General features: G+C 44.9%; 63 protein-coding genes and 1 pseudogene (1 of these 64 only partly in view). 47 read left to right on the top strand and 17 right to left on the bottom strand.

What is annotated here, in order from left to right:
- The 5 genes from RT269_RS09210 to RT269_RS09190 form a co-directional block, all read left to right on the top strand.
- Positions 1-2,670, top strand: the 3' portion of a protein-coding gene (locus RT269_RS09210; protein ID WP_313182062.1) for a hypothetical protein. 987 nt of this gene lie to the left of the window's left edge; the window shows 2,670 of its 3,657 coding nt (coding positions 988-3,657); its start codon lies off the left edge, out of view; it ends in the stop codon at positions 2,668-2,670.
- A 12-nt stretch (positions 2,671-2,682) separates the two neighbouring features.
- Positions 2,683-3,090, top strand: a complete 408-nt coding sequence (locus RT269_RS09205) for a DUF6711 family protein (RefSeq protein ID WP_313182060.1) — start codon at positions 2,683-2,685, stop codon at positions 3,088-3,090.
- Positions 3,091-3,101: 11 nt separating this feature from the next.
- The gene (locus RT269_RS09200; RefSeq protein WP_313182058.1) at positions 3,102-5,039 is read left to right on the top strand and encodes a tail fiber domain-containing protein; all 1,938 of its coding nucleotides are present in this window, start codon (positions 3,102-3,104) and stop codon (positions 5,037-5,039) included.
- An 81-nt stretch (positions 5,040-5,120) separates the two neighbouring features.
- On the top strand, positions 5,121-5,462 hold the full coding sequence (locus RT269_RS09195) for a hypothetical protein (protein ID WP_313182056.1): 342 nt from the start codon (positions 5,121-5,123) through the stop codon (positions 5,460-5,462).
- A gap of 68 nt (positions 5,463-5,530) precedes the next feature.
- Entirely contained in the window at positions 5,531-5,821 is a 291-nt protein-coding gene (locus tag RT269_RS09190; RefSeq protein WP_313182055.1) for a hypothetical protein, read from the top strand.
- Here the strand turns inward: RT269_RS09190 and RT269_RS09185 are convergent.
- Complete coding sequence (locus RT269_RS09185) at positions 5,818-6,048, bottom strand: hypothetical protein (RefSeq protein ID WP_313182053.1); 231 nt, start codon at positions 6,046-6,048, stop codon at positions 5,818-5,820. The genes RT269_RS09190 and RT269_RS09185 overlap by 4 nt on opposite strands.
- 102 nt (positions 6,049-6,150) lie before the next feature.
- Between RT269_RS09185 and RT269_RS09180 the strand changes: the two genes are divergently transcribed.
- The 3 genes from RT269_RS09180 to RT269_RS09170 are packed head-to-tail and all read left to right on the top strand — an operon-like array spanning position 6,151 to position 8,287.
- Positions 6,151-6,333, top strand: coding sequence for a hypothetical protein (locus tag RT269_RS09180; RefSeq protein ID WP_313182052.1), 183 nt, complete (start codon positions 6,151-6,153; stop codon positions 6,331-6,333).
- A complete protein-coding gene (locus RT269_RS09175) occupies positions 6,334-7,272 on the top strand; it encodes a hypothetical protein (protein ID WP_313182050.1) in 939 nt (312 codons plus the stop codon).
- Between the two features lies 1 nt (position 7,273).
- Positions 7,274-8,287: a hypothetical protein gene (locus RT269_RS09170; protein WP_313182049.1), complete on the top strand. Its 1,014-nt coding sequence runs from the start codon at positions 7,274-7,276 to the stop codon at positions 8,285-8,287.
- 7 nt (positions 8,288-8,294) lie between these two features.
- Here RT269_RS09170 and RT269_RS09165 read toward each other — a convergent pair whose 3' ends face one another.
- The gene (locus RT269_RS09165; RefSeq protein WP_313182048.1) at positions 8,295-8,597 is read right to left on the bottom strand and encodes a hypothetical protein; all 303 of its coding nucleotides are present in this window, start codon (positions 8,595-8,597) and stop codon (positions 8,295-8,297) included.
- Positions 8,598-8,680: 83 nt separating this feature from the next.
- Between RT269_RS09165 and RT269_RS09160 the strand changes: the two genes are divergently transcribed.
- From RT269_RS09160 to RT269_RS09080, 17 genes and pseudogenes are all read left to right on the top strand, one after another.
- Entirely contained in the window at positions 8,681-9,019 is a 339-nt protein-coding gene (locus RT269_RS09160; RefSeq protein WP_313182047.1) for a hypothetical protein, read from the top strand.
- 81 nt (positions 9,020-9,100) lie between these two features.
- Positions 9,101-9,514 (top strand): hypothetical protein, encoded by a 414-nt coding sequence (locus tag RT269_RS09155; RefSeq protein ID WP_313182046.1) that lies wholly within the window; start codon positions 9,101-9,103, stop codon positions 9,512-9,514.
- Positions 9,515-9,516: 2 nt separating this feature from the next.
- Positions 9,517-9,648, top strand: a complete 132-nt coding sequence (locus RT269_RS09150) for an XkdX family protein (RefSeq protein ID WP_313182045.1) — start codon at positions 9,517-9,519, stop codon at positions 9,646-9,648.
- Positions 9,649-9,663: 15 nt separating this feature from the next.
- Positions 9,664-10,092, top strand: a complete 429-nt coding sequence (locus RT269_RS09145) for a phage holin family protein (RefSeq protein ID WP_313182044.1) — start codon at positions 9,664-9,666, stop codon at positions 10,090-10,092.
- 57 nt (positions 10,093-10,149) lie between these two features.
- Complete coding sequence (locus tag RT269_RS09140) at positions 10,150-10,989, top strand: cell wall-binding protein (protein WP_313182042.1); 840 nt, start codon at positions 10,150-10,152, stop codon at positions 10,987-10,989.
- 69 nt (positions 10,990-11,058) lie between these two features.
- Entirely contained in the window at positions 11,059-11,706 is a 648-nt protein-coding gene (locus RT269_RS09135; RefSeq protein ID WP_313182041.1) for a Rha family transcriptional regulator, read from the top strand.
- A gap of 691 nt (positions 11,707-12,397) precedes the next feature.
- Positions 12,398-12,592 carry a hypothetical protein gene (locus RT269_RS09130; RefSeq protein WP_313182039.1) on the top strand — a complete coding sequence of 65 codons (195 nt, stop codon included), beginning with the start codon at positions 12,398-12,400 and terminating at the stop codon, positions 12,590-12,592.
- 150 nt (positions 12,593-12,742) lie between these two features.
- A complete protein-coding gene (locus RT269_RS09125) occupies positions 12,743-13,513 on the top strand; it encodes a LytR/AlgR family response regulator transcription factor (protein ID WP_313182038.1) in 771 nt (256 codons plus the stop codon).
- 91 nt (positions 13,514-13,604) lie between these two features.
- Positions 13,605-14,036 (top strand): annotated as a pseudogene (locus RT269_RS09120) (ATPase, T2SS/T4P/T4SS family); the annotation flags it as partial.
- Positions 13,936-14,763: a type II secretion system F family protein gene (locus RT269_RS09115; protein ID WP_331664120.1), complete on the top strand. Its 828-nt coding sequence runs from the start codon at positions 13,936-13,938 to the stop codon at positions 14,761-14,763. The pseudogene RT269_RS09120 and the gene RT269_RS09115, both read left to right, overlap by 101 nt.
- Positions 14,760-16,010: an immunoglobulin-like domain-containing protein gene (locus RT269_RS09110; protein WP_313182036.1), complete on the top strand. Its 1,251-nt coding sequence runs from the start codon at positions 14,760-14,762 to the stop codon at positions 16,008-16,010. The genes RT269_RS09115 and RT269_RS09110 overlap by 4 nt, the downstream gene beginning before the upstream one ends.
- 15 nt (positions 16,011-16,025) lie before the next feature.
- Entirely contained in the window at positions 16,026-16,211 is a 186-nt protein-coding gene (locus tag RT269_RS09105) for a Flp1 family type IVb pilin (RefSeq protein ID WP_313182106.1), read from the top strand.
- Positions 16,211-18,097 carry a DUF5702 domain-containing protein gene (locus RT269_RS09100; protein ID WP_313182034.1) on the top strand — a complete coding sequence of 629 codons (1,887 nt, stop codon included), beginning with the start codon at positions 16,211-16,213 and terminating at the stop codon, positions 18,095-18,097. The genes RT269_RS09105 and RT269_RS09100 overlap by 1 nt, the downstream gene beginning before the upstream one ends.
- Before the next feature lie 68 nt (positions 18,098-18,165).
- The gene (locus RT269_RS09095; RefSeq protein WP_313182033.1) at positions 18,166-19,089 is read left to right on the top strand and encodes a TadE/TadG family type IV pilus assembly protein; all 924 of its coding nucleotides are present in this window, start codon (positions 18,166-18,168) and stop codon (positions 19,087-19,089) included.
- Between the two features lie 12 nt (positions 19,090-19,101).
- A complete protein-coding gene (locus RT269_RS09090; protein ID WP_313182032.1) occupies positions 19,102-19,536 on the top strand; it encodes a prepilin peptidase in 435 nt (144 codons plus the stop codon).
- On the top strand, positions 19,533-19,922 hold the full coding sequence (locus RT269_RS09085) for a hypothetical protein (protein ID WP_313182030.1): 390 nt from the start codon (positions 19,533-19,535) through the stop codon (positions 19,920-19,922). The genes RT269_RS09090 and RT269_RS09085 overlap by 4 nt, the downstream gene beginning before the upstream one ends.
- 1 nt (position 19,923) lies before the next feature.
- Positions 19,924-21,228 (top strand): DUF6382 domain-containing protein, encoded by a 1,305-nt coding sequence (locus RT269_RS09080; RefSeq protein ID WP_313182029.1) that lies wholly within the window; start codon positions 19,924-19,926, stop codon positions 21,226-21,228.
- Positions 21,229-21,312: 84 nt separating this feature from the next.
- Here RT269_RS09080 and RT269_RS09075 read toward each other — a convergent pair whose 3' ends face one another.
- The 6 genes from RT269_RS09075 to RT269_RS09050 all read right to left on the bottom strand — a co-directional run bounded on the left by RT269_RS09075 (position 21,313) and on the right by RT269_RS09050 (position 25,346).
- Positions 21,313-21,945, bottom strand: coding sequence for a hypothetical protein (locus tag RT269_RS09075; RefSeq protein WP_313182028.1), 633 nt, complete (start codon positions 21,943-21,945; stop codon positions 21,313-21,315).
- Entirely contained in the window at positions 21,942-22,796 is an 855-nt protein-coding gene (locus RT269_RS09070; protein WP_313182027.1) for a metal ABC transporter permease, read from the bottom strand. The genes RT269_RS09075 and RT269_RS09070 overlap by 4 nt, the downstream gene beginning before the upstream one ends.
- Positions 22,793-23,503 carry a metal ABC transporter ATP-binding protein gene (locus RT269_RS09065; protein ID WP_313182025.1) on the bottom strand — a complete coding sequence of 237 codons (711 nt, stop codon included), beginning with the start codon at positions 23,501-23,503 and terminating at the stop codon, positions 22,793-22,795. The genes RT269_RS09070 and RT269_RS09065 overlap by 4 nt, the downstream gene beginning before the upstream one ends.
- A gap of 14 nt (positions 23,504-23,517) precedes the next feature.
- Positions 23,518-24,507, bottom strand: a complete 990-nt coding sequence (locus tag RT269_RS09060) for a metal ABC transporter substrate-binding protein (protein WP_313182024.1) — start codon at positions 24,505-24,507, stop codon at positions 23,518-23,520.
- A 119-nt stretch (positions 24,508-24,626) separates the two neighbouring features.
- Positions 24,627-24,923, bottom strand: coding sequence for a hypothetical protein (locus RT269_RS09055; protein ID WP_313182023.1), 297 nt, complete (start codon positions 24,921-24,923; stop codon positions 24,627-24,629).
- A gap of 33 nt (positions 24,924-24,956) precedes the next feature.
- Positions 24,957-25,346 (bottom strand): Fur family transcriptional regulator, encoded by a 390-nt coding sequence (locus RT269_RS09050; protein ID WP_313182021.1) that lies wholly within the window; start codon positions 25,344-25,346, stop codon positions 24,957-24,959.
- A gap of 287 nt (positions 25,347-25,633) precedes the next feature.
- Here RT269_RS09050 and RT269_RS09045 point away from each other — a divergent pair, with 287 nt between their 5' ends.
- Genes RT269_RS09045 through RT269_RS09035 form a run of 3 tightly spaced genes read left to right on the top strand, consistent with a single transcriptional unit; the run spans position 25,634 to position 27,254 of the window.
- A complete protein-coding gene (locus tag RT269_RS09045; protein ID WP_313182020.1) occupies positions 25,634-26,254 on the top strand; it encodes a rhomboid family intramembrane serine protease in 621 nt (206 codons plus the stop codon).
- A 23-nt stretch (positions 26,255-26,277) separates the two neighbouring features.
- Entirely contained in the window at positions 26,278-26,715 is a 438-nt protein-coding gene (locus RT269_RS09040) for an HIT family protein (RefSeq protein ID WP_313182018.1), read from the top strand.
- Positions 26,712-27,254, top strand: a complete 543-nt coding sequence (locus RT269_RS09035; protein WP_313182017.1) for an RNA polymerase sigma factor — start codon at positions 26,712-26,714, stop codon at positions 27,252-27,254. Before RT269_RS09040 ends, RT269_RS09035 begins: the two co-directional genes overlap by 4 nt.
- 3 nt (positions 27,255-27,257) lie before the next feature.
- Here the strand turns inward: RT269_RS09035 and RT269_RS09030 are convergent, their stop codons facing one another.
- On the bottom strand, positions 27,258-28,325 hold the full coding sequence (locus RT269_RS09030) for an undecaprenyldiphospho-muramoylpentapeptide beta-N-acetylglucosaminyltransferase (RefSeq protein WP_313182015.1): 1,068 nt from the start codon (positions 28,323-28,325) through the stop codon (positions 27,258-27,260).
- Positions 28,326-28,436: 111 nt separating this feature from the next.
- On the opposite strand from RT269_RS09030, the gene RT269_RS09025 reads away from it, so the two are divergent.
- Positions 28,437-28,925, top strand: coding sequence for a hypothetical protein (locus RT269_RS09025; protein ID WP_313182014.1), 489 nt, complete (start codon positions 28,437-28,439; stop codon positions 28,923-28,925).
- Between the two features lie 103 nt (positions 28,926-29,028).
- On the opposite strand, the gene RT269_RS09020 is transcribed toward RT269_RS09025, so the two are convergent.
- Complete coding sequence (locus RT269_RS09020; RefSeq protein ID WP_313182012.1) at positions 29,029-29,388, bottom strand: arsenate reductase family protein; 360 nt, start codon at positions 29,386-29,388, stop codon at positions 29,029-29,031.
- A gap of 158 nt (positions 29,389-29,546) precedes the next feature.
- Between RT269_RS09020 and RT269_RS09015 the strand changes: the two genes are divergently transcribed.
- From RT269_RS09015 to RT269_RS09005, 3 genes are all read left to right on the top strand, one after another.
- Entirely contained in the window at positions 29,547-30,074 is a 528-nt protein-coding gene (locus RT269_RS09015) for a nucleoside recognition domain-containing protein (protein WP_313182010.1), read from the top strand.
- Positions 30,075-30,177: 103 nt separating this feature from the next.
- Positions 30,178-30,627, top strand: coding sequence for a MarR family winged helix-turn-helix transcriptional regulator (locus RT269_RS09010; RefSeq protein ID WP_313182009.1), 450 nt, complete (start codon positions 30,178-30,180; stop codon positions 30,625-30,627).
- A gap of 27 nt (positions 30,628-30,654) precedes the next feature.
- Positions 30,655-31,194: a GerMN domain-containing protein gene (locus RT269_RS09005; protein ID WP_313182007.1), complete on the top strand. Its 540-nt coding sequence runs from the start codon at positions 30,655-30,657 to the stop codon at positions 31,192-31,194.
- 51 nt (positions 31,195-31,245) lie between these two features.
- Here the strand turns inward: RT269_RS09005 and RT269_RS09000 are convergent, their stop codons facing one another.
- Positions 31,246-33,066: a DUF885 domain-containing protein gene (locus RT269_RS09000; RefSeq protein ID WP_313182005.1), complete on the bottom strand. Its 1,821-nt coding sequence runs from the start codon at positions 33,064-33,066 to the stop codon at positions 31,246-31,248.
- Positions 33,067-33,590: 524 nt separating this feature from the next.
- On the opposite strand from RT269_RS09000, the gene metG reads away from it, so the two are divergent.
- The 3 genes from metG (at position 33,591) to RT269_RS08985 (ending at position 37,196) form a co-directional block, all read left to right on the top strand.
- On the top strand, positions 33,591-35,570 hold the full coding sequence (gene metG, locus RT269_RS08995; RefSeq protein WP_313182004.1) for a methionine--tRNA ligase: 1,980 nt from the start codon (positions 33,591-33,593) through the stop codon (positions 35,568-35,570).
- Positions 35,571-35,658: 88 nt separating this feature from the next.
- Positions 35,659-36,423 (top strand): TraX family protein, encoded by a 765-nt coding sequence (locus RT269_RS08990; RefSeq protein WP_313182002.1) that lies wholly within the window; start codon positions 35,659-35,661, stop codon positions 36,421-36,423.
- The gene (locus RT269_RS08985; RefSeq protein ID WP_313182000.1) at positions 36,420-37,196 is read left to right on the top strand and encodes a TatD family hydrolase; all 777 of its coding nucleotides are present in this window, start codon (positions 36,420-36,422) and stop codon (positions 37,194-37,196) included. Before RT269_RS08990 ends, RT269_RS08985 begins: the two co-directional genes overlap by 4 nt.
- Positions 37,197-37,236: 40 nt before the next feature.
- On the opposite strand, the gene RT269_RS08980 is transcribed toward RT269_RS08985, so the two are convergent.
- Positions 37,237-38,532 carry a LysM peptidoglycan-binding domain-containing protein gene (locus RT269_RS08980; protein WP_313181998.1) on the bottom strand — a complete coding sequence of 432 codons (1,296 nt, stop codon included), beginning with the start codon at positions 38,530-38,532 and terminating at the stop codon, positions 37,237-37,239.
- Between the two features lie 193 nt (positions 38,533-38,725).
- Between RT269_RS08980 and rsmA the strand changes: the two genes are divergently transcribed.
- Positions 38,726-39,598 carry a 16S rRNA (adenine(1518)-N(6)/adenine(1519)-N(6))-dimethyltransferase RsmA gene (rsmA, locus tag RT269_RS08975; RefSeq protein ID WP_313181996.1) on the top strand — a complete coding sequence of 291 codons (873 nt, stop codon included), beginning with the start codon at positions 38,726-38,728 and terminating at the stop codon, positions 39,596-39,598.
- A gap of 14 nt (positions 39,599-39,612) precedes the next feature.
- Positions 39,613-40,176, top strand: coding sequence for a TetR/AcrR family transcriptional regulator C-terminal domain-containing protein (locus RT269_RS08970; RefSeq protein ID WP_313181994.1), 564 nt, complete (start codon positions 39,613-39,615; stop codon positions 40,174-40,176).
- Here the strand turns inward: RT269_RS08970 and RT269_RS08965 are convergent.
- Positions 40,173-40,406, bottom strand: a complete 234-nt coding sequence (locus tag RT269_RS08965; RefSeq protein WP_313181992.1) for a hypothetical protein — start codon at positions 40,404-40,406, stop codon at positions 40,173-40,175. The genes RT269_RS08970 and RT269_RS08965 overlap by 4 nt on opposite strands.
- Positions 40,407-40,614: 208 nt before the next feature.
- Here RT269_RS08965 and RT269_RS08960 point away from each other — a divergent pair, with 208 nt between their 5' ends.
- Both RT269_RS08960 and RT269_RS08955 read left to right on the top strand, forming a co-directional pair.
- Complete coding sequence (locus RT269_RS08960; protein WP_313181990.1) at positions 40,615-42,342, top strand: oleate hydratase; 1,728 nt, start codon at positions 40,615-40,617, stop codon at positions 42,340-42,342.
- 193 nt (positions 42,343-42,535) lie between these two features.
- Positions 42,536-44,206, top strand: a complete 1,671-nt coding sequence (locus RT269_RS08955) for a peptide ABC transporter substrate-binding protein (protein WP_313181988.1) — start codon at positions 42,536-42,538, stop codon at positions 44,204-44,206.
- 155 nt (positions 44,207-44,361) lie between these two features.
- On the opposite strand, the gene RT269_RS08950 is transcribed toward RT269_RS08955, so the two are convergent.
- The 3 genes from RT269_RS08950 to RT269_RS08940 form a co-directional block, all read right to left on the bottom strand.
- Positions 44,362-44,913, bottom strand: coding sequence for a TIGR01440 family protein (locus tag RT269_RS08950; protein WP_313181987.1), 552 nt, complete (start codon positions 44,911-44,913; stop codon positions 44,362-44,364).
- 35 nt (positions 44,914-44,948) lie between these two features.
- Entirely contained in the window at positions 44,949-45,368 is a 420-nt protein-coding gene (locus tag RT269_RS08945; RefSeq protein WP_313181986.1) for an HIT family protein, read from the bottom strand.
- Between the two features lie 95 nt (positions 45,369-45,463).
- A complete protein-coding gene (locus RT269_RS08940; RefSeq protein WP_313181984.1) occupies positions 45,464-45,868 on the bottom strand; it encodes a bacteriohemerythrin in 405 nt (134 codons plus the stop codon).
- A 547-nt stretch (positions 45,869-46,415) separates the two neighbouring features.
- Between RT269_RS08940 and RT269_RS08935 the strand changes: the two genes are divergently transcribed.
- The 7 genes from RT269_RS08935 (at position 46,416) to RT269_RS08905 (ending at position 53,423) form a co-directional block, all read left to right on the top strand.
- A complete protein-coding gene (locus tag RT269_RS08935; protein ID WP_313181983.1) occupies positions 46,416-47,573 on the top strand; it encodes a Gfo/Idh/MocA family protein in 1,158 nt (385 codons plus the stop codon).
- On the top strand, positions 47,566-48,639 hold the full coding sequence (locus RT269_RS08930) for a Gfo/Idh/MocA family protein (protein WP_313181981.1): 1,074 nt from the start codon (positions 47,566-47,568) through the stop codon (positions 48,637-48,639). Before RT269_RS08935 ends, RT269_RS08930 begins: the two co-directional genes overlap by 8 nt.
- A 2-nt stretch (positions 48,640-48,641) precedes the next feature.
- Positions 48,642-49,184 (top strand): heme-degrading domain-containing protein, encoded by a 543-nt coding sequence (locus RT269_RS08925; RefSeq protein ID WP_313181979.1) that lies wholly within the window; start codon positions 48,642-48,644, stop codon positions 49,182-49,184.
- Positions 49,185-49,205: 21 nt separating this feature from the next.
- A complete protein-coding gene (locus RT269_RS08920; protein WP_313181978.1) occupies positions 49,206-50,594 on the top strand; it encodes an ABC transporter substrate-binding protein in 1,389 nt (462 codons plus the stop codon).
- Between the two features lie 157 nt (positions 50,595-50,751).
- The gene (locus RT269_RS08915; RefSeq protein ID WP_313182105.1) at positions 50,752-51,651 is read left to right on the top strand and encodes a carbohydrate ABC transporter permease; all 900 of its coding nucleotides are present in this window, start codon (positions 50,752-50,754) and stop codon (positions 51,649-51,651) included.
- Between the two features lie 12 nt (positions 51,652-51,663).
- Positions 51,664-52,512 carry a carbohydrate ABC transporter permease gene (locus RT269_RS08910; RefSeq protein ID WP_313181977.1) on the top strand — a complete coding sequence of 283 codons (849 nt, stop codon included), beginning with the start codon at positions 51,664-51,666 and terminating at the stop codon, positions 52,510-52,512.
- Between the two features lie 80 nt (positions 52,513-52,592).
- Positions 52,593-53,423 carry an AraC family transcriptional regulator gene (locus RT269_RS08905; protein WP_313182103.1) on the top strand — a complete coding sequence of 277 codons (831 nt, stop codon included), beginning with the start codon at positions 52,593-52,595 and terminating at the stop codon, positions 53,421-53,423.
- 343 nt (positions 53,424-53,766) lie between these two features.
- Here the strand turns inward: RT269_RS08905 and nagB are convergent, their stop codons facing one another.
- Positions 53,767-54,501 (bottom strand): glucosamine-6-phosphate deaminase, encoded by a 735-nt coding sequence (gene nagB, locus RT269_RS08900; protein ID WP_313181976.1) that lies wholly within the window; start codon positions 54,499-54,501, stop codon positions 53,767-53,769.
- A 116-nt stretch (positions 54,502-54,617) separates the two neighbouring features.
- On the opposite strand from nagB, the gene RT269_RS08895 reads away from it, so the two are divergent.
- Positions 54,618-56,435 (top strand): hypothetical protein, encoded by a 1,818-nt coding sequence (locus RT269_RS08895; RefSeq protein ID WP_313181975.1) that lies wholly within the window; start codon positions 54,618-54,620, stop codon positions 56,433-56,435.
- The last annotated feature ends 25 nt before the right edge of the window (positions 56,436-56,460 follow it).

Genomic DNA, 56,460 nt, shown 5'->3' with positions numbered 1-56,460 from the left:
GCAAAAACACTGTCAAAGGTGGGAAATAGATTTGCGCATACAGGAAGGCAGGCCACTTCCGCCAGCAGAGGGTTAGGCAGCATTTTGAGTAAGATGATTCTATTTTCGGCAATCCGAAAGATCATCAGTGGGATTACATCTGCCTTCAAAGAAGGGATACAGAATTATGCCCAGTATTCCAGCAACTTCAATTCGATTATGAGTTCATTTATTTCCACCACGGCTCAATTAAAAAACAGTGTTGCTGCAGCTTTTTCACCAATTACGTCAATAGTCATACCTGCCCTAGATGTACTGGCTCAAAAGTTGATCTATGTAATAAACCTGATCGGCCAATTTTTGGCGGCCCTGTCTGGGAAGGGAATGTTTACAAAAGCGGTAAAAGTCAATAAGGATTATGCTGATGGCCTGAAAAAGACAGGAGGAGCAGCAAAGAAGGCAGGAAATGATATTAAGAAAGCCCTTGCTCCTTTTGACGAACTAAAGCAGATCCAACAGCAGGCAAACGATTCCGGAGCCAACGGGGCCGGAGGTGTGGATCCGTCCCAGATGTTTACAGAGTCGAAGATTGACAGTGAAATCAGTGATTTCGCAGGTCGTATTATGAAAGCTTTTAAGGCTGGAGATTTTGCAGCAATCGGTCAGATCATTGGAGAAAAGATAAACGACGAAGTTCAGAGATTCACCAATTTTATCAGCTGGGATAATGCTGGTGCAAAGATCACGGCCTTTGTCACCGATTTTACGGATTTATTCAACAGCCTTGTTAGAACAATAGACTGGTATTCCATTGGAGTTATGATGGGGACAGGTACCAATACCCTGGTTAATACTCTATATTTGCTTATAACTCAGCTTGACTGGGGTCTTATTGGAGAAGCATTTGCCCTGGGATTGAACGGAACAATAGATACCATTGACTGGGCAAAGATCGGACTTTTGTTTGCGGTAGGCTTGGGCAGTTTATTTACTATGGCCTCACACTTTGCTGAAACATTTGACTGGACTGGATTCGGTAGCTCTATCGCATTAAGTCTCAGTACGTTTTTCCAAAACTTTGACTGGGCAGGAGCCGGGACAGCGGTCAGCGATATCGTAATAGGTTTATTAGATGCATTGATCACTTTTGTTGTAGAAACTGACTGGTGGGCATTCGGGGAAGGTGTTGCAACATCTCTGGAAAATATAGACTGGGCCACGGTAGCAAACAGGCTGTTTATGGCAATCGGGGCAGTACTTGGCGGTATTGCTGCCTTTTTAGGTGGTTTAATATCAGATGGAGTAGAAGCCGCTCAGACATATTTCCAAGAAAAGATTGAAGAGTGCGGCGGGAATGTGGCTCAGGGAATTCTAAAAGGGATTGGAGATGCACTGGTTGGAATCGGGGCCTGGGTGAAAAAGAATGTATTTGAGCCTTTTATCAATGGGTTTAAAGATGCATTCGGCATTCATAGTCCATCTACCGTCATGGCTGAAATGGGTAAATACCTTTGGGACGGGTTCTGCAATGGAATAAAGAACTTCTTCTCAAATCCAGGGGCATTCATAAAAACCAATATTACAGATCCTTTTGTAAATGGGATTAAGGGGCTTCTTGGTATCCATAGCCCTTCTACAGTACTCAAGGAAATTGGAGGGTATACAGTTGACGGGTTCAATCAGGGAGTGGAAAACGGTCAAAGCAACTCACAGAGTATAGTTCAAAAATGGGCTTCCGGTATTTCAAACTGGTTTACCAGCAAGCTAGGCCTTTCAGGAAACAATTCAGATGAATCAAAGAAATGGGGCACCGGAATCATATCCGGTTACAACGGTGCTATAAGCCAGGATTATACAAAATCACAGAGTATAATGGAGACCTGGGCAGACAGCATTCGGAAATGGTTCATCGGAGAGGGAGAAGGAAAAGGCGTAAACGAAGCATCATGGAAGAAATTTGCGAATCAGATCATTATTGCTTTTAATGAGAGAATGCAATCAGGATTTTCCGATTCACGTACACCTATGGAATCATGGTCAAATAACCTAAGGACATGGTTCTGGGGTGATTCCAATTACACAGGAACCGGTGGACTGTACAATTTGTTTTACATGATGGCAAAGCGTATCAATGAAGGGTTTGCAAACGGTATTTCCGACTTTTCAAATCTGACAAAAGCAGCAATGACAAAGTGGGCGCAGGGTGCCATACATGAAGCGAAAGAAGGGCTTGATATTCATTCGCCGTCAAGAGAATCATACTCTATTGCAGAGTATTTTATCCAAGGATTTAACAATGGTATCTCTGACATGGCAAAGTCTTCCGCAGGGGCTGTCAAGAGTTGGCTCGATGGTGTTAGAGATGTACTTGATGAAGCCGATCTGCAGCTCTCCGCAGGAATTAATATTCCAAACGCAGCTGCCTATCTGCCAAAGATGGCGCAGGGTGTTATTGTGCCTCCCAGAGCAGGAGAGTACCAGACACTTAAAAACTCTACAGAGGGTAATTCCTTCCTAGAGGGACTATCAGAGCTTATTAAGCAATTGAAGTCTGCTGGAGGACAGGGCAGCTCTTCTGATGAAGGAAATATAAATCTGACTCTTAATATTGGCGACGATATTTACCGGACTGTAGTCAGAAAGAATCAACAAGTAATCGATTCAACAGGTGTAAATCCATTAATGGGATAAAGGAGGGAGAATATGGCATTTCAAGGCTGGATGGTAAAGTTCGGGAATACAGTTCTCCCGAATAGCTACTTAGAAAAATACGATGAAACACCAAACCAAAGGCTGGAGCTTGACGCCTACAGGGAATCAGCCACGGCAGCGCTTAGGAGGACCACTTCTCCCTACTTTAAATCAAAGATAGAAATACCTATCCGTAAACTGTATTATGGTGAAAAGATAGTCTTAAAGGCTATTGTAGATTCTGGAATTACCAATGCAGTGGAACGAAAGGTGAACCTTACATACTGGAATAGCGAGATCATGGACTATGCAAGTGGCGAATTCTATATGCCAGATATTAAGTACACGATCAATCATATAGACAGGAACCGGCTGAACATGGTCTATGATCCATTTACCATAACTTTGATAGAATATTAGGAGGCGATAGGGTGTTAAATGTTCCAGAGGAAATAAAAGCCTTGTATCGGAAACCAAACAGCTCCATTGATACATGGCGGATATTCAAAATGAAATTTTATGATAAAAAGGATTTTGATGCAGGAACCGATACACCAATTTGCATCATAGACGGAACCCAGGTGCCAGATGATAACCTTGTATTGACTCAGGTATTATGCTCCACGGAATCCCTGGCATTTGGACAGTGCGGAGCTGCTATGGTAGAGGTGACGGTATCCAATGTATTAATGGATCTAACCGGGAAATGGTTCACATTATCCTTAGAGGCAGGCGGCTATGAAATGATGTTAGGAATCTATAAGGTTCAAAGCTTTGAGCGTCAGGCAGACAGGAATAAGAAAAAGATTGTAGCCTACGATCGAATGCTTAATTTCGCCGTAGACGTAGCTGACTGGTATCAGGGACTAGAGTTTCCTATGACCCTGAAACAGTTCCGTACAGCCTTGTGTGAGCGCGCAGGGGTATCGCAAAAAGAAGTTACCTTGCCTCTTGACGACATGCAGATATCAAAGACGATTGACCCTTCACAGATATCTGGGCGTGATGTAATGAAAGCCATCTGTGAGATAAACGGGTGCTTCGGTCAGATTGATAATACCGGAAAATTTAAGTATGTTTTCCTCGGATCGTCAGGTCTGTATCCGTCGGAAGAGTTATTTCCGGCAGAGGATTTATACCCTTCTGAAATGCAGGGGGAGAACTTATCACATCTTAGAGAAGCCAATTATGAGGATTTTCTTGTGAAAGGTATTGATAAGGTCCAGATCAGGCAGGAGGAAGGGGACGTAGGGGCCGCCTACGGCCTTGGTACTAATACTTATACCATACAGGGTAATTTCCTCGTCTACGGCAAAGGAGCGCAGGAACTGCTGAATATAGCGGCTACAGTGCATGAGAATATCGGGCGGAAGACATATCGACCATGTAAGATTGTAACTCAGGGGCTTCCCTGGGTAGAACCGGGGGACGGGATCATCTGTTATACCTCTGATGATGTAATTGAGACTTATTGTCTGAAACGGACCATAAAAGGCATTCAGGCAATGATGGATACATTTGAGGCCCAAGGAACCAGAGAGAGAAAAGAAAACTTTGGGATTGGCACGCAGATCATACAGCTGGAGGGGAAAACGGCGATCATAAAGAAGTCCGTGGAAGAAGTATCTGTAAGGGTAACTGATTTGAAGGCAGAAACCGAAGCACAGTTTGCAATCACAGCCGATCAGATCCTTGCGGAAGTAACCAGGGCGAAACAGGCAGAAGCTTCATTGAGCATTAGGGCGGACCAGATAGCTTTATCTGTTACTAACCTTGCGAATGATACTAATTCCAAGTTTATACAGACGGCAGATCAGATATCCCTAAAGGTAAGTAAAGGGGAAGTTTCTTCTCAGTTGTCAGTGGAACCAAATGCCGTTACTATTAAAACAAACCGGTTGTCGTGGGAATCTAACTATTCCAGTATGACAAGTGAAGGAAAACTGACCTGTAGGAATATTGTTGCTACTAATGGTACTTTCACTGGAAATCTGGAATCTCAAACATTTTATGCCAATGGGAGCGCCGTTGGATTTGGTGATTATTACGTGAGTGCTAATGGTAGTAATCTATTGAGGTCTAATAATGGCTGGTTTAGAGCAAATTCACAGGGACCGCCTGCTGGTAGTCCTGGAGGAAATTATGCTTCTTTATATATTGGTGGTAATGGGTATGGCGGAATTGAATTACTAGGTACCGGGAAGATTACAACTGGAGGAAGTGTACAATGTGATGCTACGTTTTGTACAAGTGATGTAAGCATTGATGCTCTTGGTACTGAAACAGGCTGGGGTAGCTCTTGGAAATCTGTCAAAAAAAACATAGTTTCACTATGGGCGGAAATTGAAAATATAAAAAGCTCAATGTAAACAATTTATGAGGAATCCCTTGACTTTATTCATATGAATATATTAGAATTATTATATAAATTTATGAAAAGGGGATTAGTTATGAGAAAAATTAGACAAACATTAATTGTTGCATTTTTAATGAGTTTATATACATCATTTGTTGCTTTTGGTTTACCAGAAGGAATGGCCGCAATAGGAAATGATGTTTATTCAGAAGTTTATCGTTATGTTTATGAAGACAGAACTTATGCGGTTAATGCGTGGAAACAGGCAAGAGGTGATTGGTATTATTTCGGAGAAGATGGAATATCTAAACAAAGCACTTGGGCCGAAATAGATGGCAAGTGGTACTATTTTGACCAGTGGAGCATCATGCTTCACGACACCACAACCCCAGATGGCTACATTGTAGGCTCAGATGGGGCATGGATACAGGAATAAAATAAAACTATTACAGAGAGCGAGGACTGATTCCCCGCTCTTTTTGTATGCCGAAAGGAGAGAGAAGAATGGTAAAGGATTTAATTAAACTTGAGAACAGAGGTAGATCAACGTACGTTTCTGTAGCGGAAATCGAAGTTGGAAAGGCGCTTAAAGGGGTCTCATTTGACCAGTCAGGTGAGAACCTAAATAGTCCCGCTATTACAGCCACTATTGATATCAGGGAAATGCTGCAAGTCTTGGCTAAAATCACACCAGAACAGCTGGAGGAGGCTAAGGAAATTATGAAACCGTATTTAAAGGGATATGAAAGAACTACCACCGAAGATGGCGATAGTTCTTTGGAAGTTTTTGTTTAGTTTTTAATTGACTGCGCGAATAAAATCGTTCTGTCCAAGACTTTTATAACCGGAAAAACATTATACTGATATTCTATGTACCCGGCTGATTCGAGTTCATAAAAATAAGAATCTGCATCTGCGCCAAGCACGATATCCATGGTATCAATTTCGGTTTTTCCGGTTTTGTTGTAAATTTCGCAGATTTTAAACAAGAGTTTATCAGCTTCGGGGTGTAGTCTTCCCATACCGCATCCCCCTTTCTTCTGTACTTGGCCGGACAGGGCCTGTAATCACAGTATAGAAGATTTGGGAGAATATGGCAAATAATCTTTACGAAAGGAGAGTCCATGAAAAAAGTAATTACATACACAGAAGAACAGGTGTTGCAAATTCAATACATGCTGAACGCTGTTACCGTAACTGGAATCCAGAATGCCAAGCAGATAGCAGCCATTGCACAAATGTTGGAGTTAGGAACCCCGGGAGAAATCAAGGAGCAGGAAGCAGATAAGAAAGAGGGTGCCAGTTAAATGGCTTATGGACCATACTACTACATAACAGACTGGAGAAATGAACCTTCGCAGGAAACGCCCATAAACCGTACAAATCTTCTTAAAATTGAGAACGGTATCAAAGAGGCAGATAACCGGATCGTGCAGCTAGACGCTAAAAAGGCGGAGCAATCTCTTGTAAATACTTTGGTAAAGGAAATCACCCTGGACACGGATACAGGGATCCTGACAGTTACCCAGCAGAATGGAACCGTAACAACTTACGATCTGGCTATTGAAAAGGTGGTTGCGAACTTTGATATCAATGATGATAATGAGCTAGTCCTTACCCTGGCAGATGGTACACAAAAGGTAATTGACCTTACCCGATTTGTCTATTCCGTGGATAGTACAGCTACCATTTCCATGAAGATCCTGAATCGGACCATAACAGCGGAGATAGTAGACGGCTCTGTTACTATGGCTAAACTGGACGCTTCCATACAGATGGAGCTTCGGCAATATATGCTTGATGCCCAGGCCGCCAGAGATATGGCTCTCCAGTATCAGAATAATGCCAAGACCTTCCGAGATCAGACAGAGGTAATTGCAAACGAGGCCGTAACGGACATAGCCGCAGCCGGGGGCCGGGTAGATGAAACCTTGACTGATTTTAATACCAAACTGATGAATGGATATTTCAATGGTCCTATGGGTCCGCAGGGGCCACAAGGAAATCAGGGTGCCACGGGAGCAACCGGAGGACAGGGTCCACAGGGAATTCAGGGGATCCAAGGTCCACGTGGATTACAGGGCGAACGGGGATTTGATGCCGTAGTGACGCAGGCGAATGGAAACTATGCTTTTCAGATTCGGGAAAACGGGCATTTGTATGTTCTGTTTTCAGATGCTTCCGCAGATCCGCCCCCGGTACACATTAATGAGTCAGGACATTTTATTGTAAGGTTAGGAGGATAATATGGCAGTTGTTGAATTAGATTTAGGCAATGTAAAGGGACCGCAGGGCATACAGGGGATCCAGGGGGAAACGGGTCCACAGGGGCCAACCGGAGCCACAGGCGCAACCGGTGCAAAGGGTGATACTGGTCAGCGCGGTAGCCTCTGGTATAACGGAACCGGAATAACCGGTACAAGCACAACCGCCACAGTATTTAGCGGATCAGGAGTGACAGCAGCCCTTGTAAACGACTATTACCAAAATACGGGCACAGGTGCAGACAGAGGCCGGATATATCGGTGTACGGTAGCCGGTGCCGCCACGGTGGCTAAATGGGTGTATGCGGGTACTAATTTAGGGCCGCAGGGAGAACAGGGGATTCAGGGAGAAACAGGAGCGACAGGAGCAACCGGGCCTAAAGGGGATACCGGGGCAACCGGAGCTACCGGATCAAAAGGTGATAAAGGCGATAAAGGTGATAAGGGTGAGACTGGTCCGGCCGGGCCAAATGCAGCAAACTTAATCAGTGCCACAGACGTTCAGGGATTGGTTGGTGCTGCTGGGGGAAGTTCCACAGTCCAGCTTCTTATCAATGCGATTGCGGATAAAGTTGCCACTAAATTACTGTTAAAAACTGATGTGGTTAGCCAAATTGTAAACGATGCTTCCAAGGCTGCCAGCATGGCGGCCCTGTACTCTGTTAACCAAACGGTTACTACACTAAATAGCAATTTTGTTAGCAAATATGATGATGCCATTGCATTGGAACAACAAAATCAGTTGATCCGATTTGGTAAGGATAAAGGTAATATTATAAATGTATCACTGTCCATCGCATCTCCTGTTACATGGGCGGGGAATCCTTTTATAATTGCTACGTTACCGACTGAATATCGGCCGCGAAAAATAGAATACATGGTGTGTTACGCAAACTCAGGGGTAGCGCTCATTCAAATACATACCGATGGTCGTATTATTACGTATACACAGATTAGTAATTCCTTGTGTTACGGGTCAGTTGTTTATTTGGGTTAATAATCATTTAGCTTGTAACATAAGAAACCTGTCCTTCTGCGATGGCGCCAGCCGGAACATTGGTGCCCGAATAATTAGCCAAGCTAATTTCACCAGATGTGGTAATGGTTAAATATAAGGTGATATTCTGACATACTATCACCGATTTTGTTGTAACCATAGGCCAACTGCCGTTGTTCAGAGTTATTAATCTTATAGTAGACCCAGATGGAAAACTATTTGTAAACTGTAACCCACCGAAAGATAATACAGATATTCTGCCGACATTCTGATAGTAAATTAGTCCAGCGGAAAAATCGCCTCCAGTCATATTTATATCACCACCTGATACTATTAAATTGCTATTTAACGTAGAACCGGAGCTGTCCCAAAACAGCAGAAAGAGAGTAATCTATGGATAAAAACGAACCATGGAAAGAATATATGAGCCATCGTGGACCGGGGCCAGATGATCCCGGGCTACAAGGAGAACCGGGAGAATCGGGAGTAGTACAGTGGTTCAATGTTGAAAGTGATGTGATGCTAGAAATCATGTGGAAGAGCGTCAGCAAAGAACCCTTAATGAAAAGGGAAGAAAAAAATGAGTACATGATACACTATTCTTGCCCTACTTGCAGCAATCATTTATTATGTTCAGATGGATATAAGGGGTCAGGAATAAAAACAAATTATTGTCCTGATTGTGGACAAAAGCTTGATTGGAGTAAGATACCCAATTATAAATGGTTGTAGGGATCAACGAAATAATATACGTGTAAAACCATGGGAGCCACCGGCTCTTATTTTTATGTCCGAGAGGCAGGAAGGAGCTTTATGAGCAATATTATAAACATTGAAAAAATCAAATTTGGCGATCAGGAATTTGATCTGGTCGCTGCAGGTGTGAATCTTAGCGAATCGGGAGGTACTATCACTTTCCAGAAAGGGAGATTGACCTTTGATGAGATCGAAACAATCTTGAAAGCTAATAACAGTATTATCCAGGTTGGATTATCCGGTGAAGCTGATTGGAAACGGTCAGATTTGGTATATGCCGGAAGGCTGACTAAACAGTCCGATTATGTAATCAGGTTAGAAGAGGATGGAATAACAGAGGTTAAGGCCGATGTAATGATCGCAGCTTTCAGAACGCCTGATTTAAATGAAATAGTAGCGGCGCAGGCTGCAGAAATCAAAGCACTAACCGCAACCGTTGATACGTTAGTATTATCAAGTCTGGAGGGATAAATATGTTTGAGACATTATTGAGATTATTTGATGGCGGTAAGGGGCAGTTGACGGCGGCAATGCTTGCAAACGCGGTTATAAAGAAATGGATCACCGAAGTTCAGAAACAGGAAATTCTTGCATCTAAAAATTAAGGAAGAATGAGGATTATGAGAATGAAAAAGGATATCTTATGTACGGGGCTTGGTATAGCGGCAACGATTGGAACTAAAATGTTTGGGGGCTGGACACCGACATTGAACATTGTAATTATTATGATGGGACTTGATTTGTTCGCCGGGTTTATGGTGGCGGCTGCATTTAATAATTCCCCTAAATCCGAAAGCGGAGCGGCGGATTCAAAGGCTATGTTTAGAGGAATATGTAAAAAGATTATGATGCTATGCTTGCTTGCAGTAGCCCATCAAATTGACTTAGTATTAGGGGTTGATTATATTATGTTAGCCACTACATACGGTTTTATTGCAAATGAAGCCCTGTCAATAGTAGAGAATGCAGGGCTAATGGGTATTGTAAAATCTGAGGTGCTTACAAATGCCATAGAGGTGCTGAAAAGTAAGGGGAATAAATCAGAGTAGATATTAATTATTTTGGCCTGGGTGAATCCTGGGCCTTTTTTGAATGGAGGAATCAGCATGACAGCAGAACAGAAAAGGCAGATGGTATGTGATAAGTATGCAACGCTCATAGGCCGTAACATCTATAATCAGAATTTGCGTGATTACTGTTTCAAGAAGTACTCAGATGGTAATTATTATAGCGATTGCAGCAGTTCAATATGCTATAGCTATCAAGAGGCCGGGTATGGCTTCGGAAACCTCAATACAGCAGGGATATACCAGTCAGGTAAGCTGACTACCGTTGATGCAGATATAGCCGCAGGTATCCCGGATATATCGCGCTTGCGTACTGGGGGTCTGTTAGAGTTTGCCGGGACGGATGCCAGCAGGCCGCTTAAGATCGGGCACGTGGAAATGTACTGCGGTAATGGTATTATCTGCGGCCACGGCAGCGGTAGGCCGTCCTACAAGGATATAGTGGCATATTGTAAGGACCGGTACAATTCATTCGCTCCTGGCGGCTGGCGTAAGGGCCTCGTGTGTGTTAGGAGATACATACAGGACGATGTTGTGCCGGCACCAGAACCGGTTAAATTATCAGGTTGGAATCAGGAGCCAGACGGGTGGAGATTATATCTTGGAAATACAGGTGAACCGGTACGGGATAGCTGGTATCTGGATTCCGATGGCACATGGTACTGGTTCGACGCAGCCGGCATTATGGTGTCAAGCACTTGGTATCAGTACAAGGGGGATTGGTATTACCTGGGCGCTGACGGGGCCATGGTTAAGGGCTTGCAGGCTTCTGGTAGCAAGTGGTATTACCTGGACAAGGACGGCAAGATGGCAACGGAGCCTGTGGCACTTACACCGGATAAAGACGGAGCGCTGCAGTATCCAGGATTAGCAGAATAGGAGTTATGGGTAGGCTCAGAACGGGCCTATCCTTTTTTATTAAATAAAATCAACGAAAGGATTGATAATATGTTAGTAGAGATTACAAAGATCAACAAAGAAGAAGTAACCGTGGTGAGCAGTCTTGATGTGGCCGATACGTTCAGTAAAGAGCATAAGAATGTATTAAAAGATATCCGAGAGTTAGGCTGCAGTGAAGAATTCGGACGGCTAAATTTTGAGCTGTCCTATTATATTAACTCTCAAAACAAAAGGCAGCCGATGTACTACATCACAAAAGATGGTTTTACAATGCTTGCAATGGGTTACACTGGCGATCTTGCTATGAAATTCAAGGAAGCCTACATCAAGCAGTTTAAATCCATGGAAAAACTCCTTCAAGGAAAGCTGATCGAAAGGGAAAAAGGTATAGCAGTAAGGCAATCGCTAACCAAAGCCATACAGCAATCCAGTGAAAACGAGCGAATGCACGGTCACGCATACTCGACCTATACAAATTGTATTTATAAGGTTATCTTCGGCATAGACGCTAAGAAGTTACGGGAAAAGTATGAAATCGGAAACAATGATGATCTAAGAGACTGTTTCACTGCAGAAGAGTTAAAGGCGGTTCAATCCATGGAGCGCCTGGTAAGCGGCCTTGTTGATTGCGGCTGGGGGTATGACCAGGTCAAGGCATTCATAGAGCAGACCAATACAAAGCTGCTTGCTGGATAAATTATATAGGCGGTTTCCTCACGGAGCCGCCTTTTTTATTGTTATAAAACCATTATCCACTTGCAACTTATGACATAGAAAATCAACTTGAATCCGTATCGTATACCGCCGAAAACCGCATCACACCTATATTCATGGACCGGCTCACCGTCATAGCATTTATTGTCTGTACATTTTATCTTTATATCTGATACAGTTTGCAAAACCCCGTCCTCGCCCTCGAATTTAAAAAGTAGCGGTCGCGGAGGGCAGCCGGGAGCATACCAGGCCATGCAAGCAATGGGGTATGTACGGCCTCTTATTATACCGCTATCAATTTTCCTTACATTTGTCCCGATTCCAAATACTCCCATGCATTTTCCTACCTATCATAGTACTGTTCAAACCACTTCGGTTGTCTTTGGTCGTTCATTTCCTTTTTATTATCGGGCTTACGATAAAATCCGCAGCCTGTATGGTCAGCTCCACAGCTTTCCTTGTCTCTAATGTAATGGGGACACCTATTAATGTCTGGCGCAAGCCCACATATTCCCTGCATATTAATCACCTCTTGAGATGATTATACAAACATTAGTTCGGAAAGTCAAAAGGCATTATCTGGAAATTAATACCAACTCCGATATTGTAAAATAGTGGTAATATAGAAATATAACAGATGGAAAAAAATACAAAAGGGAAGGGGAGTATTTGAATGGAAAAAATTGTAATTAAGGGGGCCAAAAACGAAGTAATCGAAACAATGAAGGAAAAGGGGTATAAAATGGAGGGGTTTAATGATGCATCAATAGAAGCAGGGTATTTTTATGCATATAAAGAAGATTACCAAGGAGCAGATTTCTTTACTATTTGCAAAAGTGGAGGAGTATACACGTTAATTCAATATTAAATCATTATACGAATTATCTTTCGTTAACAAGCCTTTTTTATTACATATACTCTATAATGGTCGTATTATTCTAGTGTGACATTTATTGTAGATGGGCGGGTATCCGGTTTCCGGGCCCGCCTTTTAAAAACTATTACTTGGAGGGATATAATGATACCGATATACATTTGTGAAGATGATGATAGTTTTTTAGGCTTACTAAAAAACATGACTTTAAAGATAATCGCAGAAGAATTAGACGGTGAAGCGGAAATTATGTGTGCGGCGACAAAACCAGCTGATGTTATAGCATTGACAGAAGAAGATAAAAGACCAGCGTTATATTTATTAGATGTTGACCTTGGTATTGATGTTATGAATGGAATAGAACTAGGTAGAAATATTAGAATTATCAATCCAGGTGCATATATAGTTATGATTACGGCCCATGCAGATAAGGCTTTTCTGACATATAAATATAAGATTGGAGCTAAAGGATATATCCTAAAAGAACAAATCGAAAAAGTAGAAACAAGTCTTAGAGAACAAATTGTAAATGCCTTTGAAGTTCTGTCAAAAAGTCAAATAGAAGAACAAAAAATTATTGTATTACGGAACAATGGAAATGTTTTAACAAGGTATGCAAATCAAATTTATTATATAGAGGTTATTGCAACAACTCAAAGAAAATTAAAGATATATGGAAAAAATGAGCTTTTAGAGGCTAACGCTATGTTACATGAAATCAAAGAGCAGTTAGACGAATCATTTTATCAATGTAAAAAATCATACATAGTAAATATGAACCATATTAAAGAAGTTTCAAAAAATCGCACTGTTATTATGACTAATGGAGCCAAAGTTCCTATATCTATTCAACGTTATAGGGATTTTGTAAAACATTTTATAAGATTTAATAAAACAAAGCAACTAGAAAACTAATACTTTCAATTCTTTATAGTTTTTTAACATAACATGAATTAATTCCCGGCCCTTGAATAATCAAAGGCCGGTTTTTTATCTCGTTTTCATTATGAATCCTAGCAGAATAATCGTTGGAGAGGTGAGAGGTAAGGAGGCTTTGGACATGATATCAGCCATGAACACCGGCCATGACGGAAGCCTCAGCACCGGACATGGAAACAGTCCCAGGGACATGCTATCCAGGCTGGAGACTATGGTGCTTATGGGAGCAGATATCCCGTTGGCAGCGGTCAGAAGCCAGGTCGCGGCAGCAATTGATATCTTAATTCATCTGGGACGGCTCAGAGATAAAAGCAGGAGGGTCCTGTCCATTGTGGAGGTAATTGGTTATGAGAACGGAGAAATCAGGCTTAATCCGCTATACAGGTTTGAGGAAGATTATGGGAATCCGGAAGAAGGACAGGCTGTCCATGGAAGCCTTAAAAAAGTGGGAATTATTCAAAACGCCGATAAACTTAAAGCAGCAGGCATTGAGATATGAAACCTATGATCTGACACCCGTTCAGTGGTGCCTGTATGGATTTCAAGGCCTGGCGATTGCAGGACTTTTCGCTTACATCTTTTACCGCAGCGCCCCATCATTTCTGTTATTTGTCCCAATGGTTTTTATATTCCCCATGATCAAAAAAAGAGAGTTAAAGGAAGGCCGGCTTCAGCAGTTAAATCTGGAATTTAAGGAGGGGATCCTGCTTTTAGCTTCCTTCTTAAGTGCCGGTTACTCTGTGGAGAACGCGTTTTCTGCTTCCGTAAAGGAATTGGTTTTGCTTTTCGGGGAGGAGGGGATGGTTTCCAGGGAATTTAAGCATATTGAGAGTCAGATCCGGATGAACCGTTCGGTGGAGCTGGCGCTTTCCGATTTTGCTGGCCGCAGCGGTCTTGATGATGTTAAGAACTTTGCGGAGGTATTTGCCGCGGCAAAACGAAGCGGAGGAGAACTGGTTTTGATCATAAGCCACACAGCGGATGTAATAAGAGACAAGGTACAGGTAAGACAGGAGATTTTAACGATGACAGCCTCAAAACAGTTTGAACAAAAAATTATGAGCATGATCCCCTTTTTTATTGTCCTTTATATTGATCTGACTTCTCCAGGCTTTTTTAACATCATGTACAGTACGGGAATCGGAAGGATTCTTATGACCCTGTGCATGATCATTTACATCGCAGCCCTGGGGATTTCAAAATGGATTATGAGGATTGAGATATGAAAAGAACATGGAGATTTCCTTTTACAAAGATACAGACAGCCTGCGCTGTTACCGGGATTGTCTTATATGCCGCTTTGAAGCTGTTTTATGCAGCGGGCGGGCAGGCGGTATCGGAAGGGGGAGGGCTTAAACGGGCAGGGCCGGGGCATGGAGAGACTACATATGATATCCTGGTATCCGGGCTTGACCGGGAGAATGGGGATAGGAAGATGCCGGTGAGGATCCCTGTCAGGGAGCGGCAGTATGGGGCGGAAGAGGCAAAGGAGCTGTTACAAAGGATCCAGCCTGAGCTGATAGAGCAGATGCTGGGGGAAAATGAGTCCCTTGAGGAGGTGAGAGAAAGCTTAAATTTAAAGAACAGCCTGGGAGATTATGGGCTTAGAATCAGCTGGGAATCTGATAATCCCCAGGTGATCGATTCCTTTGGAATTGTTCACAATGAGGAAATACCAGAATTGGGAGAGCAGGTCTGGTTAAGGGCCAGAGTGACGGATGGGCGTCATGAAGATCGATTTGAGTTTAAAGTAACGGTTTACCCGGCCTCCCTTACCCATGAAGAAAAAGCAGCCGCGGACTTTCTTCAGTGGATAGGCCAGATGGATATGAAACAGCAGACGGAGGATCGCCTGCTGCTGCCATCCGTTTATGAAGGGAACCGGCTGACGTATTATAAGCCTGAAGAGGCGGATTACCGGATATTGCCGGTACTTGGGTTTTTACTGGCGGCTCTCCTGCACGTAAAAGAAGAGTTTGACAGGAAAAGTCTGGCGAAGATACGCGAGCAGCAATTGCTGTTTGATTACTCTGAGGTGGTTTCCAAGCTGGTAGTCTATATCGGAGCAGGTCTTACGGTCCGTGGAGCTTGGGAGAGGATTGCGGCTGGCTATAAGGAGGCCCTAAAGCAGGGGAAAAGAAATGTACGTCCGGCGTATGAGGAGATGGTGAAAACAGCAGGGCAGATTAGCAGCGGGCTGTCGGAAGGACGGGCTTACAGTGAATTTGGAAGGCGGTGCGGCTTACAGGCCTACATAAAGCTTTCTGCTCTTCTGGAACAGAGCCAGAAAAACGGAAGCAGGCAGCTTCGCCCGGCTTTGGAGCTTGAGATGGCTTCAGCCTTTGAGCAAAGGAAGAACCTGGCGAAAAAGCTGGGGGAAGAAGCAGGAACCAAACTTTTGCTGCCTCTGTTTATGATGCTTGGAGTGGTCATGGTCATGATCGTAGTTCCTGCGTTCCTGGCATTTTATTAGAAGGGAGGTGATATGATGCTGACATCGGTAAACAGACAGATCCTTAATTTTATTAAGGAAGAAGACGGAGTAGGTGTAATTGAAGTGGTGCTGATTCTGGTGGTTTTAATCGGACTTGTGATTATTTTTAAAAAACAGATAACGACTCTTCTTGACAACATATTCAAGGAAATCAACAGCCAGTCTAAAGAGGTGTATTGATGAGCAAAAGCGGGCAGGTAACAGTGTTTTTCAGTTTAGCTCTTTTATGCATATTTAGCCTGATGTGCGGACTTTTAGAGTCCGCACGGACTGCCGGAACCAGGTGCTATCTAAAGCTTGCGGCTGATTCTTCCATGGACTCTGTTTTCAGCAGGTATCACAGAGAAGCCTGGAATAAATACCGTCTCTTTCTTCTGGAATGTGAGAATGGCGGGGAACTGGAAAAAGCATGGGAGGGATTTATGGAGCCCTATATGGACAGCTCCGGTTGGTATTCCATGGATATGGAGAAGGCTGATACGATGCAGCTTTTTCGTATCACTGATGGGGGAGGGCAGTATTTGAAGCAGGAGATTCTGGATTATATGAAGTATGGAATATTTGAAAATATGACAGATGAAAAGGGTGCAGAAGCCCTGCTTAAGAACTTAAAGGAAGCAAAAGCAGTGAAACGTTTATCCGGTTCGTTCCGTGACCATGAACGGGAAGCTGTCCGGTTGGAAAGGGCTTTGGAGGATATCAATGATTCATTAAAGCAGCAGAAGGCTTACTGGAAGTCTGCTTATGAAAGAATCAGGGATTATGATGGTACGGGCTTTCGCAGAGAAGCGGATCTTTTGGAGCGGGAAATGAACCGGATTCCTTCCCTTGTAAAGGCCTATGGGAAGAAGGCAGATGATTTAAAAAACAGCTTAAGTGGAACTAACAATGACTTATCTTCGGCTCAGGACGAATTGAGCCAAGAAGTACGTGAGGCTTTTATCGGGGATACCTCTTGCTATGGATCCTATGTAAATCAGGATGGGGAGCGAAGGCGGGAAATCGAGGCCCTGCCAGTGCAGATGGAACAGATAAAACAGGTTATGGAACAGGCAAGGAAGCGCTCCTCTGAGGTAGAGCGGATCATTGATAACTGGGACAGTGATGAGGAAGAGGATGACGGCCCGGATCTGTCCGAACTATGGGGGTCTGTAGGGGAACTATGGGCAAAGGCAGACATCCCCTCTCTTTCTTACTCCAATGGGGTGAAGGATCCGGAAAAGCAGAGACTTTTGGAACAGCTGGAAGGCTTCATACAGACAGGGCTCTTATCCATGGTTCTGCCCGATGGAAAGGAAATATCCAAAGGTATTTTGTCTGACGATTCTTTTCCTTCCGTTACCTGCGGGGATGGCCAGGTGCTGGAGTCAGGCCTTTTGGACCGGCTTCTGTTTGGGGAGTATTGCGGCCGTTTTCTCACAAACGTTCTCTCAGAGGAGGATAAGGAGGTAATGTACGAATTGGAATATCTGGTTTCAGGAAAGAAAACAGATGAGGAAAACTTAAAACAGGCAGTTTTAGAGGTTCTCATGATAAGGGAAGGCATGAACTTAATCCATATTCTTTCAGACGACCAGAAACGAGAGGAGGCAATGTCTCTAGCCGGCCTTATTACCGGAACCGTGGGTTTGGCTCCTCTAACGGGGATCGTTGCATTTTTTGTGATGAGCATCTGGGCGCTTGGGGAGGCGATCGTAGATGTGAGAATGCTTTTAGAGGGGAAAAAGGTGGTCTTTCTTAAGTCAAGGAGTACATGGAAGCTATCCCTTGACGCCCTTTTGGAATTAGGAAGAACGGGAACATGGGAAGGTGGGAAAGAGGATGAAGACGGAATTGATTATACCAGCTATTTGAAACTTCTTCTTTTCCCGGGAGAATCCGGGCAGCAGCATTACCGTCTGATGGATGTGATCCAGATGAATTTATGCAGAAAACAGGCGGATTTTCGCATGGCAAACTGCGTTTATCAGGCGGAAGTAAGAGGAACTGTGAGATCAAGGCATATGTTTTTCGGAGGAAATAATCCCTTCTATCCGGTGGAAGTCCGGACAGAAAAAGCATATTAAGGGCTGCCTGCAGGCATCTCTTTATGCCCGGAGAATGTGGCAAAAAAGTGGTAAGGAGGTGGATGATCATGCCCTTTTTCAAGGAAGTTCAAAGAAAAAATAATAAAAAAATTGTTACTCTCCAGGTACAAATCCCCTTCATGAAACAAGGATTCCTTGTAAAAAGGGTATTATCATCTGCCTCCTGCCGCCGAAGCAAGGGGAGCCTGACCATAGAGGCTGCCCTGGTCCTGCCCCTTTTCCTGTTCTTTATGGTGATTCTCATGCTTCCCATGGGTGTTATGAAGGAAGGAAGGCGCATACAAACCGCTCTGGAAGCGGCAGGAGAAGAAGTCAGCCAGTATGCTTATATTTTGCATCAGCTTAAACTTGGAGAAAAGCTGGAGGCAACAGGAATCGATGGCTTTTCGGAGGAATTTTTAGACGGGCTTACAGAGGAAGGAATCCTTCTATTTGTCAGAAAGCGGGTGGAAGGACGGGCAGGGTTTGAACGGCTTGAATCAGCCTCCTTTGTACGTTCCTCTGTATTAACGGACGGGGAGACCATTGATCTGATAATGGATTACCGGGTAAGAATTCCATTTTCTGTTTTTGGCTTAAGCAGCATACCCATGACCGCCAGATGCTGCCGGAGGGCCTGGATCGGCCAGGAGGGAGGCCGCAGCGGAAAGAACGGAGCGGAGGATGAGCTTGTATACATTGGAAAGGCGAGTACAAGATATCACCGCCAACGGACCTGTCATTACTTATACAATGATATAGAACAGATTTCTTTTAAGGAAGTAGAATCTGTTCGTAATTCATCCGGCGGTAAATATAAACCCTGCAGCAGATGCGGCAGATTTGCAGAGGAAAGCGGCAGTGTATACATCATGCCGTCAGGAGAACGGTATCACAGTGACAGGAATTGTCCCTCTATCATGGCATATGTGGAGGCTGTCCCCTTATCCCAGGTTCGCCATCTGGGACCGTGCTCTTACTGTTCTCAATAGGGAGGTACCTCTATGGAGGAAAGCATAAATAACATTATATTTGGAGTATTTTTATTGGCGGCTGCCTGGGAAGACGGAAGAGAAAAGGCTGTCAGCGTATGGCTTTTTCAGGCAGCAGGCATGGCCGGACTGATTCTGGCTCTTTTACAGGGAGATATTGGCAGAGAACGGCTGTTAAGCTGTATGATCGGATTTGGACTCCTTCTTTTAAGCCGATTAACAGGTGAGGCAATCGGAATGGGAGATGGTTGGTTTTTTGTAGTCAGCGGCCTGTTTTTAAGAGCACTTTTGAATCTGGAGTTATTGATCTATGGAATTTTTTTAAATGGCATTGTATGTGGTGGAATTTATCTTTGGGGCTGGCTGCGGGGACGGGATTATAAGAAGAAAACGGTGCCGTTTTTGCCATTTCTGGTTCCTGTGTGGATTGGACTGGTGATGCTATGAAGAAAAGACTGCATGGAAGCTATACCGTTGAGGCGGCTTTTATTATGGCAATTGTTTTATGGGCGCTGATTGTTTCCGTACAAGCAGCTTACCGGTTGAGGGATGAAGTTGTGGGATCAATGGCATTGGGAGAGACTGTGCAAAGACTGCGCCATAATGAAACAGAGCCGTCTGATGAAGCTGCTTTGTGGGCAGCCAGAAGGGCCGGTAATCCTTTTTCCTGGAAAAAATATGATTTCCAGATCAAGATGGCAGGAAACCCTGTAACAGGCAGGAGGGTGGAAGCCAATGGAAGTGCGGGGACCTGGAAGCTGGAAATGGAACAGGGCGTGTTTGATCCGGAGAATTTTTTAAGGATGTTGACGCTCATCAATCAGGAGGAATGAAATGAAGGCTGTATACAGGCGGGAGATGAAGCACAATTATTTGATTATGGAGCCGGAGGAGACCGGATATGACAGTTATGAAATACATATGATGGCGGCAAACAGGATCGGGGGACTGCTGAAATTCCATGTAAAGGAGGTAGATAACCAGAAATTATATTATTATGAGATCACCTCAAAGCAGCCCTTAAACAGGGTTCTTGAATATCATAGTCTGGGCCGGGAGGAGCTTAAGAAGTTAATCGAGGATATTGGACGGACTCTGGAAAGGCTGGAGGCTTACCTGCTTAAGGAAAAACAGATCCTTCTGGAGCCGGACTATATTTATGTTGAGCCGGAGCAGTTTACGGTTTCCCTTTGCCTTGTTCCCGGAAGGCAGGTGGAATTTCCAGAGGAGATGACCGGGTTGCTGCGGTATCTTCTGGGTAAGGTCAATCATCAGGATAAGGAATGTGTAGTTATGGCGTATGGCCTGTATCAGGAAAGCCTTAAGGAAAATTACGGGCTGAAGGACCTCCTTGAAATTGCCGGAAAGAATTGTTCCAGCGAAGATGGAAGGGATGATAGTATCCTTCAGACGGAAAAAGACAACAGGACGGAAGAGAATCATAGCTCTCACCTTTCGTATTCATTTAACGAGGAGATCGAAGAAAGAAATCGCTTTTTTGATGGTAAGGAGAATGGGGCTGTTTTCATAATCCCGATTTTAGCCATGTTTGGTATTGCCGCAGCTTTATGGCTGGTTTTTGGCATGGAAGGGATTCGGAAATTCTGGTATTGGGTGCCCATCACCGGGGGATTTTCAGCTTTCTCAGTTTTGGCATTATGGAGAAAAGAGTCCAGGCAGCCAAAGGCGATGATGGTGAAAAAGGAAGAGGGGAGCCGTCAACCGGCGGAAAGCTATGAATGGCAGCTGGCATTTGAAGAAGAAATAAAGGAAAAGACGCCAAAACCTGATACAGGAGATGAGGAAGTATTTCAAACGGCTTTGTTAAACGATACAACGGCCGATAAAAGTATCCGGTACTTACGCGCAGTTGGTGTTGATGTGGAAGATATCGCAATTACTTATGTTCCTTATTTAATTGGAAAGCAGGAAGGCATGGTTGATTGTGTACTCACTGGAGAAGCCATCAGCAGGATTCACGCCAGGATAGACAGAGAAGGAGAAGAATACCGGATCAGTGACTTAAATTCCACCAATGGAACCGTTGTGAACGGGCGGGTATTAGAAACAAATGAGACGGTATCGCTGAAAATAGGAGATGAAGTTTTTATTGCAAATTACCCGTTTATATTTACATGAAGTTATATTTACATAAATTTAAAATTACATAATAAAACACCGGCCTTTTTCGGGCCGGTGTACTGGCGGTATGGGAATGATATTCTATACCGCCTTAACTTCGTTTACCTGCACATAATAATATGTGTTGCCTTCCTCCATATAACTTTGATACACACCTGTTATTTCTATTTCGCTATTTTCTTTCGGATAATCATCGGGGTAGACAGGATCTCCATCCCAGATTAATTCCAGTCCTTGCTGGCAGCAGGCAGTGGCATCAGCAATGACCAAAGCATAAAAATTGCTATTATCCGAATCCTGGAAGACCTGGAAGATCCCTTCGGCTTTAATTGTTTTTCCCACATATTCTTCTGGAGATATCATCATATTGTATACCTCGGGAAAAACCATGGTGCTGCTTAGTTTCGTCAGGTCAATATCAAATCCGCTGTTATTTTTGGAGCCCGCCGGATCCTCCATAGAAAAACCGTCATCGTCATCCTGAAATTGCTCCGTGGTTGGTTCGAAGGAATCAGAAGGATAGGTATTAATGTCAAAGTCTTCCGTACTTTCCGGATCGTATTGTTCAGAGCCTGCGGTCCCATATTGTCCGGAGTCTGCCCGGTCCCCTTGCGGCAGCGACGGACCGGGGGCAGTCCCGGCGTCTTTTCCGCAGCTTGTTAATGCAAGATTTACCATGAAAAGCATCAGAACCATTCCAAAGATTCGTTTCATCCTTTGACACCTCCCCAGATCCACCCAATGAGTGAGCATATGGCAAACGCAGCGATATCAACGGCTACAATGGTTGAGCCGACCGGTGTTCCAGCCAGAATGGACGTTAGAATTCCCAGTACGGCACAGAAGACGGAAAGGATTGCCGAACAAAAGATCACGGACTTAAAGTTTTTAAATAAGCGCATTGCCGAGATCGCCGGAAAGATGACTAGTGCAGAGATCAGCAGTGAGCCTACCAGATTCATGGCAAGTACGATGATGATGGCTATGATGACCGCAATCAGCAGGTTGTATTGTTCCGCTTTTGTGCCGGTTGCTCTTGCAAAGTCTTCATCAAAGGTGACTGCAAATATCTTATGGTAAAAGAGAAGAAATACGGCGATAACGACCACCGAAAGGGCAACACAAAGCCATACTTCCGTTTTTGTCAGTGTCAGAATGGAGGTTGAACCAAACAGCGTGCTGCATACGTCTCCTGCCAGGTTGGCTGAGGAAGAAAATATATTCATCAGCAGGTAGCCCAGGGCCAGCGCACCCACGGAAATCATAGCGATCGCCGCATCGCCCTTGATTTTGGCATTTTGACCGGTGCGCAGCAGAAGAATTGCACAGATGATCGTAACCGGCAGAATGAGCAGCATATGATTGGACAGCTTCATTACCGTAGCGATTGCCATGCCGCCAAAGGCAACATGGGAAAGTCCGTCGCCAATAAAGGAAAAACGCTTTAACACCAGAGTAACACCCAACAGGGAGGAGCAGAGAGCTATTAATATCCCAACGATCAGAGCATAGCGTACAAAGGGATATTCAAAATATAAGGTTAATTTTTCAATCAATATACTCATGCTTCTTTCCCTCCGTTCTGAGAGGAATAAGCTTTGCCGATGCTGCTGTTCAAATACTCATCTTTTGTCCCGAAAAAGAGGGGATCTCCCATATGGAGGATATGGCTCGCATAGCTAAGGGCAGCACCGATATCATGAGATATCATGATAATGGAGATGCCTTCCTCATTTAGTTTTCGGATCAACTCATACATCTCAGCAGTGGCCTTTGGATCAAGTCCTGAAACAGGCTCGTCAAGCAGAAGCATTTTTCCGGCGGCACACAGCGCCCGTGCCAGCAGAACTCGCTGCTGCTGGCCACCAGACAATTCTCTGTAACACCGTTTGGACAAATGGGAGATCCCCATTTTCTCCATATTTTCACGGGAAAGCTGTTTTTCTTCACGGCTGTAATAGGGACGCAGCCCACAGCGGTTCAGACAGCCCGATAAAACAATTTCCCAAACAGATGCCGGGAAATCCCTTTGTACCACTGTCTGCTGAGGCAGATATCCGATCCCTCCGGGCTGCTGCCTGTTTTCTATAGCAATGCTTCCTTCAAGCGGCGCCAGAAGGTGCAGAATGGTTTTCATGAGAGTACTTTTCCCGGAACCGTTTTCCCCTACGATACAGAGATAATCCCCGCTGTTTACGGAAAAGTCAAGTCCCTTAAGGACCGTTTTACCGTCATACCCGATGGTAAGGTTGTTACATGTTAGCTGTGCCACTTTGATTCCTCCTCTTAATTTAATGCATCTTTCAGTACTTCCAGATTCGTCTGCATAATGGAAAGATAGGTAGTACCACTTTCTGCATCCTTGGACGTGGTAGACTGCATGGAATCCATGGTACGGACTGCCTGATTTTTATCCTTCGTGTTTTGAACGATGGTCTCGGCGATTTTATGCCTGGTGCCTTCGATCGTCAGCACAGTGCCAAGCCCCAATTCATCAACTTTTTTTGAAAGAAAGGCGATGGTTTCAAAGCTGGCCTCCGTTTCTGCTGAGCAGCCCACAAATGCGGCATAATAGGTAAGGCCGTAATCATCTGCCAGGTAGCGGAAGGGAAAGCGGTCCCCAAACAGCACAGTATTCTGTTTTGCAGAGTCCACTGCCTGCTGATAGCTTTCATCCAATTGATCCAGCTTTTTTCCATAGGCATCTGCGTTTGCAGAATAGTCCGCGGCATTTGCACTGTCGATTTCGCCCAGCTTTGAAGCAATGTAATTGCAATAGGTTTTGGCATTTTCCAGTGACAGCCAAACGTGCTCGTCATATTCCGGGCCATCTTCACTTTCCTCCAGGGCTTCTTCCTCCTCTGACTCCATTCCTTCAACGACCTCTTCTTCTTTGACGGTGTCGCCCAGAACTTCAAGGAGATTGATCACGACCATATCTTTGTTTTTAGTTTCCTTTAAGGCATCCTTTACCCATTGGTCGGATTCACCGCCCACATAGATGAACATATCGCAGTTTGAGATTTTGATGATATCATCCGCTGTCGGCTGATAGCTGTGTAAATCCACACCGTTATCCAGAAGCATGGTGACCTCTCCATTTTCCCAATGGCTGCCAAGGATTTCTCTGACCCAATCGTATTCCGGGAAAATCGTGCATACCACGCTAAGCTTATTGTTGCTGCTGGCCGTTGTCGTTGCATTTGTACTGGAGCAGGCAGTAAGTGCTCCTATAATCATAAGTCCTGCTAACAGGCAGGCAATTAATTTTTTCATTATTAGAACCTCCGAATAAATATAGATCATTAAAAATGGGCATAAGAATATAAGGGAGCATCGACAGATATCGGTTTCTGCCTAAAATGGGCAGAATTCTCCCTTGTTAAAATCAATATTCAATTCGTCAGCTTTACCTTAAGGGAAACCAAAGTGCGTGAAGGGTTGCGGTGAAAGACCGGAATCGCGCAGATCACAAAAAAGTGGGCTGCCGCGAATACGGCAACAGCAGGCGCAAGGCCTGTTAAAAGAGTATTCAGTGCCTGGACGCAGGCCTGAACTTCAAGACAGATGGGGCAGTTTTCGCCTATGCATTGATGGCGGGCCTCAGCAGTGATATAAAATACGGAAAAGAGCAGCATAAAAAGAATCGCCAGGGTAATAAACCCGGCAAGCAGTTTTTTATTTTTTGCCATGTCTCTTCCTCCTTATTAAAAACGATGGGCACATCAGATACAGTTTTTGCAGATCCCGTAAAGTACGGATTTCTCTTTTTTGATACGGAAACCGTCCACGCTTAAAATATCCTCCAGCATCCTGTCGGCAATGTGGGCATCCATATGAAATGTCCTTCCGCATTTTATGCAGTTCATATGGATACAATTACGGCAATCCTCTGAATGAATATACTGATAAAAAAGCTCCCGGCTTCCTTCTCTCGTAAAGCGGTTAATCAGCCCCTTTTCCTCCAGATAAGTGAGATTACGGTACACTGCACTTAAACTTACGGAAGAATCGGAAAGGCTGTCTGCAATTTGTCTTGCGGAAAATTGTCTGTCAGGGTTTTCCTGCAAAAAGGCAAAAAGCTGTTTTCTTTGTGCTGTCATATAGTTTGCCAAAATGGTTCACTTCCTAATTTGCGATTTGTTCGCAAATAAGTGTACTGCGGAATTGAAATGTTGTCAAGATAACTTGCGAATGTTTCGCAAATCATATCCTTTAAGGCCCCTTGACGGGCAGGAAAAGTTTTCCGGATGCCTTTTGAAACTGCTGTCAGGATTAAAAAAGGATGAGGCCGCAGTTTTGGTTAAAATGGTGAAGTTTTTACCGCAAATTTCGCGTTTATATTTACATAATATGTCAACTTGTGTTAAAATAGGCATAATATTTATCAAGGAGAACTGCAATGAAGGACTTATACAGGCGTAAGAAGGCATTTGTAAACGTTGGTTTGATCGCAATAAATGTCATCTATTTCCTATATCTGGAGGTGACAGGCTCCACGGAAAATACGCAGTTTATGGTGGCACATGGAGCGATGTACGCTCCGCTTGTATTGGAGGGAGGAGAGTATTACCGGCTGCTCACTTCTGTTTTTATGCATTTTGGCATTAACCATATTATGAATAACATGCTCATTTTATTTATATTGGGAGATAATCTGGAGAGGGCCCTGGGCCATATAAAATACCTTCTCTTCTATTTGCTTTGCGGAGTAGGCGCCAATGTGGTGTCTATGGTAGTGAACCTTGGAGAATACAGGACCGTAGTCTCGGCAGGGGCGTCAGGCGCAATTTTTGGCGTGATCGGAGGCCTTTTATATGCGGTATTAGTCAACCGTGGCCGGCTGGAGGACTTAAGTGTCAGACAGCTGGCAGTTGTGATTGCGTGTTCCCTGTATTTTGGCTTTACCAGCACAGGCGTAGATAATGCGGCCCATATTGGTGGGCTGATTGTTGGCGTTGTTATGGGGATTCTCCTGTACCGCAAGCCAAGAAGGCGCCAGGATATGGAGATATGGGGATAATCTAATTGGAAGGAGGTGAGTAAGTGAGGGACGATAATTGCATTTTCTGCAAAATTGCAAATGGCGTGATACCTTCTGAAACGATCTACGAGGATGACATGTTTCGTGTGATCCTGGATTTAGGACCAGCTTCCAGAGGACATGCCCTGATTCTTCCTAAACAGCATTACAAAGATATCTGTGAGCTGGAAGAGGAAACAGCAAAAAAGGTTCTCCCGTTAGCGGCTAAAATAGGAAATGCCATGAAAAACTCATTAGGCTGTGCCGGATTTAATGTTGTGCAGAATAATGGGAAAGTAGCAGGCCAGACGGTTTTTCATTTTCACGTGCATTTGATTCCTCGTTATGAGGAAGGCCCTGTTATGGTTTCATGGGTGCCGGGCGAGGCAGATCCAGGAGAATTAACACAGACAGGAGACGCTATAAGGAGCGCCCTACTATCAGAGGGACACAATCAATGAGCATACATGAAGATGAAAATTTGTTACTGCAGTCTATATATGGGGAATATCAGGGATTGCTCCGCAGAATAGCGAAAACACTCAATGTGCCGGACATGGAACTGGATGATGTAGTGCAGGAAACTTTTATTGCATATTTTGAGAATTATTCATTATCATGGACAGATACACGAAAGAAAGGCATGTTGATTAAGATTTTAAAACGTAAATCCATTGACTGCCTCCGTAAGAACGGCCATTATGAAAAGGTGAGCCTGGATGAGGGAGATGCAGTGAATGAGGTGGCGATGCTTACGAGATATGTGGTCACTGATCCCCTGGATGTGATCCTTGGAGAGGAAGCTCTTTTAAAGATAACCTGGGAGATTTCCAATATGAGAGAGGAATGGAAGGAAATGGCTATTCTTTATTTTCTGGAACAGCTTACCATTCCTGAAATATGCGAAATCCTAAAAATTCCGGGAACGGTTTGCCGTTCCCGGATATATCGTACAAGAGTTTGCCTGAAAAAGATCCTCGGTCCTAATTTTAATTTGTAAAGGTTAATTTTGAACCAGGGATTCAATCATATCAATAATGGTATCGACCGCATTGTGTAATTCACTTTTCTCCATTTTAGAGATAAAAGCCTGCCGGTTGGCAAATGTTTCACTGATTGCCTGCAAAAGGGAATCTCCGGTTAGGTTTTCTTCTTCCAGAAGGGAGCTGAAGCCTTGCTTTGCAAAGGATCTTGCATTTAAAATCTGATCCCCTCTGCTTGCGGCAGCGGAAAGAGGAATCAGGATATTTGGCTTTCTGAGTGCGAGAATTTCACAGATGGAATTTGCCCCGGCTCTTGAGATCATTAGATCAGCAGCAGCAAAAAGATGTTTTAAAGGGGTGTCAACATATTCGTATTGTACATATCCTTCCATTCCGATCAGGCTTTCGTCCAGATTGCCTTTTCCGCAGATATGTATCACCTGGTAATTTTTAAGCAGTTTCGGGAGAATGCCCCGTAATGCGGTATTGACCGTTACGGAACCAAGACTTCCGCCGATGATCAGGATAACAGGCCGGTTTGCAGACAAACGTGCATAATTTAAACCTGTCTGCCGATCTCCCATTAAAAGCTCTTTCCTTATAGGAGAGCCAGTGAGTACGGCTTTTTCCTTTGGAAGATAAGGAAGGGTTTCCGGAAAATTGCAGCAAATTTTTTCTGCAGACGAAATACTGAGCCTGTTGGCAAGCCCTGGAGTCATATCTGATTCGTGAATGATAACAGGCACCTTGCAGTGTTTTGCAGCCAACACTACGGGAACGGCTACAAAGCCTCCTTTTGAGAAAACCACATCCGGCTTGTAATTTTTTATCAATCTCAATGCTTCCCAATATCCTTTTAATACCCGGAAGGGATCAGAGAAGTTTTTAAAGTCAAAATACCGACGGAATTTACCGGAAGAAATGCCGTCATAGGGGATGCCGGCTCCCTCGATGAGCTTGCGTTCGATTCCCTGGTATGATCCTATATAGTGAATATCGTAATTCCGATCTTTTAACGAGGGAACTAAAGCCAGGTTCGGGGTAACATGACCGGCAGTACCACCGCCGGTTAAGATGATTTTTTTCATAAAGCGTTGCCTCCCAAATTCGATATACTATTATAGTAAACGTTAGCGATAAAAAGTCAACCCCAAAGCTTGTGGGAACTTAAGGATAACTTGTATTTAAGAGGTGTGTACGTGGAGAAGGAGAGAAACCATGGAAAAAAATATTCAAATTTAAAACGGATAAAATATCAATTGTCGTCTCAGGAAAAATTAGAAGCCCATCTGCTTGATTATATGCAGGAGCATCCGGAATTAACACCTGAGCCACCATCCCCTCCTCCCGGCGAATTTCAAACGATTATGGCGGAGCTTAGCCGGAGAGGGACAGAAACAGTAATAGGAAAGCAGCTGAGGGTATTGTATTACGGCCACAGATTAGTAAATTCCATTCAAAAGCCGTTCCTCATCGTAATGGTGGTCCTGATTATACTGGCTGCTTCCGCAATCGGGGCATCGGCAAAGAAAGCTCATGCTTTTCGTTTGAAAGAGCAGGAGGCCGGTAAGAGCAGAAATGAGGTACTCAAAGCGGACAAGACGTCCAATGCGTATGAAGAAATAAAAGAGCATCTGGGGATCGAACTGTTAATGATTCACAGCATACCCCATAAAATAGACCAGTAACGTTTATGGTAGAATACCCGGCGGAAGGGAGAAGATACAAATCTTAAGTCCGCCGGGTATTTCCCTTGTTCAGACATGGGAAAGGGTTGATTTGGGTAAGGATTTACCGGAGAAGGGCTGGCTCCCATTCCTTCTCCTTAAAGCCAACCAGGACGAAATCATCGCCAATGATTAAAGGACGCTTGACCAGCATTCCATCGGTCGCCAGGAGATCGATCTGTTCTTTTTCGCTCATGCCGGGCAAAAGCTCTTTTAAATTTTTTTCCTTGTAGATGATTCCGCTGGTGTTAAAAAAACGCTTTATGGGAAGGCCGCTTTTTTGGATCCAGTCTGCAAGCTCTATGGAGTTTGGGTTTTCTTCTTTGATATTTCTGGCGTCATATGCTACCTCATGGGCATCCAGCCACTTTTTTGCATTTTTGCAGGTACTGCAGGGGGGATACTGTAAAAATAAAATACTCATATCGGTACATCTCCTTTCGGTGAATCGCGTAAGTCCGCAATGCAGCGGGTGAGTCCGCAGTTATCATTGCTTTCGTGGATAGTTTACCTCAAAACGCCTTGAATGAAAAGGGAAGAATTGGAATAAACTATAACAATTAAGGTTTTTTAGGTGAAGGTATGAAATTTCTATTATTTCTGTCTGAGGCGGCAGTGCCGCTTATCATTTTTTACATGGTAGGCTTTGGCATATTGTCCAAACGTCCGGTTTTTGATGATTTTATAGACGGGGCCAAGGAAGGGATGAAAACAGTTGCAGGGATCATGCCTACGCTCATCGGACTTATGACCGCAGTAGGGGTGCTCCGTGCTTCCGGTTTTTTAGACTTTCTTGCAAAATGCCTGACAAGGCCGGCTGCCCTCCTGTTTCTTCCTGCACCGGTGGTGCCGGTGATTTTAGTGCGTCTGATATCAAACTCAGCGGCCACAGGTCTTGTGCTTGATATTTTTAAGAACTATGGAACAGACTCCTATATCGGTATGCTGACGTCAGTGATCATGAGCTGTACGGAAACCGTTTTCTATTGCCTGAGCATTTATTTTGGAACCGTAAAAATCAAAAAGACCCGGTATACCCTGGGCGGTGCATTGGCTGCCACGGCGGCGGGCATAGCCGCAAGTGTCATGATATCCCGTTTTCTGGTATAAAAGGTATTTATTTGATCCGATTTTAAGAATTTCATAAGAATTCAGGTGGTTGTCTTGGGATACATAATCATGTATAATTACGAAGAAGCTTTTATTGTCATAAGTGAAGGGGATAAACGTGGATACTTACGGGACTCTTAACGAAGTTTTGGTAAGACTGTTTCGAGATATTATGGATATAGAGCAACAGGCTATCATTACGCAGGATTTTACCAATATTACAAATAATGATATGCATGTGATCGAGGCCATTGGCATTGGAGAACCCAAAAACATGTCGGCCATAGCCAGGGAGTTGTCTGTTACGGTCGGTACGCTGACCATAGCCATGAACAGTCTTGTAAAGAAGGGGTATGTGACCCGTCAGAGAGGAAAAGAGGACCGACGTGTTGTATACATCTCTCTTTCAGAAAAAGGGAAAGAAGCCTTTGAACACCATGCCAGATTTCATCAGGAGATGATCGCCGGCATAGTTTCAGGTTTAAGTGAGAATGAAATAGAAGTTTTGATCAAAGCTCTGACCAAGTTAAACCAGTGGTTCCGGAGCCTTTAAGAGAATTTAAGGAGGCAATACGCAATTATGAAAAAATTCATCGTGTTTTTAATGAGCGCTATGATGATGATGTCCCTGGCGGCATGTGCACCAACACAGCCTAAGATGGAGACCACAGCACCTGGCCCTGGAGCAATAGCTTCAACGGGAGGCGCCAGTGATAAAGTTCCTGATCCTAACGCAGAGCCTATGGAGATTATTTCGGTATATAGCCAGAATGATGACTCCACCGGTTTAAATCAGGCGATGGATGCGGTATCTGAGCTGACGGCAGACGCTATGGTGGACAAGCTGATTGAATACGGCGTATTAGAGGATGGCACAAAGGTCCTGACGTTTGATAAGAAAGATGATGAAACGGCCACTCTTGATTTATCCCAAATGCCGGAAAAGGGTACATCAGAAGATTTACTTACACTGACCGCGGTAGGCAATACCTTTATAGAAAATTTCGAATTGGACAAATTAAAAATTCTTGTTAATGGTAAGAATTATTCCAATGATCATATTAAGCAGGGAGATAGTGATTACCTGGAATATGTTAAGAATTATAAGAAGATAAAATAAGATAAAAAAGCAGGGCAGAAGCGGATATTACAAGCTTCTGCCCTTTTTTATTTATTGGCTTTTCAACTGTCTGGACAGCCAGGTGCGGAACGCAGGCTGGATAACTGAAAACGGAGCAGGACCTATATCAAGTATAAAAGCGTGGAAGTCCTTTAAATTAAAATCATCCTTTAAGATCCTCTTGGCAGTGCCCAGCATTTCCGTAATCTCCATATATCCCACGTAGTATTCCATGTAATTGGTAGGATTTTCGACCAGGCTGGAGTAAATGGAATCTACTATATCTGTTTTCTCAATATTATAAAAGGTGCCAAGATATTTGGCTGTCTGTTCTTTATCCCAGCCCTCATAATTGATGCAAATATCCAGATAGGCATAGATGCCCAAGGTAACGGCAGTGTTATGTGCCAGAAGCTCGCCAAGCCCCGGCGGCAGCCCGTTATCCAGGGTGTAGGAGTAGAACTCCACATAGGTGGCCCAGCCTTCCGAATAGCAGGGGAAGGAGAGGATGCTTCTTAAGTCGTTTGGTTCCCTGCTTAAAAAATAAACGTTCTGATATAAATGCCCGGGATAACCTTCATGAGCCAGGGTGGTGAAAAGATCATCATTTTGAAAACGCGGGTTGCCGTTGATGTAAATGACATTATCCTCATAACGATCCAGGGGAGGAACCAGGTAGAAGGCAGGGCTTAAAGATGCCTCCAGGGAACTAGGAACGTATTTTACGGTATAGCTGCAGGGTGGAAGCTCAGGAAAATCCGTGGATATTTGGGTTTTTAGAAAATCTAGGATATCTTCCGGCTGGGTATAAAGGAAGGAATAGTTGTCAAGGTGGTCCAGCACTTCCGGATGTTCCTTTGTGATCGCTCCTATGGCCTGGATATCGGAGTTTAACTGTTTTTCGATTGCCTTTGTCAGGCTTCGGATGGAATCATAGGAGGTCCCGGTGTTGGAATTGACCAGGTATTCAAAATATTCTTTCCCCTTGGGATAGAAGGACAAGCCCTTATCATTGGTCCCGGTCCCCATAAGGGCGGTAATACCGTTTACAAGATTTTTATAAGCAGGTATGAAATGTTCCTCCAGGGTTTTTAAATTCTTCTCTTTATAAGAAGCTTTCTCTTCATCGGTTAAGTCCGTAAGGGCATCGATACGGGTGTTGAATGTGTCAGCAAGGAAGCTGTGGTCAGGCTGGATCAAATATGCCTCGCAGGATTTTAATACATGATCTGCAGCAGCATCAGACATAAACAGGCCGGCTTCTGATTTTTTCTTTTCAAACTCCAGGATCTGCCCATAATAATCATCAATGGTAGAAAGCAGCGCAAGATAGTGGTCCACATCATCCCGGGTGTAGAAGGCGTATTCTGAAAACAAGATGGGAAGCTGTGCCTGGATTCCTATGGTGGTTGTTAAAGGCTGGGCGTAAAGCTCCAGACCGTCAGATTCTAATTCTGTATTTATGTAGGAGCGGAGAATCTGCCAGGTAAGCCGCTGCTCGTCGGTTAGCTGGCGGGGGTTAAAACCTTCAAGCTTCCTTTTTAACTCCCTAAGGTCATTTGATCCCTGTTTCATTTTATCCAGAGAAAAATCTCCCAAGGTCAAAGGAACGGTATCAAGTCCCCGGGAAGCAGGATTTGCTATACTAAAATGAAAGCTGATTCCGGAATCGCTGATCTCCTCACGAAACAGGTCGTTTGTAAATTGGTCAAACTTGTTTTGTGCGGACAAATCCTTTGCATGGAATTGTTCATACCCGGCCCCTGACGGCGTGGCGGGCGATTTATCGGGGGGTGCACAAGCACAAAGCAGGGAAACAGCCAGGATGAAAGATAGAAAACGGCGGCCCTGTTTCAAAACGATGTTTTTCATATTTGCTTCCTCCGTGATTCACTATTATTATTTATATGATGATATTAAAAAAGTCATGACAAAAGCGCTGATGTACCAACATACCCGCTTGACAAACTTTACTGAAACCATTAAACTAGGGTTACTAACAATCTATTTATATAAGAATGCTGAGAAAAGAAGAGTAAGAAACCAACCTCATGTCCAGAGACTTCCGGAAGCTGAAAAGGAAGCTTGAGCGTATTTCCCAACATGGCCTTGGAGCAGCGGAATTGAATTGGCGAAGCCGCGCCTTTAAATTTCGACGGTTACACCCGTTATCGTGTCAGACTGTTATTAAGTAACCATAAGATCTTAAGGAGATTATATGGAACAAACGCAGCCGGTAAGGTCTGTACTGTAAGGTACGGATAAATTAAAGTGGTAACACGGGACAGTTCCCCGTCTTTAAATTTCCGAAAGGATTTTTTTAGGCGGGTTTTTCTTTGGGGGAAGGGAAAAAGTCCCTTCAACCTATCCCATTTCATAAACAGGAGGAAAACAGAATGTGTAAAGATTCTAACAAGAAACCATACTATATCACTACAGCCATTGCCTATGCATCAGGAAAGCCTCATATCGGCAATACCTATGAGGCAGTATTAGCGGATGCCATTGCCCGCTATAAAAGAGCAGAAGGCTACGACGTATTTTTCCAGACAGGAACCGATGAGCACGGCCAGAAGATTGAGGAAAAGGCAGAGGCTGCCGGAATCACACCTAAGGAATTCGTAGACAGGGCGGCCGGTGAAATTAAGAACATCTGGGATTTAATGAATACGTCTTACGATAAATTCATCCGCACCACAGACAAAGATCACGAAGAACAGGTCCAGAAGATCTTTAAGAAGCTCTATGATCAGGGTGATATCTATAAGGGACATTACGAAGGCTTATACTGTACCCCATGTGAATCCTTTTTCACAGAGTCCCAGCTTGCGGACGGCAAATGTCCGGACTGCGGACGTGAGGTAAAGCCGGCAAAAGAAGAGGCATATTTTTTCCGCATGAGCAAATATGCGGACCGTTTGATAAACCACATCAATGAGAACCCGGACTTTATCCAGCCTGTGTCCAGAAAAAATGAGATGATGAACAATTTCCTCCTTCCGGGGCTTCAGGATCTTTGTGTATCCAGGACTACTTTTAAATGGGGAATTCCGGTATCCTTTGACCCGAAGCATGTCACCTATGTCTGGCTTGATGCGCTGACCAATTATATTACCGGAATCGGCTACGATTGTGACGGTAATAGCAGTGAGCAGTTTGCCAGATTATGGCCGGCAGACCTTCACCTCATCGGAAAGGATATTATCCGTTTCCATACAATTTACTGGCCTATTTTCCTGATGGCCCTTGATATTCCCCTGCCAAAGCAGGTATTTGGTCATCCCTGGCTGCTTCAGGGGGACGGCAAGATGAGCAAATCCAAGGGAAATGTTCTCTATGCGGATACTCTGGTGGATTTCTTTGGCGTGGATGCAGTCCGCTATTTCGTCCTTCATGAAATGCCTTTTGACAATGACGGAATTATCTCCTGGGAGCTTATGGTAGAGCGCATGAACTCTGATCTCGCAAACATCCTGGGCAATCTTGTGAACCGTACCATTTCCATGTCCAATAAATACTTTGGAGGAACCGTATCTGACGGGAAGACAGCGGAGGCTGTTGATGAAGACTTAAAGACAGTGGTGCTGGAAGAAGTGAAAAAGGTCCAGGAGAAGATGGAGAAGCTCCGTGTTGCCGACGCCATGACAGCAATCTTTAATATTTTCAGAAGGAGCAACAAATACATTGATGAAACGGCTCCATGGACCCTTGCCAAGGATGAAGCTTCAAAGAGCCGGCTGGAAACCGTTCTTTATAATCTGACGGAAGCCATTGCCATCGGAGCCTCCCTCCTTGATTCCTTTATGCCTGATACATCCAAAAAGATTCTTAACCAGCTTAATACCGCAAAAAGAGACTTGTCTCAGATGAATGAATTCGGTTTGTATCCCTCTGGAAATAAGGTGACTGATAAGCCGGAGATCTTGTTTGCCCGAATGGATATTAAGGAAGTTATGGAAAAGGTGGAAGCCATGTTTGGGCCGAAAGAGGAAGAATCCAAAGAGACAGCCAAAGAAGATTCTTCTGCTGTGATCGATATAGAAGCCAAGGCAGAGATCGAATACGACGATTTTGCCAAGCTGCAGTTCCAGGTAGGCGAGATCATTGCCTGCGAGGCGGTTCCAAAGTCAAGGAAGCTTCTGTGTTCCCAGGTAAGGATCGGAAGCCAGGTAAAACAGATCGTCAGCGGGATCAAAGCACACTACTCACCAGAAGAAATGGTTGGCAAAAAAGTGATGGTTGTGGTAAACTTAAAACCAGCAAAACTGGCTGGAGTCATGTCTGAAGGCATGCTTCTCTGCGCGGAGGATGCAGAAGGCAATCTATCCCTTATGATACCGGAGAAGACAATGCCGGCAGGAGCGGAAATCTGCTAATACAGGGAAATGACTGAAGACACTTAAAAGAAACAACGAAAGGCCGGGTAATTAGATCCGGCCTTATTGTTTTAAGAAGGAGGATTCCATGAAGGAATCAATGAGCGCCCGAACGAAAGGAATAACAGGAAACGCCTTAAAGATGATCGCCATTGTTACCATGTTCATAGATCATATCGGAGTGGCTGTCATTGAAAACGGTATATTAAAATATCAGGACAACCCTCCGGCCTGGGAGATGTTTGGTATTCCGGGCGGAAATATGTGGAATATTGCTGACCTGGTGCTCCGCACCATTGGAAGAATTGCATTCCCTATTTTTTGCTTTCTGCTGGTAGAAGGATATTTCCACACCAGGGATATTAAGAAATATGGTGCCAGGCTTCTTTTATTCGCCCTTGTTTCCGAAATCCCCTTTGATCTGGCTCTCTTTGACAAATGGTTTTACCCGGGCTATCAAAATGTATATGTTACCCTGTTCATTGGTCTGTGGGTCCTTTACTGGTATGATAAGGCTTTGGGTAACCCCATCAGACAGACCCTGGTATTTTTGGCTGGATGCGGTGCTGCAGTTTTTTTGAAATGTGATTATGATATCATTGGGATTACCATGATCCTGCTTTTTTATGTATTTTATAAAGATAAGAAAAAACAGACCATATTTGCAGGGATCCTGGCTGCCGTAGAAAGCCTTAGCTGCTTTGGTGCCGCCATCCTGGCCTTCATCCCCATCCGAATGTACAGCGGGGCAAGGGGGAAAAGGAATTTAAAATACTTTTTTTATTGGTTTTATCCCGCTCACTTAATTTTACTTTATATCCTGCGTTTGATTATTATAAGGAGATCCCTATGATTTTTGATACACACGCCCATTATGATGATGAGGCATTTGATGAAGACAGGGAGGAACTGCTGGCAAGCCTTTTTAACCATGGAATTGAGGCTGTCACCAATGTGGGTGCCAGCATGGAGACTTCCAGACATACCCTTAAACTGGCAGAGAAATATCCATATATATATGGCGCCATCGGTGTTCACCCCAATGAAACCGGAGAACTGAACGAGGAAGACTTAGCCTGGCTGAAGGAACATTCTGCCCATAAAAAAATCGTGGCAATCGGCGAGATCGGCCTTGATTATTACTGGGATGAGCCGGACCATGAAACCCAGAAGAAGTGGTTTATCCGCCAGCTCAGCCTGGCAAGGGAAGTAAAGCTTCCTGTAGTCATCCACAGCCGGGATGCGGCAAAGGATACCCTGGATATCATGAAGGCAGAGGGGGCAAAGGACATTGGAGGAGTGATCCACTGCTTTTCTTATGGAAAGGAGATCGCCAGGGAATACTTAAATATGGGGTATTATCTTGGGATCGGAGGCGTCCTCACCTTTAAGAATGCAAAAAAACTGAAAGAGGTGGTGGAGTATATGCCGATGGAACAGCTGGTCCTGGAGACAGACTGCCCTTATCTGGCTCCCGCTCCCAACAGGGGTAAGCGTAATTCCTCCTTAAATCTTCCTTATGTGGTACAGGAAATCAGTGCCATTAAGGGAATCCCGGAAGCAACAGTTATTAATATCACCAATCAGAATGCCAAAAAGCTGTACAGGCTTAAGGAACAGCCATAAAAGAAGACGGAGGGCAGGCATGGCATCACTGTATCCTGCTCTAGCTGATCGAGGACAACTTCTGGATGTAATATTGAGTATTAATAATAAACCACATTTGGGTATCAAATCTCATAATCGTCCAGAGAGATAAACCTTGAAGATCATATTCTGCTACCAGGCTGGCTCGCGCTTCAAAGCTTCTTGCATCATTAAACCACACTAAGTGAAGAATCCCATCAATATCCATATAATAGAAATAAGGCGACTGTGCTGCTTCATTAAATTGTATTGGTATATTGTTTTCCGCTGCAATCTCTATCGCATTATTGTTTGCGATAGCTGTTGCACCCGTTGCACCCGGAACATAGGGAAGCGTCCAATCATAGCCGAGCGTAGTGATTCCTAAGAATAATAATTCAGGTGGAATAATACTAACTACATAGTCTAATAACTCTTCTAAAACATTAACCGGAAAAATTGAACTTGGGTAGCTATAAAATCTGGCCCAATCATAAGAAGCGAATAGGATTCCATCAACATATCCGGATAAACGTGAATAATCCAACTTTTCAAAGCTTACAATGGGCCCCATAATATTCATAATTGGCGTTGTGGTGACCAGTACTCTATAACCTTCTGAATGAAATATAGCTGAAGCCTTTTGTATGTATTCTACAATACTATTTATGTTATCCGGTGTAATATCTTCGATATACATATTTACTCCATAATAACCCTTTATTTTTAGCATTTGAAGAATATTGTCAATGAGGCGATCTTGCACAGAAGGGTTATTTAAAATATTCTGAGTTACTTCACGAATAATTGTTCCTTCTTCCGTAATCGTAGAAACAAACATCATGGGCGCAACACCATTAGTTTTAGCCAACTGGATTACATCAGTGTCGTCAGCGATGGAGATAATTTCCCCTTCCCTTGTGGCCCTGTAATTGAATATGGTCAGATATGATAAAAAAGGAAGCGTTTTTATTAAAACAGATTTATCTATATATGAAAAGGTATAACCACTAGTGGCAATCGTTCTTGTTCGATTCGTTTGATAACTAATAACAATGGTTTCACCGGCGTACAAATATTCTCTATCGGAAAGATAGGGGTTATTTCTTAACAATTCCATTGGCGTAGTACCAAACTGCTCTGCAATACTCTCCAAAGTGTCGCCATCCTGGACCGTATAGAGTGTTTCCGGTTGAACAATTACAATCGTTTGGCCAATTGCTAGATTTCCAGGGTTTAAAATTCCGTTTTCCAATATTAATCTGTTAACAGGGATTTGGTAATAATCTGATATTGAATTTATGGTTTCACCGGGTTGGACTACATGTATGATCATGGCTTCCCTCAAATGATCTTATTAATACTATTATATGCTAATCTTACATGTTCATAACATTATAGTGTAGATAATAATGTATCTCAAAAATCTTACGCAATAAATCTGGCATTCCGGGCCTGTCTAAAAATCATTGACTTTTAGATCATAATAAGATACCATAAATTAATAAAAAATGAATGGAAAATACTATATGCAAAGTAAATTAGGAAATCCCCAGAAAACAATTGAGATCATAAAGAAATACGAATTCGCATTCCAGAAGAAATTCGGACAGAATTTTTTAATAGATACCCACGTATTAGATAAGATCATAGCAGCGGCAGGCGTGACAAAGGAGGATTGCGTTCTGGAAATCGGGCCGGGGATCGGTACTATGACACAGTATTTGGCCGAGAATGCCAGACATGTGGTGGCAGTGGAGATCGACTCAAACCTGATCCCCATTTTAAACGAGACCCTGGCAGACTATGAGAATGTAACCGTTATCCATGGGGATATTCTTAAAGTTGACATCAATCAGATAACGGAACAATATAACGGCGGACGTCCAATCAAGGTAGTTGCAAATCTTCCGTATTACATCACAACCCCTATCATTATGGGCCTTTTTGAAAATATGGTTCCAATCGACAATATCACGGTCATGGTCCAGAAGGAAGTGGCAGACCGCATGCAGGTAGGACCTGGCTCCAAGGATTACGGCGCTCTGTCCCTGGCCGTTCAGTATTATGCAGAACCTTATATTGTGGCAAACGTCCCGCCTAACTGCTTCATGCCCCGCCCGAACGTAGGGTCTGCGGTCATCCGCCTGACCCGCCACAAGGAACCACCGGTAAAGGCAGAGGATCCAGGGCTTATGTTCCGGCTGATCCGCGCTTCCTTTAACCAGAGAAGAAAGACGCTTCAAAACGGATTAAACAATTCGCCGGAGATTCCCTTTGCAAAGGAACAGATCATGGAAGCGATTGAAAGCCTGGGACTTGGGCCAGCCGTGCGGGGAGAGGCATTGACTCTAGGGCAGTTTGCTTCCCTCAGCAACTATTTTACAGGAATGAAAGGATAAGAGCAGGAGGGATTATGTCGGATTCGCTGATTACAAAACGGGCAATAGCGGAAGCCTTAAAACAGGTATGCAGGGAAAAACCCTTTGATAAGATATCCATATCCAATATCACATCTGTATGGGGGTTAAACCGGCAGACCTTCTATTATCATTTTCAAGATAAATATGAGCTTTTAAGCTGGATCTACTACAATGAGAATTTTGCTAAAATAGCAGAAGACATTACCCTTGAGAACTGGGACCAGAAGATTTATGAACTGCTTCAGAACATGAAAGAAGAAAAGGCCTTTTATATCAATACCATGAAAGAACAGGAACATACCTTTGAGAGTTATCTGTTTGAGATGGCAAAGGCCCTGTTTTCCGAAGCCATTTTAAAGCTGGATGAAAAGAAGAAGCTTACCGAAGAGGAGAGGGATTTTGACGCAGAAGTGTATGGATTTGGCATTTGCGGAATCATCGTTGACTGGGTGGAGAAGGGAATGAAAATGGAGCCCCGTCTCGTGGCGGAGCGCTTAAAAAGCCTGGCTAAGGCTTCGGAGCGGGCCGGTTATCTCCGGAGCCAGGCAGGGCTTTAAGAAAGCTTATGCATGATAATATCCAGGCACTCTTCCTTGGTATAGCTTTTAATGAGCGCAACCAGATCAGAATAAGAGAAAAGCTCAGCAGATATAGGGCTGAATTTTTCCAACAGCTCTTCTAAGTTCCGGGCGGTTCGCTCCGGTGATTTCTGCCCATTTCTTAACTGGTGGAGCAGCGCCGTTTTCAGGACGGACTCCCGGATATGTTTGTGTATAGTGGTCGACATAAAAAGTCCTCCTTTATCATTATATTAATATTAAAATAAGGTAAAAAAATCTTCTATAGACAAAAACGAATATTTGTCTGGTTTTACGACATCATTTCCCTGATGTCGTTTTTTTATACAACTGAAAAACCATGTATGGTGACGGATAAAATGAAGTATGATAATATAAGCATATCAGTTAACACAATTATAGAATGGAGCGTTGCATATGAGAGGAAAAAATAATTTCGGAAAAGTGCTTGCATGGGGAGCTGCGGCAACTGCGGCGGGAGTAGCCGCAAAAAAAGCCTATGATTATTCAAAAAAGCAGATGGATTTAAAAAATGAAGAAAACATAAGGCATATGGAAAATGGGCAGGTCCCTGAAAAAGCGTATTTTGTAGGCGGCGGTCTGGGAAGCATGGCAGGAGCGGCTTATCTCATACGCGACTGCAACATGCCGGGAGACCAGATCACGATTTTTGAAGGAATGCATATTCTTGGAGGAAGCAACGATGGTATCGGTACCCCGGAAAAAGGCTTTGTATGCCGGGGCGGACGTATGCTTAATGAAGAGACGTATGAAAACTTCTGGGAACTGTTCCGTACCATCCCGTCTTTAAATAACCCTGCAAGGAGCGTGACCGAAGAGATCTTAAGCTTTGACCATGCCCACCCAACCAATGCGAAGGCCAGGCTTGTGGACAAGGATGGAACCATCCTTGATGTGAAGAGCATGGGGTTTACCCAGCAGGAACGCATGGCTATGTTAAAGCTTATGAATACACCGGAAGAAAAGCTGGATGATATGACCATTGAGGAATGGTTCGCTGACATGCCACATTTCTTTACAACGAATTTCTGGTATATGTGGCAGACCACCTTTGCATTCCAGAAATGGAGCAGCCTTTTTGAGTTCCGCCGCTACATGCGCCGGATGATCCTGGAATTCTCAAGGATCAATACCTTGGAAGGGGTAACAAGAACTCCATTAAACCAGTATGACAGTGTAATCCGTCCTTTGGAAAACTATTTAAGAAAGCAGGGAGTTGTCTTTGCGGAAAACTGTACGGTTACTGATATTGATTTCGCAGATGGAGACGGGATTACGGCTAAGGTGCTTCACTTAAAAGATAATGGAATAGAAAGACAGCTGGAGCTTCAGGAGGGCGATATCTGCATCATGACCAATGCTTGTATGACCGACAGCGCAACCCTGGGAGATTTACAAACTCCGGCTCCAGAGCCTGTTTTAAGACCTATATCCGGGGAATTATGGACCAAAGTATCTGCAAAGAAGCCTGGCCTTGGAAATCCTTACCCATTCTTTGGCGATGTTCATGAGACCAATTGGGAAAGCTTTACCGTAACAAGCCGTGGAAATAAGCTTCTTAAATTGATTGAGGATTACTCCGGCAATGTACCAGGAAGCGGAGCACTTATGACCTTTAAAGATTCCAACTGGCTGATGAGCATTGTTGTAGCTGCCCAGCCGCATTTTATCAATCAGCCGATGGACCAGACGATCTTCTGGGGATACGGGCTTTATACGGACCGTGAAGGAGACTTCATAAAGAAACCGATGAAGGATTGTACCGGCGAGGAAATGCTCATCGAGCTTCTCCATCATCTTCATATGGAAGACCGTAAGGATGAAATCCTGGCAGATGTGGTCAACGTTATTCCCTGCATGATGCCTTATGTAGACGCCCAGTTCCAGCCGCGCAAAATGACTGACCGCCCGAAGGTAGTTCCAGCCGGCTCTACCAACTTCGCTATGATAAGCCAGTTTGTGGAGATTCCTGACGACATGGTATTTACCGAGGAATATTCGGTCAGGGCCGCCAGAATCGCTGTTTACACGCTGACGGGATCCAATAAAAAGGTTTGTCCGGTCACCCCTTATGTGAAGGAACCTAAGGTTTTAATGAAGGCAGTACAGACCTCATACCGTTAATAAAATATAAAAATGTCTTTATGGGCCAGACACTTTCCGCTCCTGGAAGTGTCTGGCCCTTTATCGAATCACCGTGTTAACACGCGGGTGTCATAAATTTCCACGTTGCAAGAACCGTCTTTCTGTGGTATGCTAAAACTTGCGCTGTCTGTGAAGGGCGGACGCAAATAATAGCAGATATGGAGGAACAGATATGAAGAAAATGGCGCTTGTATTAGCGGCAGTCCTTGCTTCAGGGATGATCCTGACAGCATGCGGGGGTTCCGGAAAATCCGGTACGGCCGGCAATGAAACACAGAAAACAGAAGCAGCAGGAAATACTGCAGGGGGTCTTGATCTGGCAGTTCAGATTGGTCCAGATCCGGAAACCATTGACCCGGCCTTAAATTCATCAATTGATGCAGCTAATATGATCCTGCACGCATTTGAGACACTTTTGACCTTTGATAAGGATAATAATATTATTCCCGGACAGGCAGAATCCTATGATGTGAGTGATGACGGACTTACCTATACGTTTCATTTAAGGGAGGGTTTGAAATGGAGCGACGGTTCTGAGCTTACATCAGAAGACTTCGTATATTCCTGGAAGCGTCTGGCAGATCCTGCAACAGCAGCACCTTATGCAGCAGACATGCTTTCCATGGTAAAAGGATATGATGAGGCAACAGCAGGAAATGTTGATGCCCTGGCAGTATCCGCACCCGATGCGAAAACCTTTGTAGTGGAGCTTGCGTCTCCCTGCGTTTATTTTGATAAAATCGTTACCCATGCCAGCATGGCTCCTGTAAAAGAGGATGTAGTTGAGGCAAAGGGTGACCAGTGGTCCTTAACTCCTGATACTTATATATCCAACGGACCGTTAAAGATGATCGATTGGGTACCAGGTTCCCATATCACCTTTGCTAAGAATGAAAATTACTGGGATGCAGATACTGTAACCTTAAATACCTTAAAATTTGTCCTTATGGAAGATTCCAATGCAGCTTACAGCGCTTATCAGACAGGGGAAGTTTCCATGATCAAGGAGATTCCTACTGATGAGATCCCAAGCCTTGAAGGCACACCTGATTACCACCTGGATCCTCGTATGGCGACTTCCTATACAATTTTCAATGTTAAAAAAGCACCTTTTGACAATACGCTGGTACGCCGTGCACTGACTCTTGCAACGGACCGGGAATATGTTGCTAGTACCGTAATGGCAGGAACCGTTTTACCAGCTAACAACTTTGTAGGCCCTGGTATATCTGATACAGAAGGCGGTTCTTCCTTTGAAGAAGTCACCAGAAAGAACAACGGCGGCGATTACTTTAATGTAAACAATTATGAAGAAGATCTTAAAAAGGCAAAAGAACTTCTGGCAGAAGCAGGCTATCCGGAAGGAAAAGGCTTCCCAGTTATCGAATATATGACCAATGATGCCGGCTACAATAAGGCGATTGCAGAATATTTACAGAGTGCCTGGAGCGAACTGGGGATCAGAATGGATATTAAGATTGTTGAATGGTCTACCTTCGCACCAACCCGCCGTGCCGGTGACTTCCAGATTGCCCGCGGAGGCTGGGTATATGACTATGATGATCCTTCCAATATGCTGAACTTATTCACGACGGAAAGCGGAAACAACGACGGAAAGTATTCCAATCCTGAGGTGGACAGCTTATTAAACCAGGCCCGTGATACAGCAGATAAAACAGAGCATTATGAGAAGCTTCATGCGGCAGAAAAGCTGATCATGGAAGACGCAGCGGTTGCACCTCTTGTATACTCCAGCGATTTCTATCTGCAGAAGCCTGAATTAAAGGGCACATGGCACTCTCCATACGGCTTCTGGTTCTTTACCCATGCTACCATGGAATAATGACTGGAACAAATTAACCGTAAAAATAGCATAATAAAAGCACGTAAAAAGAGCGCGTCTTGACTGGCTGTAAAAACAGCTTCAAGACGCGCTTTTTGCGCTGTGCAAAGATTATACAGACTGCTGTCCCAGATACCTGGTTCCATGATCCCTGTTTATCCCAGGGAATCGTCATAGCAGGCACGGGCCCCGCCAATGTATTTCGGCCTGGTACGGGCGGTGACCACATGGGCGGCGCCGATGTAGCTGGTCTTTATGCGGACTGGAACGGCTACGGCCTTTAAGTGCATGCCGATCAACGTGTCGCCGATATCGATTCCGGCATGGGCTTTTATGGATTCTACCGCCACCGGGCATCGCAGGGTCTGGTAAGCCGCAGTGGCAAGAGAGCTGCCGGCCTTTAACTGCGGGACTACATTGACCGGTTCACAGCCATAGAGCATGGCGGCCTCCTTTTCCAGAATCAAAGCCCGGTTTAAATGCTCGCAGCACTGGGCTGCAACATAAATCCCCTGCTCCTTAAAAACCTCATAAATGGCGGAAAACACAGTCTGTCCGATTTCCGCGCTGGAATGGGAACCGATCCTGTGGTCGGATATCTCGCTGGAGGAGCATCCGATTACGACCAAGTCCTTCTCGTTTAAGTGTGCCGCTTCCAGCAGCTCTTTTGCAGCCATTGCGGCCTGCGCTCTGATTTCATCCAACATGATCCGGCATCCTCCTCATGGGTCTTTTTTCTTTATTATAATGCTGCACGGATGGCAGCCGCCATTTCCTCATATTCTTTATCCTTCAGATATACCTTATCCGGATTCATGGTAAAGGTGCTGCCCCATTCGTCCATGCCGTTATATTTCGGAACAACGTGCATATGAAGGTGGCATCCGGTGTCGCCGTAAGCACCGTAATTTACCTTATCCGGGTTAAATACTTTATGGACAGCCTTAGAAACTCTGGCTACATCAGCAAAAAAGGCATTTCTCTCCTCATCCTCAATATCCACCAGCTCGCTGACGTGATCCTTATAAGCCAGAATCACTCTGCCCTTTTTACTCTGCTCTTTAAATAAATATAAAAATCCTGTCTCCATTTCGCAAATAGGATAGCCGAATTTTGCAACAAGATCCCCCTTCATACAGTATGCGCAATTTGGATCTTTCATAATCATGTTCCTTCCTTCTGCCGGAGCGTTGTTTTCGTTTTCCGGCCTGTTCTGTCATAATACCGGTTCCATGAGATGTACTTCACTCTGTAAGATTAAGCCCTGCTTCTAATATGGGCGGCCACCTTGGCATCCTCTCTTTTGATGTGGTTGATCAGCCAGCCCGCAATGGCACTGTTGACTTCACCGACAAGAATGATGGTCGGGCCTTCCTTTTCCAGCTTGGCACAGATTCCAGCCACCACCTTTTTAAATTCCTCGTGATAACGCTTGTGGTTTACATAATCCGGATACTGATTCTGGATCTGGAGTTTTTCCTCATTGCCAAAATGCCTTGCAGTATAGTCCTGCAGAAACTTGGTGGTATTAGCCAGTTCCGCGCGTCCTTTCCCTGTGGAGCAGGCAGTAAGCAGGTTATTGACAGCATCAATCAGCTGGCGATGCTCGGAATCAATTAACTGGTTGCCGGTTTCCAAATCTTTTGAAAATGTATATGCCATATTACTGTCTCCTTATCTTAAGTTTTAAACTCATTCTACACTATTTCCAGATAAATTCCAACCGTTATTTTACTGCCAGTCTAAGGGACAATCCCATTCCAACCAGATGCTTTTGAAAGGAATCCAGGAACGGATTTCTCCGGTAAAAGACAGACTCGATCATGCAGGAGATTTTCGGGGATCTCATAATGTATAACTTTACAGAGCTGGTGACCTCTAAAACCCCATTGTGAAAGAGAGATAAAGAAACTACACAAATTAACTTCTCGGCCGGATCATTTGATAAATCTCTGGAAGCACCTTTATTCATGCCTTTAAGAGACCGGAATAAATTATGGAGGAAAGGTTCCTAAAACAGTAAAAATTTATAGGTGAATATGAAAACAACCTACAAAAACCCCCATTTTCTGATAGGAAGCAATCCATTTTATATGAAAAACAGCTATAAGAAATGACAAAAAAACAAAGTTTCCACTTAAAATACATAAAAAAATCGTGGCGGCGCCGGATTGACTCCTGCTATGATATAGGTAAGAGGAGGGAACATATGGAAAAAATCAAAATAGCGCTCATAGGGGCCGGTTCCATGGGAAAAACCTATTCGAAGATGATCGACAGGGATAGGAGCGGTTCTCTGACATTAACAGCGGTATGCTGCCGAAGCTTGAAGTCAAAGCAGTGGGCAGAAGAAAATCTAAGCAGTGAAACTGTCATATTCGACAGTGCAGAAGCCATGTATGAGGAAGCCTGGAGATTTGATGCGGTGCTCATCGTGACTCCCCACAGGACGCATCCCCAGCTTGCGGTTCAGGCATTTGAACACGGGAAGCATGTATTCTGTGATAAGCCGTCCGGGGTATCACTGCTGCAGTGCTGCGCCATGAATGAGGCTGCAGCGGCATCGGGAAAGAAATTCGCCATGATGTTTCATCAGCGCCTGTACCGCAAATACAACAAGATAAAAACCATGATAGACAGCGGAGAGCTGGGAAAAATCAGCAGAGTCCTGTTAGAAAACTCCAGATATTTCAGAACCGCCCGGTATCATCAGTCGGCGGACTGGCGCAGCAGCTGGAGTGGGGAAGGCGGCGGAGGACTGATCAATCAGGGGCAGCATATTCTGGATATCTGGCAGTGGCTGTTCGGTATGCCCATGGCTGTTTACGCCGAGATCCCATTTGGAAAGTACAATGAATTTTTGGTAGACGACGAGGCCACGGTCCTGATGGAATATCCGGATAAGATGACCGCCGCCTTCATACTGACCACGGGGGAAGGAACCTGGACGGAGAAGCTGGAGATCGTGGGAACCAGAGGAAAGCTGCTTCTGGAGGACGATACGCTCCACTTCTGGAAATACAGCGAGGATACAAGGGAGTATGGGAAACGGGCTTCCTGTAACGCCAGAGAAGAGCTGGGCGAGGAATACGGAATAGAGGAATTTGTCGGGCAGAAGGAGCCTTATCTGCAGATGTTTGAAAACTTTGCGGCTGCAGTGTTAACCGGGGAGCCCTTAACCGCCTGCGGCGAGGAGGGAATACGCGCTCTGGAGATCGCCAATGCCGCATACCTTTCCGCATGGCTGGGAAAAAAGGTAACGCTGCCCATTGATGCCGAAGCCTACGAACGAGAGCTGGAAAAACGAGTGGGTGAGGAGGACACGCTTCGTAAAAGGCCTCATGGGGAAGGCGGAGGAAATGAATAAGCTGCGTTATTTAATCGTTGGTTCCGGGTGGCGGTCCTTATTCTATCTAAGGATTGCAAAGGCGCTACCGGAGCGTTTTGAAGTGTGTGCCATGCTTTGCCGGTCTAAGGAGAAGGCGGAGAAGATCCGCCGGGAACACGGTATTTTAACCAGCATATCCGCCGGGGACTGCATGGCCATGAAGCCTGATTTCGTTGTGGTGGCGGTAAGTAAACCATCTATATTCTCTGTAAGCCGGTTCTGGATGGAGGCTGGATTTCCGGTTCTCAGTGAAACTCCGCCCTCTCTGGAGCTTTCTGGACTTAACGAGCTGTGGCGGCTTAGAACAGAGAATGGATACAAAATACAGGTGGCGGAGCAATACTTAAATTATCCTGCCATCGCCTGCCGCTTAGGCGTGGCAGAGAGCGGCGTGCTGGGGGAACCGGCCTTTTTAAGACTGTCTCTGGCTCACGGATATCATGGAGTCAGCCTGATCCGGAGATTTTTGAAGGTTGGGGATGAACCGGTACGCATATGTGGAAAATCCTACCCGGTTTCCATCGTGGAAACAGATTCCCGCTGGGGCGCGGTCACAGACGGGGAACTGGTGCAGAAGGTTCTGGAACGCTTTACCTTTGAGTTTGAAAGCGGGAAAACAGCATTTTCTGATTTCTGCAGCGTCCAGTACCATTCCTTTCTGCGAAGCAGGCATATAAACCTCCAGGGACCGTTTGGGGAGCTTGACGACTTTACGGTTCGCTTTCTGGATGAAAACCGCAGGCCGGTGACACAGGAACTGAGGATAGAGACAGGAAAACAGGCGGGCTCCATTGAAGAGGTTTATTTAGGGGAAAAGGCTGTCTACCGGAATCCATTTTCGGGAAGCGGCCTGCCGGAGGACGAGACAGCGCTGGCGGTGCTGTTAGACGGAATGGAGGAATATATCCGGAACGGAACAGAACGCTACCCTCTGGCGGATGCCCTTCAGGATGCCTACCTGGCGATTCTTATGGAAGAGGCGCTAAAACTTCCCGGGACTGCAGTGCAGTCGCAGCCGCAATCATGGAACAAAGGGCAGGCATAATAATGCAGGCTAAAATTACAGCAGAAGGCCACTGCCGCTGGGCCGTAACAAAGGACAGGGGAAAAGGAGACACAGACATGAAGGAATATGAGGAACTGATAAAAGAACTGGAGCGGCAGGAACAGATCCTGGTCTTTGAGGAGTTTGACGCAGACTTAGCGCTGAAAATCGGCCTGGAGCTGATTGCGGAGGCCCAAAGGCGCAAAAACAAGATCGCGGTTGATATCAGCGCATTCGGCAGAACACTGTTTCATTTTTCCAGCAATGGAAACGCCCCCAGCAATGACGAGATGCTCCAAAGAAAACGGAACACGGCGCTCTATACGGGACACAGTTCCTTATGGGCGCATTATATGCTGGCGGATATAGGGATGACCATAGATGAAAAGTGGCACTTGGACCCCGGCTCTTACGCGGAGGTAGGCGGCGCGTTCCCGGTACGGGTGAGAAGCTGCGGCGGCGTAGTGGGGACTATAACGGCCTCCGGTTTTTCCCATCAGGAAGACCATGAGATCGTGATAGATGTATTAAAAAAATTTCAATAAACAAAAAAAGGAGAAGGGCTTATGAAACGATTGATTGCAGTGTTTACAGCGGTTAGTATGGCGGTATCTTTAATTGCCTGCACAGGTCCGGGAACGAAGCAGACCGCAGCTTCGGGGACAGAGGTGACTTTGGCTTCTGGTAAAGAGAGCGGCGCAGCATCGGCTTCTGACGGGGCGCAGGAGGAAAAGGAGGAGCCGGGAAGCACGCCGTGTACGATCCGTTTCAGTTGGTGGGGCGGGGATACCAGGCATGAAGCCACGAAAGCTGCCGTCGACGCATTTATGGTAAAATACCCTAACATCAAGGTGGAGTGTGAGTATGGAACCTGGGACGGATGGACCGAAAAGGTAGCGACCCAGCTCAGCGCCGGTACAGCACCGGATCTGCTTCAGGGCAACTGGAACTGGTTGTTTCAGTATTCTGGAGACGGCTCCAAATTTGTAGATCTTAGACAGTACGCCGATATCCTTTCCCTGGATAACTATCCCCAGGAAGTCCTGGACGACTGTGTGGTGGGCGGAAAGCTGCAGGGACTGCCTCTTGGAACCAATACCAAATGCTTCTACTGGAATAAAACCACGTTTGAGAAAGCTGGTATTTCGGTTCCCGGAACCTGGGACGAGCTTTATGCCGCAGGCAGCGTATTCCAGACAAAGCTTGGCGCCGACTACTATCCCATGGCGATGTTCCAATATGAAAGAATGCTGCTGATGCTGTACTACATGCAGGAAAAATATCAGAAACCCTGGGCGGAGAACAATATGGTAGCTTATACGAAGGAGGAGGTTTTAGATGGCCTGGAATTTATAAACAGTCTGGAGGAAAAGCATGTGATGCCGTCTGTTAAGACTCTCCAGGGAGACGGGGCCACAACGATTGAAAGGAACCAAAACTGGATGAGCGGAAAGTATGCGGGCATCTATGAATGGGATGCTGCTCAGGCCAAATTCGAAGATTCTCTGGACGAGGGCCAGGAGTTTGTCCTTGGTTCCCATATCACCGGAGAGGGGATGAAGGATGCGGGCTTTACAAAAATCACACAGACCTTTTCTATTCCGGTAACATCGGAGCATCCTGCCGAGGCGGCCTTACTGCTGGAATTCATCACCTCGGTGGACGAGGGAGTTAAGCTGATGTCCACCGAGAGAGGCATGTTGTTAAACCAGCACGCAAATGAAGTGCTGGAGAACGAAGGGATTTTGAAGGGACTGTCCTTTGAAGGGAATCAGCAAGCCATGAAGGTAGCCAGATTTGCGGTGGATCCGAACTTTGAAAATTCTGCGTTAAAGGATGATACCGGAATCTACTACGAGGTGTTTGAAAGCCTCAGTGCAGGGGGGGACCCCGCCGAGCTGGCACAGTATCTGATTGATTCCTGCAACGAAGTCTACGCCGCAAATCCATATTAAACATACACTCCCCGGCATACCCCAGGCCAAGGCCCTGTCGTGCCGGGGAGTATTTGAAAGGAGGAGGCTAAGTTGGAGGGAGCAGGCTTTATAACTGGTTGCAGCGAAAGGAATGTGAGTTTTTATGAAGGCACCGGAAAGGGGAGTGGGGATACATATGAAAGGGAGTTCTCAAAAGAGGGCCAGAAGACAGAATGTCGGCTATCTTTACATATCCATTTGGTTTATTGGATTCCTGATTTTTAAACTTTACCCGTTTTTATCATCCTTGTTTTACAGCTTCACCAATTACAACATGTTTAACAGCAACACAAAATGGACCGGACTGGATAACTATGCCACGATCATCCATACGGCCAAATATGTGAAGGCGTTTGCAGTAACGTTTCAGTACGCATTTCTGACGGTTCCCCTAAAGCTGGCATTTGCCCTGTTTATCGCCTATATCTTAAATTTCAAGATTAAGGGAATCGGCCTGTACCGGACGGTCTACTATATTCCCTCCATATTGGGAGGCTCCGTGGCAATAGCTGTGTTATGGCAGTTTTTGTTTCAGACGAACGGCCTGGTCAATCAGGTCATCGGACTGTTTGGGGGGGAGGGACTAAACTGGTTGGGGACGCCTAAATACGCCCTCTTTGTGGTCTGCCTGCTGCGCGTGTGGCAGTTTGGTTCTTCTATGGTAATCTTTCTGGCGGCCTTAAAGGGCGTACCTGTGGATTTATATGAGGCGGCTTCCATGGATGGGGCCACTAAGGTCAGGCAGTTTTTCAGTGTCACCTTTCCGATGATCACACCGGTGATTTTTTACAACTTAGTGACACAGCTTTGTCAGGCATTTCAGGAGTTCAACGGACCATTTATTATCACAAAGGGCGGCCCTATGGGCTCGACCACGCTGATCTCCCTGCTGGTCTATCAGAACGCATTTAAGACAAATGCCATGGGCATGGCCAGCGCGATGGCATGGCTGCTGTTTACGATCATCGCAGCGTTTACGGCAATGTCTTTTATCAGTCAGAAGTACTGGGTATATTATGGCGATGAGGAAAGGTAGGGGCAGATGAAGATGAATAAAATATGGAAAAAAAGAGTTTCCCTAGGTATCCGTTATCTGCTGCTGACCGCTGTGGGACTGATCATGATCTATCCGATGATCTGGATGGTAGGCGCATCCTTTAAAGCCAGCAACAACGAGATATTCAGCTCCATCGGTTTTATTCCCGCCCACCCTACGTTTGAGGCATATCGGAAGGGCTGGAAATCGATGGAAACGGTGTTTGCAACCTATATGCTGAATACGTATAAATTCGTGATTCCCAAAGTGATCGGAACTGTGCTTTCCGCCACCATAACGGCATACGGCTTTTCCAGATTCCAATACCGGGGAAAGGGCCTCCTGTTCGGTATCCTTCTCTCCACCCTGCTTTTGCCCCAGGTGGTGTTAAATGTGCCCCAGTTTTTGATGTTCAACAAATTCGGCTGGCTGGATACCTACCTATCTCTTGTGGTCCCCAGTTTTTTTGCGGGGGATACGTATTTTGTGTATATGCTGATCCAGTTTATGAGATCGATTCCCAGGGAACTGGAGGAGGCGGCGGAGATTGACGGCTGCAACACATGGCAGCGCCTATGGCTGATCATGACGCCCATGGTGAAGCCATCCATGGTATCCTGCGCCCTGTTTCAGTTTATGTGGGCTTCCAATGACTTCATGGGACCCTTAATCTATATCAATACAGTCAGAAAATATCCGGCTTCTCTGGGACTTCGTCTTATCATGGACTCAGAATCCGGTTTTGAGTGGAACAAGGTGCTGGCGCTTTCGGTCATTGTGATTCTTCCGTCTGTCGCCGTATTTCTGTCTGCGCAGAATCAGTTTATTGACGGGGTTGCAGCCGGGGGACTGAAGGGGTAAAATAAAAAAGAGGTTATGCTTATAAAATTTTTGATCTGAAAGGATAAAATAGATAGGAAAGGGGGGATTCTGTGCTTGAGATGCGTGCGATGGAGGATACCCAGGAATTCCGGATTGAGAGGAAAAAAATTATGGCGAATTACCGGATGAAGGAGGCACATTTTCATCCCTATTACGAGCTGTATTACCTCTATGCGGGAAGCTGCAGCACCTTTATCGGTCATACCCTTTATCATGTTAAGGCGGGGGATCTAATCCTGATCAAGAACATGGAAATCCACCGGACGCTGGACTATTCCAGCCGGTTTAACGAGCGGATCGTTATGAATTTTACTCCGTATTTTTTAAACCTGATGGAATCAGAATTAGGGAACGAGGCGGTGGATCAGATCGTTTCCGTCTCCCATATCCGCGTCCCTCCGGCCAAGCGGCAATACATTGGGAATCTGCTGAATCTGCTGACCTATGAGGATAAAATTAAGGACAGCTTTCATCAGCTTCTGAAAAAGAGCCACCTTTATGAGATTTTGCTGTTCATGTATCACAGCCAGTCCGGAAAGAAGAACGTTGATGAGCTGGACTGTAAGGAAGAGCGTTTTTACGAGGCAGCCAGATATATCTGTGACCACTACGCACAGGATATAACTCTTGAGGAGGTGGCGTCCAGCATCAACATGGCACCCACCTATTTTTCCAGGCAGTTTAAAAAAGTAACCAGCATCGGCTTTAAGGAGTATTTAATCCAGATCCGTGTCCGTGAAGCTACGGTCCTGCTTCTGGAAACGGATACCCCGGTGATGAAGATTGCAAATAAGTGCGGCTTCAATGACAGCAATTACTTTTGCGAAGTTTTTAAAAAGGTCAAGGGGATCAGCCCCAGTCAGTACCGGAAGACGCCGGAAGTGATTTGATCCGGATGATCTACAGTAGGGGCAGTCCAAAATAGTTAAGATACAGCCATTGGAGCGCTGTTGTTTCTTATTGATAAAACCAGAGAAGATATCCGTTTCTGCGGATTTCCTCCCTGGTTTTTGTATGTTTTGTTTCCCTTTGATGTTTTCTGGCTTATTTCAGTTTCAGAGTTTCTAAAGCCGCTTCAATCTGTCCTGCCTCCCTGCTGTCTGAGGACTCGACGCTTCCTGCGCACAGATATATTAATATCCACCCTTAAAGTGGGCATAAAAAAGCCCGGCGCAGGAGCAGCCGGGCAGATACTGTCATATAATTTGGAAACGGAAGATTAAGCAGCCGGGTTTAAATATTTCCCATCTTGGAAAGAGCCGCATCGTCTGCAACAATGGTGACATCTGGATGAAGCTGTAAAATAGATGCCGGAACTTTAGAAGTAACTGGTCCGCAGATTACATCATAAAGGATGTCTGCTTTCTCAGCTCCGCTGACGATCAGCAGGATCTTTCTGGCTCTCATTATGGTGCCGATTCCCATGGTATAGGCCTGACGGGGAACTTCGTCAATCGATGCGAAGAAACGCTTGTTGGCTTCGATGGTACTTTCCTGAAGGTCTACAATGTGCGTATCCTTTGGGAAGATGTCAGATGGCTCATTGAAGCCGATGTGGCCATTGTGCCCAAGTCCTAAAAGCTGTAAATCAACACCGCCCAGGCCTTTGATAATTTCCTCGTAGCGGGCCGCTTCTTTATTGGCGTCACTTTCCATCCCATCGGGGATGTTGGTATTTGCTTCGTCGATGTTTACATGGCGAAACAGATTCTCACGCATAAAATAGTAATAGCTTTGATCGTTATCCCTGGTGAGTCCCTTGTATTCATCAAGGTTTGCGGTCTTTACCTGGGAGAAATCCAAATCTCCTTTGTTATACCACTCGATCAACTGCTTGTAGGTGCCTATAGGTGAGGAACCGGTAGCCAGTCCAAGAACACAGCTAGGTTTCATAATAATCTGGGCAGATATAATATTGGCCGCCTTACGGCTCATATCATTGTAGTCCTTTGCGCGATAAAGCTTCATTTCTCTATCCCTCCATACGTAAAAAAAAATTTTATATATTCTTTTCATAAGGATATCATTTTTGTGTCATAGATGCAATGGCATTTTGCATAAAATAATTATAAAGGAGTGATGGCATGCCTAATTATCGAAGACTAATCTCATATATTTATGCCTATGAAGGCGCAGTCAAAGGAAAAAACATCGGATTTGCCAAAATAGAGACGAGAGGGGTCCAGTGCAAGATTACGGTCAGTGTCAAAAGAATATATGTGGGCGGCAATGATATCGGAGTATACTTATTAGCTGCTGACCAGGAAATATTCCTGGGAAATATTTTTATACGCGGTGGTTCCGGTGAATTCAGGACTGTGGTATCGGCTAGCGATATAGAACACTCCGGAATTAACATGGATCAGTGCTATGGACTGACCATCCATGATGTGAAAAATACATGGCGTTCCTATACGACCATTTGGGAAGATGCTGTTGCCCATGCGGCGGAAGTCGATCTGGAGAATGCGGCCAAAGTTGTTTTGGAGAAGGAACAGGCCGATATTTCAGAAGAACAGATAAAACGGGCGGTACGTGAGATCGCGGAAGAATTCCCGCTGGAGCCTGATGCCCCCGGAGAGATTTCCCGGGCAGAGAATTTACAGGATGAAACAATTATGGCTTCCTCCAATGACCGAACGGAAGAAGAGGATGTTACGGTTGCCGAAGAACAGGAACTGCCGGAAGAGAAGGATCTGCAAGCAAAGAATCTGGTTAAAGATGATCAAAGTTCAGTCGATGCGGATATGGATTATGCCGTACCAGCCGATGAACCGGTAAATGCAGAATCAAAAGAGGGTGATCAGGAATGGATCATGTCTGATGAGCCGGTCGCGGAGGAAGACGCCTTACAGTACACGGAGGAACCGGAAGAAGACCTTCAGTATGCAGAGGAATCAAAAGAAGACCTTCAGTATGCGGGGAAATCAGAAGAAGGCCTTCAGTATGCGGGAGAATCAGAAAAAGACCTTCAGTATGCGGAGGAATCAGAAGAAGACTTCCAGTATGCGGAGGAATCGGAAAAAGACCTCCAGTATGCGGGGGAATCAGAAAAAGACCTCCAGTACACGGAGGAACCGGTTATAGAGCCGGCGGAAGCCGGGGAGCCGGATGGAGAGCCGGTAGTGGCCGGAGAACCGGAATGGTTTGCATCAGTGGGATCACAGCAGCAGGAAGCCTGGACCAAAGCAGAGGAGCCGAAGCAGGAACCGGAACCCCAGCAGAGTACCATGCAGACTTCGGAGCAAGTATCCGGAGGTTGGAAAAATGACGGACAGGAAGACATACCAAGTGAGATGCAGGAGAAGGAAGATGAGCAAGAGGCCGAGAAAGCAGTGGATGTCCAGGAGAGGGAAGCTGTATTCAGCGAGCCTTATCCCTTCAGCGCCCAGGATGGAATCGGTGAAACCACTTGTTACCGGGCAGATGCTGTGATAAAAGAAAGCATGGGCAATCAGGAAGTACGGCCAAAGCTGGGAAATCCTGATGAATTAGAGCGCCTTCGCCAAAATGAGGTCCAGGAAGACAATACCCATAATATGATTTGGGAAAAGTTGAAACGTGAACATACAAGGATTCTTGCATTTGATTATGAGGATGGCTGTGAAATTCTGACCATCAAGCCCCAGGATATCGGTGTCCTTCCAAGGGATACCTGGGTTTATGGCAACAACAGCTTCCTACTGCATGGATACTATAATTACCGTTACTTAATTCTGGCAAAACTATTGAACCCAAACGGGATGCCCCGTTACCTTCTTGGAATTCCAGGGCATTATTACAGCAATGAGCGATACATGGCCTCCATGTTCGGCTTTCCTAATTTCGTTCTGTCAAAAGAGCAGCCAATGGAAGACGGCAGGTTTGGATTCTGGTATACCGATGTGAATTTAGGGGGCTAATTTAAGCCCCCTTATCGGCTTGCAC

Source organism: Lacrimispora sp. (assembly GCF_032078915.1).
Taxonomy (GTDB): Bacteria; Bacillota; Clostridia; order Lachnospirales; family Lachnospiraceae; genus Lacrimispora.
Note: the sequence above shows the minus strand (reverse complement) of the source record. Positions and strands in the feature narration are given on the sequence as shown.

Excerpts from the sequence above, each read along its gene's own strand:
- RT269_RS09045 (WP_313182020.1), top strand. The coding sequence starts at position 25,634 with ATGAAGGACTTATACAGGCGTAAGAAGGCATTTGTAAACGTTGGTTTG.
- RT269_RS09160 (WP_313182047.1), top strand. The coding sequence starts at position 8,681 with ATGGATAAAAACGAACCATGGAAAGAATATATGAGCCATCGTGGACCG.
- RT269_RS09185 (WP_313182053.1), bottom strand. The coding sequence starts at position 6,048 with ATGGGAAGACTACACCCCGAAGCTGATAAACTCTTGTTTAAAATCTGC.
- RT269_RS09095 (WP_313182033.1), top strand. The coding sequence starts at position 18,166 with ATGCCCTTTTTCAAGGAAGTTCAAAGAAAAAATAATAAAAAAATTGTT.
- RT269_RS08920 (WP_313181978.1), top strand. The coding sequence starts at position 49,206 with ATGAAACGATTGATTGCAGTGTTTACAGCGGTTAGTATGGCGGTATCT.
- RT269_RS08915 (WP_313182105.1), top strand. The coding sequence starts at position 50,752 with ATGAAAGGGAGTTCTCAAAAGAGGGCCAGAAGACAGAATGTCGGCTAT.
- RT269_RS08905 (WP_313182103.1), top strand. The coding sequence starts at position 52,593 with ATGCGTGCGATGGAGGATACCCAGGAATTCCGGATTGAGAGGAAAAAA.
- RT269_RS09020 (WP_313182012.1), bottom strand. The coding sequence starts at position 29,388 with ATGAGTATTTTATTTTTACAGTATCCCCCCTGCAGTACCTGCAAAAAT.
- RT269_RS09205 (WP_313182060.1), top strand. The coding sequence starts at position 2,683 with ATGGCATTTCAAGGCTGGATGGTAAAGTTCGGGAATACAGTTCTCCCG.
- RT269_RS09030 (WP_313182015.1), bottom strand. The coding sequence starts at position 28,325 with ATGAAAAAAATCATCTTAACCGGCGGTGGTACTGCCGGTCATGTTACC.
- RT269_RS08960 (WP_313181990.1), top strand. The coding sequence starts at position 40,615 with ATGAGAGGAAAAAATAATTTCGGAAAAGTGCTTGCATGGGGAGCTGCG.
- RT269_RS09165 (WP_313182048.1), bottom strand. The coding sequence starts at position 8,597 with ATGACTGGAGGCGATTTTTCCGCTGGACTAATTTACTATCAGAATGTC.
- RT269_RS09140 (WP_313182042.1), top strand. The coding sequence starts at position 10,150 with ATGACAGCAGAACAGAAAAGGCAGATGGTATGTGATAAGTATGCAACG.
- RT269_RS09035 (WP_313182017.1), top strand. The coding sequence starts at position 26,712 with ATGAGCATACATGAAGATGAAAATTTGTTACTGCAGTCTATATATGGG.
- RT269_RS09070 (WP_313182027.1), bottom strand. The coding sequence starts at position 22,796 with ATGAGTATATTGATTGAAAAATTAACCTTATATTTTGAATATCCCTTT.
- RT269_RS08985 (WP_313182000.1), top strand. The coding sequence starts at position 36,420 with ATGATTTTTGATACACACGCCCATTATGATGATGAGGCATTTGATGAA.
- RT269_RS09000 (WP_313182005.1), bottom strand. The coding sequence starts at position 33,066 with ATGAAAAACATCGTTTTGAAACAGGGCCGCCGTTTTCTATCTTTCATC.
- RT269_RS09085 (WP_313182030.1), top strand. The coding sequence starts at position 19,533 with ATGAAGAAAAGACTGCATGGAAGCTATACCGTTGAGGCGGCTTTTATT.
- RT269_RS09110 (WP_313182036.1), top strand. The coding sequence starts at position 14,760 with ATGAAAAGAACATGGAGATTTCCTTTTACAAAGATACAGACAGCCTGC.
- RT269_RS09145 (WP_313182044.1), top strand. The coding sequence starts at position 9,664 with ATGAGAATGAAAAAGGATATCTTATGTACGGGGCTTGGTATAGCGGCA.
- RT269_RS08925 (WP_313181979.1), top strand. The coding sequence starts at position 48,642 with ATGCAGGCTAAAATTACAGCAGAAGGCCACTGCCGCTGGGCCGTAACA.
- RT269_RS09180 (WP_313182052.1), top strand. The coding sequence starts at position 6,151 with ATGAAAAAAGTAATTACATACACAGAAGAACAGGTGTTGCAAATTCAA.
- RT269_RS09170 (WP_313182049.1), top strand. The coding sequence starts at position 7,274 with ATGGCAGTTGTTGAATTAGATTTAGGCAATGTAAAGGGACCGCAGGGC.
- RT269_RS08945 (WP_313181986.1), bottom strand. The coding sequence starts at position 45,368 with ATGAAAGATCCAAATTGCGCATACTGTATGAAGGGGGATCTTGTTGCA.
- RT269_RS08955 (WP_313181988.1), top strand. The coding sequence starts at position 42,536 with ATGAAGAAAATGGCGCTTGTATTAGCGGCAGTCCTTGCTTCAGGGATG.
- RT269_RS09105 (WP_313182106.1), top strand. The coding sequence starts at position 16,026 with ATGCTGACATCGGTAAACAGACAGATCCTTAATTTTATTAAGGAAGAA.
- RT269_RS09195 (WP_313182056.1), top strand. The coding sequence starts at position 5,121 with ATGAGAAAAATTAGACAAACATTAATTGTTGCATTTTTAATGAGTTTA.
- RT269_RS08980 (WP_313181998.1), bottom strand. The coding sequence starts at position 38,532 with ATGATCATACATGTAGTCCAACCCGGTGAAACCATAAATTCAATATCA.
- RT269_RS08895 (WP_313181975.1), top strand. The coding sequence starts at position 54,618 with ATGCCTAATTATCGAAGACTAATCTCATATATTTATGCCTATGAAGGC.
- RT269_RS09075 (WP_313182028.1), bottom strand. The coding sequence starts at position 21,945 with ATGAAACGAATCTTTGGAATGGTTCTGATGCTTTTCATGGTAAATCTT.
- RT269_RS08970 (WP_313181994.1), top strand. The coding sequence starts at position 39,613 with ATGTCGGATTCGCTGATTACAAAACGGGCAATAGCGGAAGCCTTAAAA.
- RT269_RS09060 (WP_313182024.1), bottom strand. The coding sequence starts at position 24,507 with ATGAAAAAATTAATTGCCTGCCTGTTAGCAGGACTTATGATTATAGGA.
- RT269_RS09090 (WP_313182032.1), top strand. The coding sequence starts at position 19,102 with ATGGAGGAAAGCATAAATAACATTATATTTGGAGTATTTTTATTGGCG.
- RT269_RS09055 (WP_313182023.1), bottom strand. The coding sequence starts at position 24,923 with ATGGCAAAAAATAAAAAACTGCTTGCCGGGTTTATTACCCTGGCGATT.
- RT269_RS09125 (WP_313182038.1), top strand. The coding sequence starts at position 12,743 with ATGATACCGATATACATTTGTGAAGATGATGATAGTTTTTTAGGCTTA.
- RT269_RS08935 (WP_313181983.1), top strand. The coding sequence starts at position 46,416 with ATGGAAAAAATCAAAATAGCGCTCATAGGGGCCGGTTCCATGGGAAAA.
- RT269_RS08990 (WP_313182002.1), top strand. The coding sequence starts at position 35,659 with ATGAAGGAATCAATGAGCGCCCGAACGAAAGGAATAACAGGAAACGCC.
- RT269_RS08930 (WP_313181981.1), top strand. The coding sequence starts at position 47,566 with ATGAATAAGCTGCGTTATTTAATCGTTGGTTCCGGGTGGCGGTCCTTA.
- RT269_RS09175 (WP_313182050.1), top strand. The coding sequence starts at position 6,334 with ATGGCTTATGGACCATACTACTACATAACAGACTGGAGAAATGAACCT.
- RT269_RS09100 (WP_313182034.1), top strand. The coding sequence starts at position 16,211 with ATGAGCAAAAGCGGGCAGGTAACAGTGTTTTTCAGTTTAGCTCTTTTA.
- metG (WP_313182004.1), top strand. The coding sequence starts at position 33,591 with ATGTGTAAAGATTCTAACAAGAAACCATACTATATCACTACAGCCATT.
- RT269_RS08965 (WP_313181992.1), bottom strand. The coding sequence starts at position 40,406 with ATGTCGACCACTATACACAAACATATCCGGGAGTCCGTCCTGAAAACG.
- RT269_RS09130 (WP_313182039.1), top strand. The coding sequence starts at position 12,398 with ATGGAAAAAATTGTAATTAAGGGGGCCAAAAACGAAGTAATCGAAACA.
- RT269_RS09015 (WP_313182010.1), top strand. The coding sequence starts at position 29,547 with ATGAAATTTCTATTATTTCTGTCTGAGGCGGCAGTGCCGCTTATCATT.
- rsmA (WP_313181996.1), top strand. The coding sequence starts at position 38,726 with ATGCAAAGTAAATTAGGAAATCCCCAGAAAACAATTGAGATCATAAAG.
- RT269_RS08950 (WP_313181987.1), bottom strand. The coding sequence starts at position 44,913 with ATGTTGGATGAAATCAGAGCGCAGGCCGCAATGGCTGCAAAAGAGCTG.
- RT269_RS09115 (WP_331664120.1), top strand. The coding sequence starts at position 13,936 with ATGGGAATCCGGAAGAAGGACAGGCTGTCCATGGAAGCCTTAAAAAAG.
- nagB (WP_313181976.1), bottom strand. The coding sequence starts at position 54,501 with ATGAAGCTTTATCGCGCAAAGGACTACAATGATATGAGCCGTAAGGCG.
- RT269_RS09190 (WP_313182055.1), top strand. The coding sequence starts at position 5,531 with ATGGTAAAGGATTTAATTAAACTTGAGAACAGAGGTAGATCAACGTAC.
- RT269_RS08940 (WP_313181984.1), bottom strand. The coding sequence starts at position 45,868 with ATGGCATATACATTTTCAAAAGATTTGGAAACCGGCAACCAGTTAATT.
- RT269_RS09005 (WP_313182007.1), top strand. The coding sequence starts at position 30,655 with ATGAAAAAATTCATCGTGTTTTTAATGAGCGCTATGATGATGATGTCC.
- RT269_RS09150 (WP_313182045.1), top strand. The coding sequence starts at position 9,517 with ATGTTTGAGACATTATTGAGATTATTTGATGGCGGTAAGGGGCAGTTG.
- RT269_RS09080 (WP_313182029.1), top strand. The coding sequence starts at position 19,924 with ATGAAGGCTGTATACAGGCGGGAGATGAAGCACAATTATTTGATTATG.
- RT269_RS09155 (WP_313182046.1), top strand. The coding sequence starts at position 9,101 with ATGAGCAATATTATAAACATTGAAAAAATCAAATTTGGCGATCAGGAA.
- RT269_RS09135 (WP_313182041.1), top strand. The coding sequence starts at position 11,059 with ATGTTAGTAGAGATTACAAAGATCAACAAAGAAGAAGTAACCGTGGTG.
- RT269_RS08910 (WP_313181977.1), top strand. The coding sequence starts at position 51,664 with ATGAATAAAATATGGAAAAAAAGAGTTTCCCTAGGTATCCGTTATCTG.